The organism is Porphyromonadaceae bacterium W3.11 (genome assembly GCA_030434245.1).
In the GTDB taxonomy this organism is placed as follows: domain Bacteria; phylum Bacteroidota; class Bacteroidia; order Bacteroidales; family Porphyromonadaceae; genus Porphyromonas_A.
This window is the reverse complement of the sequence record JAUISX010000001.1, coordinates 576,714-634,384: the sequence shown is the minus strand read 5'-3', so window position 1 is coordinate 634,384 and position 57,671 is coordinate 576,714. Positions and strand designations below refer to the sequence as shown.

The window sequence follows — 57,671 nt, the reverse complement described above, 5'->3', positions numbered from 1 at the left end:
CATTGTTCCTGGTACTGGCATACCTACTAGCTTGCTAATACCCATCTTCTTGAATACCCATGGGGTACCGTGAGCATTTGAGTAGTCCGCTTCACAGATCACCATGACGCTAGGCTTAGTCCATCTCTTGGAAGGCATATCACAGTAATACTTACCCTGTACTTCCTGAGTTAGGTATTTTGTACCAGAGAAGAATGCTTCAAGATCTTCGTGTAAGCGACCACCACCATTATAGCGGATGTCAATGACGATACCATCTCTTTGGTAATATTTACCCATTACATCAGAGAACACGCGGCGGAAGCTATTATCATCCATAGATGGGATATGTACATATCCTAGGCGTCCGTTTGATAGGCGATCAACTTCATCTGCACGTTGCTTGATCCAACGCTCATAGAGCAGCCCATTGAGTTTGCCAGCAGATATAGGTTTGATCACTTCCTCCCAGCTCTTGCCTGTATGTACGGAGTAGAAGCTTAGTAAGACAGGCTTATTAATCTTACCAGTAAGAAGTGGGAAATAATCAACATCCTTTTTGATCTCCACTCCATCGATCTTAGTTAAATAGTCACCCTCCTGCACTTTAGATAAGTAAGTGTCAAACGGTCCTCCTACTACGACCTCTTCGATCTTAAGGCCCTTGTCGGAAGCTTCAGATAGGTCGAAGAATAAGCCTAGCTCAGCGGTGCTTTCGGCACTTCTAGGGCTACCATATCCACTACCTGTGTGTGAAACATTTAGCTCACCAAGTAGCTCAGAAAGCATTTCTGAGAAGTCGTGATTATTATTGATGTGAGGTAAGAATTTACGATACTCCTGAGTCATGAATTCCCAATCCACACCATGCATATCCTTGACATAGAATCTTGCAGCTTCCTCCCTCTTGACATAGTCAAACATGAACTCACGCTCTTCAGCGGTATTTAGTTTCATGGTTGCTCTATAAGAGATAGGAGTGATAGACTCAGATGCGAGAGACATTTTTTGGAATGATGAACCACTCAGAAGGAATAGGTTTTTACCCTTTGCGTCAGGTGTAAGTGATTGGTATGAACCGTTCATCTTCTTCAGTAGCTTAGTCTCATGCTTCCTTAGGTCTTTCACCCAAAGGTCATAACCACCTTCGAAGGCACTCATATAATATAGCTTCTTGCCATCATCAGTGATGTATGCGTCTCCTAACTGAGAGGATACTGGAGTCAGTCGTAGGGTACGATATTCAATATTCTCAAGCTCTACGAGGATGTCTTTACTATCCTTCTTAGTCTCTTTTTTAGCTTCGTCTTTATCCTTCTCTTTCTCTTCTTCCTCTTTAGCTTTTTTCTCAGCTTCGGTCAGAAGTTCGTACTCTTCAGCATTTAGTACAAATTTGTTGTAGGACTCTCTATTTAGGAAGACGATCATCACGTCATTCATAGAGCCCCATGATGCGTGATTACGCATCCCATATTGCTCTGAATAATAGATGATCGCATTGCCATCCATTACAAATCGTGGATTACCTGCGAAGTATCCGCTTTGAGTCAAGTTGTGTATCTCATTATTTTCACCTTCGGTACTGACGAGCATGATGTCACCAAAAGGCTCGTGGTGATTATCCACCATTTCCATTGCCATCCATTTGCCATCAGGAGACCATACGAAGCCGATATATCCGTTACGCTCTGTAACATTCTTACCATTTGTGACTTGACGAAGCTCTTTTCGCTCAATATTGTAAATCATAACCTTAGAGCGATCTTTCACGAATGCCACTTCTTTTCCATCAGGTGAGAATTGTGGGTGCATCTTTTCAGAATGATCGTTAGGAATCAACTTCTCTTCGGTAATTAGTGTCGCATTAGGGAAGTTAGGATCTTCATCTCTGGTGATCTTCGCAATGTAGAGATCACTCTTGCCATCACGCTCTGAAGCGTAAACAATACTGCGATTATCTGCACCAAAAGATACGCTGCTTTCTTCAGCTGTTGTCTCTGTTATTCTCTTCGTTGTTGAGTACTCTACTGAGGTTACAAACACCTCGCCACGGACTATGAAAGCTATTTGAGAACCATCAGGGGATACTGAGACAGATGTTGCTCCACGAGTGAATGTCTTCTGCTCGTCAAGCGTTTCATCAAGGTCATTGATGATTTTGATATTTACCTTACTCGCAGTTCCTCCATCACGTAGGGTGTAGATTTCACCATCATAACCAAAGCATAGAACCCCATTATTAGCTACAGATAGGAAGCGGACTGGGTGGTGCTTGAAGCTGGTCATTTGTGTGGCTGTGCTACCATTCAAGCCTTGCTTAAAGACATTGATGGTACCAGCTCTCTCACTTAGGAAGTAAAAGTTCTTATTGTCTGGTGCAAATACTGGGTTACGATCTTCACCTTTCCAATCAACAAGTGTGCTGTAACTTTTATTTTTAAAGTCATACATCTTTATGTCTTTGGTAACAGAAGAAGTATGGTGCTTTCTCCACTCGTTCTCAAATCCCTTGATATCTTCATAGATTAAGTAACGTCCGTCCTTGGATATGTTACCCATTGAGACAGGTGTAGCCATAGCCATGATACTACGACCTCCAGTGGTAGGAACCTTATATAATTCATTAAGACGACCAGTAGGGAATAGTGCACTACTAGCTGGGTCTTGAATGTGTGTGGCATAGTAAATAAACTGACCATCTGGACTAAAACTAATGAGTTTTTCACTACTTGAGTGGGTCGTTACTCTCGTAGCAGTTCCACCCTCGGAGTCCATGATGTAGATGTCATTAGCACCATAATGGCGATTGCTCTCAAATGCAATCTTTTTGCCATCAGGACTCCACATAGGACGTGTGTCATGTGCAGGGTTTGTAGTAAGCCTAACGGCTTCGCCTCCTTGTGCAGGGACCTTATAAATATCGCCCTTGTATGTAAATGCGATTTCAGATCCATCGGGAGAGATAGCAGGGTAACGCATCCATAAAGGATTGTCGTTGGCATGTGCCATAACTCCTGATACTAGGAGCAGTAAGGCAATAATGGTTTTGTTAAGTCTCATAAAAAGAGTATTCGCTATATGTTAATAAAGTAAATATTTGGTTACAAACGCAAACTTACTAAAAAAGAGAGTGTTTGAAAAGTTAAAACTGCTTACTCATCTGCTATTGACGAGTATTCCGTCCGTTTTCGTATTATATAATGAACTGATTTTGCAATAGCAAGTAAGGAAGCCGCTTCAGAGCTTTCTATGGCATAATACCATGATCTAAAAACTCTAAACGGCTTTTGTCTTATTAAGAGTAATGAGATATTGGAGCTTTTGCTCTTTTAAGTCATGCTCTCTTTTAGTCTTACAGCTGCAGGCTGGATGGTAGATTAATACTCTATTCCCCTAGGTAGCTCTTTAGCCATAATGATCCACTTTTCTACACTTTTAAGTGGAGGTATGCGTCGGACTAGTTTTTTCTTTGCATTGACTTCTGCCATTTTCATCGTTAGGTTATCCGCATTCCTTTGAGCTAATTCTTTCACGGTATCTACCCCTGAGATCTCAAGAAGTTCTGCATACTGAGCACCGATTCCTTGAATACGGAATAAATCTACATGGTTAGCGAATCTCAGAATTTTGTCCTCTGGAATACCTGTCTTATCAGCCAAATCCTTACGCATTGCTTTGGTCCGAGCTGCCGCATGAAGGGCATCAGTTGTTGTTACGCCTACCTTCTTTAACTTCTCTCCATACTGAGGTCCTATACCCTCGACTTTTTCGATTTTGTAGTTTGCCATTTTTTTTGTTTTTGTAATAGGTTTATCTTATTTCATCGTTAAGCAATTTACTTAATTTTTTTTAGAGTTGTTGTTTTTAGACCCTTTTAATGTGCATAAGCTTTATAACTCTATTATTCTTAACTAATACGTAACATCTTGTAAGCAATGATATGGTGTTTTAGTGCGAAATAGTGGTGTTTACCTAACTCGTAATTTCTTTTTATATCTTTTTTAGTCATGCTAAGCTTTTATTTGTTTCATTTAATTCGTTCATATATAAGTCGATACGCCTTGTTTATCGATTTGAGATATAATAATTACTGAATGATCCTGCTTTTGTTTCGGTAGTTTATTTTGCAATGTACTGAATTTGTAATATCTTTGTTTTTGAAAGTAATATTTAACTAATAAAACACCTATTTTATGAAGCACTCAGTCAGTATAACTTTGATTGCCTTTTTTCTTGTCGTAATGACTTGTAATGTGCGTGCACAGGAGATAAACGGTCATATAGAGGATGAGGCGGGACAAGATGTTCCATACGCTACTATTGAATTATTGACAATGTCAGATTCCACCGTTATTGTTGGTGGTGTATCCGATGAGAAAGGGTTATTTAGTTTAGATGCCCAAGGGTATCAGCTTCCCCTGCTCTTACGTACTCGTGTGTTGGGATATCGCACCTCTGTTAGTCATGTAAAGTCTTTAGAGGCACTTAAAGTTGTTCTTACAGAGGAAGCCACTATGCTAGAGGAAATGGTCGTCACTGCTCAGCGAATATCGCATAAGATGATACCCGGTGGTCTGAGCACAGACATTTCTTTATCGCCATTGGCCAACCTGGCTGATATTTATAGTGTCCTTAGGGGAGTACCACTTGTAGAGGTTAAGGGTGAAGAGATTACCGTCGTGGGGCATGGTACACCTATTATATACATTAATGATAAATTGATGAGGGATAAAACTCAGTTGCAGCAACTACGTCCTTATCTCATAGAGCGGATAGAGGTGCTGACGACCCCAGATAGTCGATATAGTGCTTCGGCAACATCGGTGATTAAGATATATACGAAGAGGGAGCCGGGCTCTGGACTCAGTGGCAGTGTAGGTGCTTATCTTAGGAAAAGAGTGGATGCTGACTTAGGTTATGGAGGGCATATTAAGCTCAATTATCGTTATGATGGGTGGGACTTTTACTATAATACTTCGTACTATGATCTGAATAACTCTAATCACAATCCTTATCTCAAGTCTCACTCTAAAGTAGACGAGGACGAGTGGACGTCTTATGATGAACTAAGGTTATTTTATGGAGGAAAAGAGTATAATAATGTCGTTGGTATTAATTATGAGGATAAAGTTCGGTCTCTGGGTATCCGCTATTCACTCTTGGGCGAGAATGGATATACTTCTTCTCATAATGAAAGTGAACTTCGGATGAATCAAGAGACGCCACTAAAGTACACATCAGATAGTCGTGAGGATACGAAGTGGAATCTAGCTCATAGACCATCAGCCTATTATCTTAGGCATTTTGGTGCATGGAAGGCCCAATTGGATGCGGATTTTTACTTTAATAAGAATAGAAGCACTCAGAATATTATTGAGCGGATTGTGGGTAATCCTAATGTATTGAATGTAGAGAACATGACCTCCAAAGAGACCCATTCGGCTGGAGTTAGAGGAGAGCTATCTGGGGACTTAGGCAAGGGTAGCTTGACTGTAGGGGGTGAATATACTTGGGTACAAAATAATTACGTGGCACTCAATGCTGAGGAATTGGAGCTACCAGATACGAGGACTAAGACAGCTGAGCAGATGGTGGCTCTCTTTGCTCAGTACGCTCTACCTATAGGAGCTTGGCAAGCATCGGCAGGCTTAAGGATGGAGTATGTGGATACAGATTTTAATCAAAATGGTAAGCGGATAGATGAGGTGAGTAGAAGAAGCTTTAATCTCTTTCCATCGTTCTCATTTGCTGGAGAGCTGGGGCGTGGTTGGAATGGTCAGATAGCGATGAGAAGCATTATATCCCGACCTGGCTACTGGGAGTTACAGCCTACGTATCGCTATATCAGTAAGTGGATGTATAAGAGTGGTAATCCTCAGTTAAAGCCCCTCATCACTTACCGAGTACAGAGTATGGTGAAGAAGAGTTGGTTAATGGCAATGCTCTCCTATGATTATAATAAAGATAATATTATCGACGAACATACTAATCTGATGCCCGATGAGAGTAGCCCTACGGGACATAAGCCTAAGACGATATTAATGGCTCCCATTAATGGTAACCCATATCATAATGTCCGATTGACCCTGAATGCAGCTCCTAAGATAGGGTGCTGGAGTCCAGACCTCTCATTTGTTGTCAATCAAGAGATTGGCTTTGAGTATTGGGATTTCGAGACTTTTAGGAATAGATCTAAGCCTGTTCTTATGATTAACTTTAATAATAGCTTTGCCTTACCTCATGATATCTATTTATTTCTTAGTGCCGATTATACCATTTGTGGTCATATGAAAAATAAGCAGATAGATAAGCCTTTGCTATATACCTATGGGGAGCTATCCAAGAAGTGGTGGGATGGAAAATTGTACACTTCGCTATCTGTCTATAATCTTACGAATAGCCATGCTGGTTCAATTCGGAACTACTCAAGGTATAGCAGACTAAATTTCTCATTGTTCTCACCTACAGCAATATCGCTGAACATTACTTACCGCTTCAATAATGCCAAGAGTAAGTATCGAGGTCAGGGTGCGCTAAACTCCGTATTAGACCGTATGAATTAAGCTTAAATAGCATTAGTGATACTAATTAGATAATAAATTACTTTTCGATCAAAAATTATTCTTAGGAAGCGGAGGTGAGATGGTTTTCATCTCCGTTTCATCTTTCTGCTCTAGTTTTTACCTTGTTATTGACTGCTTATTAACTTGGCTTCTTTTATGATGAGAAGATGCCTGTGGTGGTAATGGTGGAATATGTAAAGTAGGACTTTTGTTGGTACCGAAGACTTTTGAAAGTCTTTGAGGGAATAGAAAAAGTTTTGTGATGGTGTGCTCTATGGATTATAGGCGCATAATGCCGATGTACCTTGTCGTGTCTGTGGGTCTAAGGTTCTGTCTATATACTTTTACACAACATTATAATACAATAGACATGAAAATAAGGTAGTTTATTTTGCAATGTACTGATATTGTACTATATTTGTTTTCGAAAAGGATAATTAACTAACTTAATAACGAATGAAATGGTACGTTTAATTAAACTAACATTTGTGGCTTGCCTCATTACTTTGATGAGTGTTGAAGTGAGGGCACAAAAGGCGAGCGCACAAAATGTAAGGGGCTGTGTAGTAGATGGCAATGGTGCCAATATATCATTTGCGACGGTACAGCTGGTAGCGTTATCTGATTCCGTGGTGATCGATGGTGGTATTACTGATGATCAGGGAGGTTTTGTATTGAATACGAAGGGTTATGATTATCCTTTTGTACTTAGGGTACGTTTGCTCGGTTACCGCACTTCTCATACGGAGGTCGCTTCTGATGAGGCGGTGCGTATTGTGCTTGAGGAGGAGGCAACGATTCTAGATGAGGCGGTCGTCACTGCTCAGCGAATATCGCACAAGATGATACCGGGTGGACTGAGTACAGACATTTCTTTATCGCCATTGGCTAACCTAGCTGATATTTATAGTGTCCTCAGGGGGGTGCCACTTGTAGAGGTTAAGGGTGAAGAGATTACCGTCGTGGGGCATGGTACCCCTATTATATACATTAATGATAAATTGATGAGGGACAAAACTCAGTTGCAGCAATTACGTCCTTATCTCATTGAGAGGATAGAAGTGCTGACGACTCCAGATAGCCGGTATAGTGCTTCGGCAACATCGGTGATTAAGATATATACGAAGAGGGAGCCGGGCTCTGGACTCAGTGGTAGTGTAGGTACTTCTCTCAAGAAAAGTATAGATGCTGCCCTTGGTTATGGAGGGCATATTAAGCTCAATTACCGTTATGATGGGTGGGACTTTTACTATAATACTTCGTACTATGATCTAAATAACTCTAATCATAATCCTTATGTCAAGTCTCATTCTAAGGTAGATGAGGACGAGTGGACGGCATATGATGAGCTAAAGTACTTTTTTGGAGGAAAAGAGTATAATAATGTCTTTGGTATTAATTATGAGGATAAAGTTCGCTCTTTGGGTCTTCGCTATTCACTCTTGGGTGAGAATGATTACTCTTCATCTCATAATGTAAGTGAACTTCGGATGAATCAAGAGCCACTACTAAAGTATTCGTCTGATAGTCGTGAGGATACGAAGTGGAATGTAGCACATAGACCATCAGCCTATTATCTTAGGCATTTCGGTGCATGGAAGGCCCAGTTGGATGCGGACTTTTACTTTAATAAGAATAGAAGCACTCAAAATATTATTGAGCGGATTGTGGGTAATCCTAATGTATTGAATGCAGAGAACATGACCTCCAAAGAGACTCATTCGGCTGGAGTGAGAGGGGAGCTATCTGGGGACTTAGGCAAGGGTAGCTTGACGGTAGGAGGTGAATACACTTGGGTGAAAAATAATTATGTGGCACTCAATGCAGAGGAATTGGAGCTACCAGATACGAGGACTAAGACAGCTGAGCAGATGGCGGCTCTCTTTGCTCAGTATGCTCTACCTATAGGAGCATGGCAAGCATCAGCAGGCTTAAGGATGGAGTATGTGGATACAGATTTTAATCAAAATGGTAAGCGAGTAGATGAGGTGAGTAGAAGAAGCTTTAATCTCTTTCCATCGTTCTCATTTTCTGGTGAGCTAGGGCGTGGTTGGAATGGTCAGATAGCGATGAGAAGCATTATTTCCCGACCTAGCTACTGGCTGTTACAGCCTACATATCGCTATATCAGTAAGTGGATGTATAAAAGTGGTAATCCTCAGTTAAAACCCCTCATCACTTACCGAGTACAGAGTATGGTAAAGAAAAGTTGGTTCATGGCGATGCTCTCCTATGATTATAATAAAGATAACATCCTCGACGAACATACTAATCTGATGCCCGATGAGAGTAGCCCTACAGGACATAAGCCTAAGACTATCTTGCTGGCTCCGATTAATGGTAAGCCATACCATAGTGTCCGATTGACCCTGAATGCAGCTCCTAAGATAGGGTGCTGGAGTCCAGACCTCTCATTTATTGTCAATCAAGAGATAGGCTTTGAGTACTGGGATTTCGAGACTTTTAGGAATAGATCTAAGCCTGTTCTTATGATTAACTTTAATAATAGCTTTGCCTTACCTCATGATATCTATTTATTTCTTAGTGCCGATTATGCCATTTGTGGTCATCAAAAAAATATGCAGATAGATAAGCCTTTGCTATATACCTATGGGGAACTCTCCAAGAAGTGGTGGTATGGAAAATTGTACACTTCGCTATCTGTCTATAATCTTACAAATAGTCATGGAGGTTCAGTGTGGACCTATTCAAGATATAGCCGACAAAATGTCTCAATGTTCTCACCTACAGCTATAAAGTTGAACATTACTTACCGCTTCAATAATGCCAAGAGTAAGTATCGAGGTCAAGGTGCACTAAACTCAGTATTAGACCGTATGAATTAGGTGTCATGAGACCTTTAGCATGCTCGAATAAAATGTGATAAATTACTTTTCTAGATATAATTATTCTTCGTAGCGGGGAGGTGGAATTGTTTCCATCTCCTCGTTTTATATAGATAATTTATGCTTTGTGCTACTATTTTTTAATCGCGTATTTATTCTCTGATTATTCTAGTTGGCAAAAGACACCAATTAAAAACGTTTCCCAGATATAGCTCCTTCTTCAGGGGGTGAGAGGATGAACTTAGAGACATGTGAGATGCGGTCCTTATGGTAGATGTTTTGAGACATCAATTATCAGTCGTACTAAAATGTCTGCAACAGAGTCCCATTGTTTAGCAACAGCCCTTAATCTTTGTTATAGTGGACCTCGTACTAACTGGGCTATATCAATGAGTTTGGAATTCGCTGCATAGTTGGTGTTTCTTAAGTTCTTTTATGCGGAATGGAGTTTTTATTTCTGTGAATAGGCTTTTTAATAACTACCATTTGGTCCATTTTAGGGACACTTTTATGAGGTTGGTAATAAGTCACGAAATGAAAGGCTCTTCATGAATAAAGTGCACTAGAATGAGCGAAATTTCTTCCTATAGGAACGCGTTCGTCTTCTCATAGGAAAAAATTATGTTCCATATAAGAAACATTTCTCTTTTATATAACTAAATTTTTGCCCCCAACTAGCACTCAAAATCAGCACTTGGGGTTACGTTTTGAAAGCTCGTGTAAATCACATTTTAAAAGAGGCAAGAAGTGTGATTATCACAGATATGTCAGCAGTGTTCTCTTATCATTAGCTCGTCATGAAATGCGCGTTTCGGTTCGGGTTGAACCCTATTTTGCTGTAGTTGCTTACGAATGGTTATGGTGGTTCATGTAGGACCAACTCGAGGTGCAGCAGGCTAAATGTCTTGATGTTCTTACTTATCGCTATATGACTAACTGTTATTTACTGCTTGAATGATGCCATAAGCAAGTATCGAGGTAGTGGAATCTCAGACTCGGTGAAGGATCGTATGTATCTAGCTATTTGCTTCCGAGTATGATGAGATCTGACACAATGTTAAGCTCCTCTGATGCCTTCGGTATTGAGCATGCTCTTTTATTAAAAATAATCTTAGAGGACTTTATCGGGGTTGTTTTTAATGAAGTCACCCCATGAGCTTTTAGAGCTTTTGGCTATCGGGGAGGTCTCTTGGATGTGGTGGGTAAGGGCGACTGCGACGCCATCAGTGGCATCGAGGTGATCCATGATAGATTCTTTGGATATATTGAGAATGTGCTGTAGCATGGCTGCCACCTGTTCCTTAGAAGCACCTCCATGTCCTGTAATGGCTTTCTTTATGCTCATTGGAGAGTATTCGCTTACCGAAATATTATGCTTTAGGGCAGCTACCATAGCCGCACCCTGTGCTCTTCCTAACTTTAATGTGGTTTGGATGTTTTTGTGATAGAAGGGTGCTTCTAGAGCCATCGCGTCTGGGTGGTAACGATTTATTAGTGCCTCAACACCCTCTTGGATCTTCAGCAGACGTTCGTAGTGGCTGGTGAATCGGTCAAGCCTAAGGATGCCCATAGCCTCCAAATGAGGTTTCCCCTTTTGGATTCTTAGGATACCGTAACCCATAAAAATAGTACCAGGGTCTATGCCTATGATTATTTTGTCTTCCATTGATACAAAGATAATAAGAAACATCTACACTGCTATGAAGTAGTTTATAATAGAAATTTATGAGACCATCATCCTCACAATGTAAATGAGTGGTTTTGAGGGAGAACTTTGCTAATTGGTGCTATTGAGAAAATGTATTAAGCGAAAATAAGTGTCCATATTTTTTAATACATTTGTCATACCCTGAGCCTTCATGAAATAGGATATTTTTTTTGATAAAGTAATGAGTAAAACTGTATTGAAATTTGATGATTTTGAATGGATAGACCTTCAGAATCCAACGGAAAGTGAATTTGACTCTGTTGAATTCCCTTTTGATATAGATGCTAACTTCCTCGAAGATGTTTTTGAAATTGGTCACCTTCCTAAAATTGAGAGAACACCAGAATATACATTTATTATACTAAGAGCATATACGGCGACGGATAGTGAAAAAATCATTAAGGTCGAGCAGCTTAGTAGTAAGGTCGCCTTTTTCATTAATAAGAAATCTCTTGTTACTATCCATAAAGCTTCATTTAGCTTTATGGAAAAGGTCTCTCCCGATTTTAAAAGTACTGATGAGGTGGCGTTACGCTTATTTAGTGAATTGCTTATGACTTATGAGCAATCTATACTCAATCAAACTGATCGAATGGATGAATTTGAACAAAATATATTCCTAGAGGGTGGAGGTGATTTGTCCATTGAAAAACTATACTACGAAAAGTCAAAGGCTCGGTTGGTTAAGAAAATACTGCTTATTTCTCAAGACGTATTGAGCCAACTTTCTGTGAGTGACGAGTTAGCCTCTACTTTACAAGATTTGAAAGATACATTATTGCACCTAACGCTCAACGCTGAGGAGGTGGTAGAGGATGCCAACTCTTTACTCAATTCACACATGACCTTTACCGCACAGAAAAATAATGATGTGATGAAGCTGCTTACCGTCTTTTCTGCATTTTTCTTGCCCCTAACATTTATCGTCGGCGTTTATGGCATGAACTTTAGAGAGATGCCTGAGCTTAGTTTTAAGTATGGTTACTATGTCACGTGGCTGGTGATGCTAATAATTTCGGTCTTGATTTATATTTGGTTCAAGCGAAAGAAGATACTATGAGATGACTCTTAGTGCTGGCAATCAATGGCATTGCCCTTGATATATGGGCTTGGTCTAATACTTCTTAAGTAAGAATCGTCGCTTATGCCATTTGAGCCTCACATCTCTTTCATTAATCAAATTTTCATGGCTTTTTTATAAGCACCACTTAGGGAAGATGCTATGAGCCCATTACCCTTTCTTTATGACCGTTGTATTTCTTTTAGTTATAAATAGGATTAGGATAAAGTTTTGGGGTAGGGACATGTCCTTGGATGTCACATAGGCGGGCAATAGTTTGAATTAGTAGCCAAAAAATAATTATATTGTGTCGTTGATATTAACTAGGCAGTCAATCGCTATCGATTTATGAGTTGGACAACAATTTGGCTTATTTTTTATGTGCTGATTATTATCAGTACCGTGATTGTGATCCTTTTGGAGAATCGCAATCCTCTAAAGGCTCTGAGTTGGATCATTATCATCTTATTGCTCCCTCTATTTGGATTGATTGTCTATTTTTTTGTGGGTAAGGATACTCGTCAATTGAGAATCATCTCGAAAAAGACGTATGAGAGGATCAATAAGCCTGCAGTTCAGAAAGCTCCTATCGTGAGTGTTACTGAGTTGCCTTTTTTAGGGCATCATAATCTTCTCTTTGATCTTATTCATCAGCAGACGGGGAGCAGTGTGATGCAGGCTTCAGAGATTGCTGTTTTTACGGATGGGTTATCCAAGTTCGAGAGTTTCTTAGCTGATATCAAGAGGGCAAAAAAGTTTATACATCTACAGTATTTCAAGATATTTGACGATCGTACTGGTGTGATGCTGGCTGAGTCTCTGATAGAGAAGGCTAAGGAGGGAGTTGCTATACGTGTCATTTATGATCATGTGGGGAGCTTTAATACAGCCAATAGATTTTGGAAGGAACTGAGGCGTCATGGAATTGAGGCTGAACCCATACTAACTGTTGCCTTCCCAGAGTTGACTAGCAAAGTCAATTATCGAAATCATAGGAAGGTGGCCGTCATCGACGGTCATGTGGGCTATATAGGAGGGATGAATGTAGCTGATCATTATACCTTTGGAAATTACTTGGGACAGTGGAGAGACACCCATTTTCGTGTTACGGGGATGGCTGTTAATGGTCTACAAGCTGCCTTCATGACAGACTGGTATGTCGCTACGCGAAAGATACTTCCTAAGACGATGTATATAGGCTTGGAATCATTGGACCAGCTAAATAGACTAGAGGATGAGATTATCCCCAATTCGTCTGAGGCGTACCAGAGAGCTCCTAAGTGTCGAGGTGCATTTATGCAAACTTTTAGTAGTGGTCCTACAGGGCATTTTCGCACTCTTTTACAAGCACTCTGCCGAAGCATATATGAAGCACGTAAGTCTATTAAAATCCATACCCCGTACTTTCTTCCAAATGAGAGCTTGAATAAAGCTATCATAGGTGCTGCTCTGAGTGGCGTGAAAGTGGAGATATTGATACCATGGGTAAGTGATAGCTTTACTGTCAAGTATGCTGCTCAGTCATATTATGCTGAGCTTATAGAGGCGGGGGTGGATGTGTATAGGTACGATGGGGGATTTCTCCACTCTAAGCTTATCACGATAGATGACGAGATTTCCTTCATAGGCTCAGCCAATCTTGACTTCCGTAGCCTGGAGCATAATTTTGAGATTACTTCTGTGGTCTATGACAAGGCGTTTACGGTGATGTTAGGAGAGATTATGCAGCGTGACTTTGATGAAAATGGAACGCTCTTGAATGCTGAGGAATGGAGTAAGCGTCCTGTCTGGAACCGTCTCTTAGAGTCCACATTGCGACTTTTTTCTCCGCTACTTTGATGAGTATAACATTCTTACTCTCTTGCTCTGATTATATTTTAGCAGAGGCTTTGATAGTGCGGAAGAAGTGCGGTCGTTTATTTGCTTTATGACTTACTTAGAAGCTATCAGACCGCTGATGTTTTTGGGGGACAAGCAAAGTTAGCTAAGTATAAGTAGTATTATTGGTGTCCGATAAACATACTTAACTCATTGATAATCAATATAGTTTTATGAGACAAGCCCCCTTCTTCTAATTGTAGTGTAATAGGCTATAATTCAATTCGTTATAAGAACTATTGAGATTTTTATCGGACACCAATAAAGTAGTATATTAGTTCGCTTTCTATAGCTGGTAAAATGGGCTAATTAACGGTGAAGATTGAAGTGTATTTCCAATCCTCCAGAGGTATGTCTCCTTGCCTGTATTTGACCACCGTGAAGGAGCACAGAGTTTTTTACGATGCTTAGCCCTAGACCAGAGCCACCAGTCGCACGTGTACGACCACTATCTACCCGATAAAATCTCTCAAATAATCGATTCATGTGTTCTTCTGATACACCTGTCCCAGTATCGTAGTATGAGAAATAGAGGTAATGATTATCTTGATGGAACTGAGTAATTACCATTTCAACCCCAGGACCTGCATACCTTAGCGTATTCTCCATGAGGTTTCTGAAGATCGAATTAATCAAAGAGCGGTTCCCTTTTATCTTAGTATCAGGATCTAGTTTATTGATAAAAGTGTTATTCTGTGCTATAATAATATCTGAAAAATGAACCCTTAACTCTTCAACCACAGAATATAGATTAACACTCTCGTATTCAAAGCTTCGGCTTTCTTCATCTAACTTAGATAGCAAACTGATATCATCCATCATCTCACTAAGACGGATTGTCTGTTGGAACGCTTTTTCGATGAATTCATTTCTCTTTTCCTCTGTAAGATCCATGTAGTTAAGCGTTTCCAAATATCCACGGATGGAGGTTAATGGAGTACGAATCTCATGAGTCACATTGCTGGTCATCTCTTGCTTGAGCTGCCTATTTTTCTCTTCTTCGGTGACATCTTCGATGGTTATTTCAAATTTTCCACCTCCGGACTTTAGTGCTTTGATGGCGAATATTTTATTGCCCTGTGCGACTGTAATAGCTGTACTTCGTTCCTGAGAATCATGATCTTCAATAAACCTTTTGATAGGTAGCATGATATGCTCATTCAAAAATTCTTTGGCTTGCGTCATCGCACTAGTGGATAGGATATTAGCGTATTGAATGAAGTGGCTATTAGTGTATTCTACCTCATTATCTTTATTAAAGAGGGCAATCCCGGTATTAGAAAGTTGGAAATGAGAAACTAATCTATCTTTCGACTCTTCTAGCTCATCATTATTTTTTTGTTTTTGCTCTAAAATGGCTAACAGGACACTTGATATCCCGCTGCCTGTAGATTCTGGGAAGTCATCAGCTGTGACATTATGTCCATTAACTACCATCTCACCTACTTTCTTAAGCTGTGCAATAGTGCGGTCGTATTTTCTTAAGAGGAAATATAGCAAAATGGATATAAGAAAAAATCCTAACAAGCTGATGATGATAAAATAGTTGGAGCTTGTTAATGTGCTCTTTAGTGAATGATTGTAGGGTAACGCTGTTCGTATATAATAATTTTGGTAAAAATTGGCAACGTACAGAGTCTTCTTCCCTGTAGTTACGGATTTCCTAATGTCACTTCCTAAGGTGTGAAATCTAGCTTCTTGGAGCTCTGGACGAGTATCGTGGAGCTCCATCTTACCGACGTTATCTACCTCTGTGTCACGGAGCACTTTACCTTCATTCTCAATGATTGTTACTCTTAGGTCTGTTGGTAACAGTTGTTTTACCTCTGGTACCAGGTCCTTTTCGTAAGCAAGGTGAATAAGATCATTGTAAGCCTCTAACTTAGAAGCCAGTGCATCAAACTTCATATCATGCTCTATCTTTTGCTGATTTATGATTAGTCCAATCATAAATAGTGCAATGATACCTAGAGTAGGATAAAATATCTTCTTTGAAAATGTTGTTTTCACGTTAATGATCTTTAATTGCTATTATTAACACAGTAGTGCATGTGGCATCCTGGCTTGACTCTTACTTACGAACTGATAGGGGCAGGTTCTTACTTCGGCATTTTAAAGGTATAACCAAAGCCCACCCTATTTACAATATAATTACCATGCTCTCCTAGTTTCTTTCTCAGACGTGCGATATGTACATCCACGGTCCGATCTAATACGATGCTATCATTTTGCCAAACATTATCCAGAATCTCCTGACGAGAGAAAATCCTGCCAATGTTGGTGCTTAGTAATACGAGTATATCATACTCAGTCTTGGTGACCCTAATGATGCCATGATTGTCCGTCACTGTCATCGCTTTTCGATTGATCTGAATAGGTCCTAGGTCTATTATCTCATCATTGGGCTCTTGGATGGGTGTGATATTTGTTCTTTTTAAGACACTTTTAACTCGGGCAATTATTTCTTGGACGCTAAAAGGCTTCTTGATGTAATCATCACCTCCCAGCATAAATCCAGTGAGCATATCATTTTCAGTGTCTTTTGCCGTTAAGAAGATAATAGGTATGAGGTTATCTTCCTTTCGTAATAGATCGGCCATCTTGAAACCACTCATCCCCTCCATCATGACGTCTAATAAGATGAGCGAAAAACTTTCATCAAGTATCTCTAGAGCTTCTTCTGCAGACGATGCAGTGAGGACATTAAATCCTTCGTGTTCAAGGTTAAACTGAAGTATTTCACGTATATCCTGTTCGTCATCAACGACTAAGATTTTATTCATTTGAGTCTGGTTTAGCATGTCTTACGTCTCTCCCTTTTATTAGGTAAATTGTTGATTCAGCAATGTTTGTTGCATTATCCCCACATCGCTCAAGGTTATGAGCGATACATTCAATTCCGATGAGTTCTTTCACATCCTCTGTCCTTAAGTCTCGATCAGAATATAAGTTGCAGAGCATGTTTTTGACGGCATAGTACTGGTCATCTACAAGATTGTCGGAATTTAGTACACCATAGGCGGTCTCTATAGATTCGTTAGTAAAGCTAAGGATACCATTCCTAATCATCTGTATTACCGAGTCAAGCATCTCAAAGCAAAGCTGCTTTAGTTCGTGAAGGTCAGGTCTGTTGAAGTCAATCTCTCTCAGGTAGAGCATGATATTCATCGCCATATCACCAATACGTTCTAGGTTAGTTGTTAGGTCCTGATAGGCAATGATCCGTCTGAGGTCTTCAGCAACAGGGGAGAACTTAAATATCGCGAAAGCGACCTCCTCTCTCATTTTTAATTCTAATCTATCAATAATGATTTCATTAGACTGTGCCTCTTCGAAAAGGACATCAAGATCTGGATTGTCAAAAAGTTTTTTGACAATGCTTAGCTGCAATAAAGTGTTTTTTGAGATGAGCTCAAATTGATTGAGTAAAATCTGCAGCTGCTGCTCCTTGATAGAATTAGTAAAAGGATTGCTTTTATTATCTTTCATATACTTAGATTACAATATTCATGAATAAATCAACTGAAAACACCAGTGAGATAATCTTCAGTTCTCTTGTCCTTAGGCTTGGTAAACATCTGATCCGTATTACCATACTCTACCAACTCACCAAGGTACATGAATACCGACTTGTCAGAAAGACGAGCGGCCTGGCTCATATTATGGGTGACGATGATTATAGAGTATTGTTGCTTTAGTTCCATGATGAGCTCTTCCACACGATTCGTAGATATCGGGTCCAAAGCAGATGTTGGCTCGTCCATCAGAAGCACTTCAGGGCGAAGAGCCAGAGCTCTAGCAATACAGAGTCGTTGTTGTTGTCCACCAGAGAGGAAGGATCCCTTTTTCTTCATGGAGTCTTTAACCTCTTCCCATAGAGCGACATTCTTGAGGCTAGTCTCGACAATCTCTTCTTTTTCATCTTTTGTCAGCTTAATACCATTTAGTTTGTATCCAGCTAATACATTCTCCTCGATAGACATTGTCGGGAATGGATTAGGTCTCTGGAATACCATACCAGCTTTTCTACGAGCTTGCATGGGATTCATTTTCATGATATCCTCCCCTTCTATAAGTATCTCCCCTTCTGTTTTTATAGATGGGTACAGGTCATGCATCCTATTGATGGCTCTTAGTAGAGTACTCTTGCCACATCCACTTGGTCCCATGACCGCTGTAATAAGGTTTTTATAAAGAGTAGCCGAAATGTCCTTTATGGCTTTCTTTCCTGGAGTATATGATACGGATAAATCTTTTATCTCAATGATAGGTGTCAGTTCATCCTGAGTCTGCATTGGTGATCTTAACAATCCATCCGCTGCATTAAATCCTCCCAATGACGTCGGCTTTTTTTCCATGCTACCAATATCTGTTATTTGTGTCTGTGTCACTTGCTTAGCATCTGTCATAATTGCTTATAAATATAACTGTTTTTATTGTATCCGCCAACGGCTTGCTATCATCTTCGCCAGCAAATTCATACCTAGAATTAAAAGGAGTAGAAGTAGGGATGAGCTCCATACTAAGTCCGCTAGATTAGGATCATTATAAAATTCCCAAATCAAAAGACTGACGGCACTCATAGGTTTGGTAATATCTCCATGAACATAATTAGCTCCAAGAGCGGTCACCAATAGAGGGGCAGTCTCCCCCATTACCCTTGAGATAGATAGTAGAATGCCGGTAAATAACCCCCCGAAGGCACTTGGTAAAATGACTTTGAACATTACGTTAGTATATGATCCTCCCAGTGCCAAGCCGGCTTCCTTGAGACTGTCAGGAATCATTCGGAGACTCTCTTCGGTACTTCGTACAATCATCGGAATCATCATAAGTCCAAGAGCTATACCCCCAGCTAATGCACTATAATTATTCATAGACTTTACTACCCACATATAGATAACGATACCAATAACGATCGAAGGTACTCCCTGTAAAATATCGGTCAGAGTACGAATGACGTTCGCAAGCTTAGCATCTTTCTTCTCAGCTAGATAGATCCCTGCCAGTACGCCTAATGGAATGGACAATAGTATGGCCAACCCCAACATCGTTAGAGTACCTGTAATACCATTCAAGATACCACCAGGTATGACATTGCCTCCTTGTCGAGCAAACATGGCCTCCATTGAGGTCGGAGCTACTTCTGTAAATAATGCCCCATTAAACTGTCGCCAGCCTTTGGCTATCAATTCAAATAATATGGATAAAAGTGGTATCGCAGTAAAGGCACTGAGGATAATGACCACAATGAATACAAACTTGCTTAAGGCTATTCTACGACCAGTCTTACTTGGTCGGCGTGATACTTCTTCAATCTTATTCATCATCTACTGACTCTATTAATGACCACCTTAGCTATCATATTAATTATGGCTGTGATTAGGAAGAGCAAAAAGCCAATCGCAAATAATGAACTAAGCTTTATACCACCAGCTTCTCCAAATTGATTAGCAATAACGCTCGCCATTGTATTCCCTGTATCTGAGAGGTTGATAGGTATGTTATTAGTATTCCCAATCAGCATGGTTACTGCCATTGTTTCTCCCAATGCTCTACCGAACGCCAAGATATATGCTGCGAAGATCCCCGAGCCGGCAGATGGGATACTGATGGCCTTGATGGTCTCTAATCTCGTAGCTCCCAAGCTGTAGGCTCCTTCTTTTAGATCATTGGGTACCATACTGATAAATTCTGCACTTAAGGAAGAGGCATAAGGAATAATCATAATCGCCAAAACGATGGATGCTAAGATGATACCAAAGCCTTGTGCATTAACACCCAGAGTAATCATTATCGGACGTACGGTATAAAACCCCCATAAACCATAAACAATAGATGGGATACCAGCTAGTAGATCCACCACAGTTCCGACAATCCTTGATATTTTCTTGCCTCTAAAGTACTCCCCATTAAAAAGTGCCACTGATAGAGAAAAGGGGATGCAGATGAGAAGTGCCAGAATTGACGTGAGGAGTGTCCCTGTGATAAAAGGAAGGGCTCCAAAGGTATCACTCCTATCTTCCCAAGCACTCGATGTGATGAAATTCCAGACGCCAAACTCCTTGAAGGCTGGAATACTTTCAGACGTTAGTGCATAGAGGATTCCTGCTGAGATGATGATGATTACAACACCAGCAATGGCTAGCAATCCGTTGAATAGTTTATCTTTCATCGTCTGTGGTCAAACGTACATAATAGGGGATCTAGAGTGGATACTCATTACTGTGATCTCATTCTAAATCCCCTATAAATTATATCTATATTATCTTAAAGGCTTACCTTCGTAAGTCATGCTTTTTACTACAGCCTCAGCTTTAGCACGTGCGATTTCTGGAAGTGGTGCGAAGTGTGTCTTAGAGGCACTCTCGGCTCCCTCCTTGCCAATTACGTATAGTAGAAAATCTTGAAGTGTCTGTGCTTGCTCTAATGTCCTACCATTGTATGCTTGTTCCTTATATACTATGAGCCATGTAAATGTACTGATAGGGTAAGCTCGCTCATTGTCTGAGTTGGAGATGATCATCCTAGTGTCGTTTGGCATATTCTCAATATTACCACTAAGTGATATGCTTTCCATATTTGCTTCGATGAACTTACCAGCTCTATTTTGAATCCTTGCCGAAGGTATTTGGAGAGCGAGTGAATATTCCGAACCGATGTAGCCAATAGCACCATTCGTTTCAGAGATGATTCCAGCTACCCCTGGATTACCCTTAGCGGCAATACCCATAGGGAAGTTAACTGACTTACCTTTGCCAATAGCTTTTTCCCATTCTGCATTTACCGAACTCATGAAGCCTGTAAATACTGCTGTAGACCCGCTTCCTTCGCTTCTATACACAACAGTTATCTCTTGGTCAGGAAACTTAGTCCCTTCATTGACGGCAGCAATGAGAGGGTCATTCCAATTGGTGATTTCTCCAAGATAGATTTTTGTAATCAATTCTGGCGTTAGGTTAAGCTCTGTAATCCCCTCAATGTTATAAGACATAACGATGCCACCAATACATGTAGGGATATGTAATACTTCTCCAGGCATAGCAGCTAATTCTTTTTCTGATAGATAAATATCCGTACCTCCAAACTCTACTGTCATATCCTGCAAGTTACGAATACCAGCACCACTACCAGTACCGCCATAACTTACACGTATGCCGTGTGATTCCCCATACTGTTTTGTCACATCATTGTAAAATGGTGCAGGGAAAGTAGCACCCGTACCGCTTAATGAGATGTTTGATTTACCTCCACATGAAGCTAGAAGTGCTGGTAGGACAAATGCCCATATAGCTAATGTTTTTTTTACATTCATAATTTTTCTCGTTTGATTATAATATTGTGTAATTGATTCACAATAAATATACCCTTTTATTTTTAATATTTTCTCATCGCAAATGTATGAATTACTATTTAAGCAATCGTTACATTGAAGTTACAATGGTGTTGCGAGGCTCCAGTGACACGCTTAGCATCCCATGATATAGACTACTCTTGAGCAATTGATTCAAAAAAAAGAGACAGCTCTATTCATTTAGAATAAAGCTGTCTCTTTTATAACCTTGTAAGTGATTATTTATCGGTGTCCCTTATACGTATCCCTGTTCCACTTCTATACAGACCCTCTCTATCAAAGCATCTTCTCCATCAGGATTATAATCAGCCTTAAGTGAGGCACCAATGATCCTAGCGAACCCATCCCAAAACGTGGCTGAAAAGCCCCCGAGAAATGAATCTATCAGATGGTAGCTATCCGTACCACACTCCCTAGTGATTAGCTTTAGTAATAGTTTTCCCTGCCTTAGAGTTAACTTTTTGAGCTCTGGTTTGTATTCTTGATAAAGCTCCTTCTCCATTTTCTTAAGATGTCGATGTCTGGCTTTATCATTAGGGAGGGTCTCCATGTATTCATAGGTTTCAATCAAAGTGTTTGAGACCAACTTTGCAAAAGGTAGAGTCCGCTTGACATCACGTACCATCCTCTTGTACGCCATCCTCGCTTCCTGATTACTGAAATTTAGATTTCTGAATACATAAAGTGTGGGTAGAGTAAGGTAAGGAATAGTATCCCCATTAGCTTCGATACATGCGGGTACCAAAAAGCCTTTGGCTTTCTCCGGAGGAAGCTTATTAATATCTTGAATTTGAGCACCAACAACTTGAGGTGCTAGCATTAGCAAGATGGTTATTAATATTATATGACGTACATTCTTTAGCATAATAAAAAAGTAGCGATTTGGATTACCAAACCGCTACAAATATACGTTATTCTATTTTCCTAATATGGAAATTGACTAACTCTTATGCTACTTTAACCATTACACAAAACTTACTGTGAATGAACATCAAAATGTGGTAATTATGCCAAACTATCACTCTTTGATCCTAAGAGTCTCGCTCAATGGCTTTTTCTCTTTCTTACCAGCTGGATTAAGCACCTTGCCGAAAGGCATATGTGCGATAAAAGCCCATTCCTTAGGAACTCCTAGTTGCTCCCTAATCTTATCATCATCCATTCCGGTATAGTGTTGGAGGCTAGCACCATATCCAAGCTCAGTCAGTCCAAGCCATACCATCAATTGATGAGAACCCTGTACTTGCTGAGCCCATAGTGGAAAGTTATGAGCATAGGTCGGGAATTGTTCGATCATATTTTTAGTTACAGTCGTGTCATCAAAGAATACAACGGTACCTGCACCACTTAGGAATGCTCCCTCGATTTTTGCACGGGTATTCTTATCGTATGCTTCCTTACCTATTTTGCTAATCAGGATTTCCTCTATCAGGTTCCAATGTGCCTTGTGAGCCTCTCCCTTCAATAACACCATCCTCACAGGCTGGCTATTGAAGTGGCTAGGAACTAGCTGAAGGACATCGCCCAGTAGTTCTTCTACCTCTTTCTCTGATGTTACCCATTCTGGCGATAAAGCATACTCACTGTGACGCTTCTCTAAAATCTCTTTTGCCGCTTTTAACCTATCGTTCATAAAACTATTGCATTAATATTATTATAAAATCATTATTTGTCTAGAAAAATATTTTCATTTCATAATAATAACAAGCAATATGTCGAAAATGTTGAGAGATATATAATTATATAAGGTCGTGCCTTGAATGGTTAATGCTCTATCTCATCATTGTGATATCTGATAACCCTTTGAGGGAAAGGGATATTAATATCATGCTTCTTCAATTCTTTGAATATCTCAATCCTCAGCTGGCTCTTAATCTGCTCAGCTTTGAATATTTCATAGGTATAAAAATAGACGCCGAACTTGAGGGCCGAATCCTCGTAATCCTCAAAACGTACGAATGGCTCAGGGTTCTTCAGTACACGGGGCTCAGCTTTGGTCACATCCGTCAAGAGTGTCATCAGTTCATCGACATCAGTATCATAATCCACCCCTACATCAATTTTGAAGCGTGAGGGTTTCCCTCTGTATGACCAATTGATGACACTATTATTTGTCAGTTGCGAGTTGGGTAGGATCACGTGGTTCTCGTTTCGTCCAAGTACTGTGGTGGTTCTAAAACGAATCTCTTCCAACTTATAAATGAGGCCATTAACCTCTATTACATCATCTACCCTCAAAGCTCCTTCAAAAAGAAGGATCAGACCAGAGATGAAGTCGCTAAATACATTCTGGAGTCCAAATCCAATACCAACTAATAGAGCAGCCGAACCAGCTAAGAGCACTGTAATGTCTATGCCGAGGATCTTAAGAATACTCAGAAAAGCAATAACTGCGATGACGTAGCGTGATAGCTTATTGACGGAGAACTTCTCTCCAGTACTTAGTTTATTGGATTTGTATATCATATACTTGACGAGCCGTAGCACCCCATAGGTCGCAAGGCAGAAAATAATCAAGTATATGAGTGTCCTAACATTAAGTTGATAACCGAGGACATTCAGGATTATTGTATCTAAAAAGTCGTCCATTAACTCTTTCTGAATAATGTAAATTGAAGGGTTCACGACTGATTGCACCCAAACGCTATAGGATAACTTTCTTCGTAAGTATCACATAATAGCTATAAGTGTAATGAGTCTGTACAAATGTACAGATTCTTCTCCTATTATCACATATAGCTCTTGGTTATCTACTGTAACTCACTAATAGTTAGTTCGATAGCTGTTACTCATCCTTATTTCTTATAGTCCTCCTCAAAGTTTGATAGAAAGATTACTGAGTCTTAGGGGCGATACCTTAGAGCTCGGATATGCAAGTCTAAGGGATATCCTGTGGCTCTCGTCACTATCCTTAAGCGGAATAGTCTTTAATGGCTGGGCATAGATATCCCAGCTCTTCATAGGTGTAATGCTGTACTTAAGGTTATTCTCAAAGCGATTAAAGTACTTCACTATTAATTGGTTGTTTCCTGCTTTTAGTGGAAGGAGGAGTAGCTCTTCTTGGTATGAGATTCTGTCCGGAGAGAAATGGGCTGTTATGTATTCTCCATTAAGTGTTATATACATAGCATTTCCACAACCTAGCTTCACTGCGATGGTTTGATCTTCCGATGATTTTATTTCCTGCAGAAAGAGGATGCTCCCCCTCGGTCTCAGTCGTTTCTGATGCTCCTCACCATATCGGAAGTGCTCTACCTGCTCCCACTCCTGATTCAGAGTTTCGGGCGAAATTCTAGTGCCGTCTTCAGGGAGGTACCCAAATACACCTCTTCCTCTTTTAGTATAGAGCCTGCCCCATTTTACCTTTTGACTATCTAATTCCTTATGTTCGTATATACTGCCAGTGAGCTGAACGATCTGCTCTGTGCCATCTATGTTGATGCTGATGGTTTTGTCTGTGTCGCTCTCAGCGTAGTAAACTGTAGGCGTAATACTGCTTTCGGAGCTTGAAAAGTACCAGTCGTATCCAATCAAACTTTTATATCCTCCATAATAATCTTGACTAGAGTGCCCAAAGGTGTGAATCGCATTCAGGTGGGATAGTTCACCGCCTTGAAGGATGTGTTCTGGACGTACGGTATAGCCATTTTCAAAGCTTACCTTTATTACGAACGGAGTCGCATGCTGCTGATTTAGACCATCACAAATGATTATGATACCCCCTTCTGATTCCACGAAGTGACATGGCTGACCATCCTCTAGCCGCACCACTTCTCTGACAACCCCATCAAATCCACATAAGGATAATTCCTCCTTAATAGTGGGCTCTTCAATAAAAAGGTATAGAGCGTCATCCGTCGCTGTGACATCACCCCAGCCGAAAAACTGATGAAATGGATTGGCTCTTGTCCCGTATATCGCTTCCTTATTGCGACCAATCCACTGACCAATCCCTAGTAGTACATCTCGTTCAAATTCCACAACCGAACCGTCACCCCTTGGACCGATATTGAGCAGGTAGTTTCCACCCCGACTGACCACCTTTATTATGCTCTTTATTTTCTCATTAATCTTATCGGATACAGAGCCCCGCTCTTGCCATGAACGATACCCCCAGGTCTCATCAAACATGGATGCGGCCGTCTGCCATGGCACCCCTAGCTTGTAGTCTGGATATTCATTATCCGCCATGACACTAAAGTCCACATAGTCATTACCCAAGCGACCACTAATCATACACTCCGGCTGAAGGGCATTCACTAAGTGGTACAACTTCTTGCTCTGCTCAGGAGTCAAGCATCCCATATCGAACCAAATCTCAGAGATAGTGCCATAGTTAGTCATGATTTCTCTTACCTGATTCATGTTATACTCAAAGTGCTCTGGAGTCAGAGGGTCTGCATTGTGGCTTGAGATAGGGTAGGCCTGTGGAAAGTGCCAGTCTATCAATGAGTAATATATCCCAAAGTCAATCCCACCTCTATGGCAAGCATCCGCAAGCTCCTTCATCAAATCTCTCCCATACGGTGTAGCATCTACGATATTGAAGGATGTGAACTGAGAGTGGTACATACAAAAACCATCATGATGCTTCGAGGTAAAGACGATGGACTTCATACCAGCCTCTTTTGCCAGTGCTACGATGCTATCAGGATCCCATTCTTCAGGATTAAAATCTTCCGCACTCGCTGCATACCAGTCGCTAAAAATGCCGGCAAATGATTGTATCTGTTCGCTATATCCCCACTTGACGGGTTCCCCTTGATAGACACCGCCGTATTGAGAATATAGCCCAAAGTGGATGAACATAGAGTATTTTTGATCCAGCCATTTCTGTGTCGGTTTTCCATAGCCTATTAGGGTGGAAATTAGAGAGATGAGTATAATTACGATGGTTCGTCTCATAGCTTTGAAATAGTATATCTATTGTTACATCAGGTAATAAAGCACAAATATAGCCTATTTTGGAGAAAAAGAATTGCTAGCTGTAGCATGAGTGGAGTGTACTTTCTTTAGATTAGTGGTGAATCAAATAGGGGTGTGGTTACGATTCGTAAGCTGTTACTATTGAATAGTTTGAAGATTCATCAAGATGCAGATGATATGCTTAGGTAAGTCAGTGAAATAGAGTGTGATGCTGAATGTTTTAAAATGTGACTAAGAGTGTCCTTTTGAGGTGTCTTGCGTGGGCTGAATTTTGGTTATATGAAGGAGAAACGTTTCTCATAGGAAAAAATTATCTTCTCTATGAGAAGAAGAAACGTTTCCTATAGGAAGAGAATAGACCCATTTTAGGGCCATTTCATGGGTGGGTATCTTTCATTTCGTCATCTTAGGTCTAGATCCGTATGGATGGCATAAGAAGAGCCTATGTCTATCCAACCTAATGCACTAATAGTCAAATAAGCGTGGAGAGTAGGATAATATATAAGCCCGATCATCAATCTCTAGGCATAGTATTTTTCTTAATTGTATCACGAAGATAATCAAACGTTCACAACTTTCTTCCGTCCGATACACTTAGAAGGAGAGAAAGATGGGTGTTCAGTGGGTAGAAATTTGGCTATATTTGTACTCTATAAGATGTTCAGAGAATGATTGATACAAATATATTTCAGGATAAGAAGGTGGCTTTTTTGACGCTCGGGTGTAAGCTTAATTTTGCTGAGACGAGCCATCTTGGTAGGACTCTATTGGAGCGAGGCATGCGTGCTGTCGCTGATGGTGAAGAGGCAGATTTCTGTCTGGTTAATACTTGTTCGGTGACAGAGCTAGCAGATAAGAAGAGTCGACAAGTGATTCGTAAGCTGCACCGCGAGCATCCTAATGCTAAGATTATAGTTACAGGTTGTTATGCACAGCTCCAGCCAGAGGTCGTGGCGGAGCTGGAGGGTGTTGATTTAGTATTAGGTGCTAATGAGAAAGGCGATCTAATCAAGTTTTTAGAGCAGTTGGAGAGCAGTGACTCTAATCAAGATAGAGTGCATGTGCTTCACACCGCTGTGGAGGATATTGATACTTTTTCTCACTCCGTTTCGAGTGAGGGGAGGACAAGACATTTTCTCAAAGTTCAAGATGGCTGCGACTATCACTGTAGTTATTGCACTATCCCTAAGGCTAGAGGAAAGAGTCGTAATGGACTTATTTCGGAGCTTGTGACCGAAGCCGAAAAGGTAGCGAGCATAGGAGGTAAGGAGATCGTGCTCACAGGTGTTAATGTCGGGGACTTTGGTAAATCGACAGGAGAGACCTTCCTGGAGCTGATACAAGCACTGGATAAAGTGGCTGGGATAGAACGATTTAGGATCTCAAGTATTGAGCCCAACCTTATCACGGATGAAATTATCCGATTTGTGGCTGATTCAGAGCGGTTTGCACCGCATTTTCACATTCCATTACAGAGTGGCTCAGATGATGTATTGAGGTTAATGCGTCGGAGATACAAAAGGGAAGTATTTGCCCATAAGGTACAGTTGATCAAGGATGTTATGCCTCACGCTTTTATTGGTGTTGATGTGATTGTCGGGACCCGAGGAGAGCGTCCTGAATATTTCGAAGACAGCTACCAATTTATTGAGGGGTTACCTGTGACTAAGTTACATGTTTTTAGCTATAGTGAACGACCAGGTACAGATGCCTTGGAGATAGACTATGTGGTTAGCCCACAAGAGAAGCACCGCCGTAGTCAGCGATTAATAGAGCTTAGTGAAGAAAAGCATAGAGCTTTTAATGTCAGTCAATTAGGCTCTACCCATAAGCTCTTACTAGAGCATGCCGATGGGGGACCATGGCTATACGGATTTACAGAAAATTATGTGCGTGTTCGTGTCCCATATGATCCGATCTTGCAGGGAGAGGTGCGTAATGTAAAGCTGTGTGACTTAGCGGATGATGAAGTAGAGGTCGTAAATGGTGAATTGTTATGAGTGAAAGTGATAAGAAGGCACCCTTAGCTGGTAGAATATTATATCATTTTTTCGGTGTCATTGGTAAACTCCCATCATGGTGGCACTATTTATGGGCTGATTTGCTATCCTACCCCCTCCAATATATTGTGGGGTATCGTAAGGAGGTTATCCGAAAGAATTTGAGGAACTCTTTTCCAGAGAAGAGTCACAAGGAGCTAAAGTCATTAGAGCATAAAGTGTATGTCAATCTCTGTGACTTGGCAGTAGAGATCATCATGCTATGTGGATTTACCGAAAGGAGGCTTAGGCGTCATGTGGTGCTAGAGAATGGCGAAATCTTTGGTCAGTTACATAATGAAGGACATAATAGTATTTATATGTTTTTGGGTCATTATGGTGATTGGGAATGGTTTACAGCATTGCAAAAATTTCTGCCCGATACGGAGTTGAACGTCCTGTATCACAAACAGCATGGAGTTTGGAACTACCTGATGCAGAGGGCAAGGAGTAAGTTTGGTGCCGAGCTATTAGAAAAGTATGCCGCTCCTAGGGTTATCCTAAGTCGAAGACATGATGACGTCCCTCGAACTTATGTCTTCGTTGCGGACCAATCACCAGGAATTAATAACACACACGTCTTCATAGATTTTTTTGGACAAAAGACGGCCGTCTATACCGGGATGGAGCGTTTAGCTCAGATAGCGGGGAGTCCTGTAGTATATGTGGAGATTAAGAAACCCAAACGTGGACAATATCGCGTAAGAATAGAATTGATGACGATGGATGCTTCAGAGTATGGGGAGGGAGAGTTAGCACAAGATTTTATGAAACGACTGGAGGAGACCATTCGTAGAGCACCAGAGTATTGGCTTTGGTCACATCGGAGATGGCGTTATTCAATAGAGGATGTACAGAATCACTTTCCGGAGAGGAAGATTTCAATATTAGAGTCGTGAAGAAAGTTGCCGTTGTTATCTTGAATTGGAATGGGTCTGAGTTACTAAGGCAGTATCTCCCCTCTGTTATCTACAATACCCCTAGTAGTATCGCTGATATTATTATCGCTGATAATGGGAGTACTGATAATTCGATACAATACTTAAATAGCATAGAAGGGGTAAGGGTTCTTCCTCTACTTGACAACTATGGCTTTGCTGGCGGGTACAATAGAGCAATAGATCAGTTGGATTACCCCTATATCTTATTACTCAATAGCGATGTCCGAGTATCTCCTAATTGGCTCGAACCCTTGGTTCAGTTCATGACAGACCATCCTGAAGTGGTGGCCGTACAGCCAAAGATTTTATGGGATCGAGATCCCTCTAAGTATGAGTATGCAGGAGCTGAAGGAGGCTATATGGATCGTCTGGGATACCCTTTCTGTAGAGGTCGTATCTTTGACACGTTAGAGGAGTCAGATGGGCAGTATGGTTCGGAACCAAAACGTATTTTTTGGACTTCTGGAGCAGCAATGTTAGTCCGCCGTGAAGCTTATGTCAATCAAGGTGGGCTGGATGAACATTTTTTTGCACATCAGGAGGAGATAGATCTTTGCTGGCGTTGGAACTGTGAGGGGCATCAATTATACGTAGTGCCGGAGAGTGTAGTTTTTCATTACGGTGGAGCCTCTCTAGATATGGAGGATCCTAGAAAAACCTTTCTTAACTTCAGGAATAACCTGCTGATGTTACATAAGCTACTACCTAAGAAAGTATTAGCATGGACCATGGTCCGTCGCTTTTTTTTGGATCGTTTGGCGGCATTAGTTTTTTTAGTCAAAGGTAAGCGAGGGGATGCGTTGGCTGTATATAAGGCCTGGTGGGCTTTTTGGATGAGGCCGAGTAGGCGTACTCGTGGGATAGATCGTCTTAAAGGCTATCAGGTACTATATCCGAAGGTCTTATTATGGCGTTATCATATAAAAAAAGAAAAAAGATATAGTCACTTGAAACAATAAATGATGAGGACGAAAGTATTTATGACCATTGTGATGTGCTTAATGCTCATTTCATGTGAGAATAAGCACAAGAAAGCTGCCGAGCAATTGCAGGCTGAGGCTGAAGAGTTGGTGCAACAAGAGGAGTACGAGGAGGCTCTTATACTTCTGGATAGTCTCCAAAAAACTTATCCCGATGTGGTGAAGGTAAGGAGAGCAGCTTTTGAACTATCAAAAGATGTTAGGATCCTGCAAGGTCGAAGAGACTCCATCTTGATGGTCCCTGAGTTACAACGTATGGAGGCTATTGCAGATAGTCTTTATCACCATTTTACTCTCATCGAAGCTCCAGATATGCCAGATGAGAACGTTCTAAGATTCAAGGGATATGATCCCTCCACGAATCCTTCAAGCCCTTTTTTGGATTGTTACCTTAGTCATAAGGGTGAGCTAAAACTAGTGGCTGGACTTTCTGCAACTCATCCTATCAAAAGCAGTTATATCAAGATCTATGATTCGAAAGGGGAGACTTTCGTAGCAAGTGATACGATAGCTTATGATGGTGGCTTAAATTATAGGTATGAATATTTGAGTCGTTATTATGAACGCCTTACCTTTTCTCCAGAAGCAGCTGAACGATTAGCCTCCTTTATTGCTATGGCACCTGAGCATGAACAGCTAAGGGTGATTTTCTACAAAGAAGATGGGCATGAAGGTCCATCCTTTAGTCTAAATAGTGTGGCAAGGGAGGCCATTACGGGTTCTTATCAGTATTATAACATCCTGCAGCAAATGCTGGATATGGATACTAGATTACGTAGGCATGAGATACGCCTACAGGAGAGATAGAGTCTTTCTTACATCGACTCATATTTTTTAGTAAAGATAGCTACCATCTGTACAATAAAGATAATAATGTAAGCAATGGCAAAGAAGAGCACTAAGACGAACGTAGCTCGTCTAATGGATGCAGCAAATATTAGCTATGAACTGGTGCCGTATGAGGTGGATGAGAACGATCTCTCTGCGGCACATGTGGCGGAACAATTAGGGGAAAATGTGGAGCAGGTCTTTAAGACGCTTGTATTGCGTGGCAATAAGACTGGGCTCCTCGTCTGTGTCATCCCTGGGGATGCGGAAGTAGATCTGAAAAAGGCAGCACAACTATCTGGTAATAAGAGTGTGGAGATGATTCATCAGAAAGAACTGCTACCACTTACTGGCTATATACGTGGAGGTTGCTCCCCGATTGGTATGAAGAAGAGCTATCCTACCTATATTGATGAGAGTGCTACGCTATATGACCAATTATACGTGAGTGCTGGTGTGCGTGGGCTTCAACTATGCATTTCTCCTGATGATCTGATAGCTTATACCGAGTCCGTAGTAGGCGATTTATGCTAACGAAAAGTGCGAAGGAGCTTCATCATCTGATCTCTGAATAAGGATGTTTGCAGCGAAAGCAATAAATGCCTAGAGTTCGTGAGCTGTGAGTTATTCGAAAAGGTAAATTACATAATACCTAGCTTAGGAGTATGTGTGACACTTCTATTATTAAGAATATGCTATCATAGGGGATTTGTAGGAAATGTCTTATCTTTGCATCACAAATGAATAAAATACAATAGACAATATAAATATATATGAGTAAGGAATTAAGTGCTAAGTATAACCCAGCTGATGTTGAAGACAAGTGGTATGCTTATTGGCAAGAGCATAAGCTATTTGCGTCATCACCCGATAATAGGAAACCCTATACAGTTATTATGCCCCCACCAAATGTCACAGGTATTCTGCATATGGGGCATATGCTTAATAACACCATTCAAGATATTTTGGTCCGTCGAGCAAGAATGACTGGCTACAATGCTTGCTGGGTGCCAGGGACTGACCACGCCTCCATTGCTACTGAAGCTAAGGTGGTAGAGCGTCTGGCTAAGCAGGGAATTAAGAAGAGTGATCTTAGTAGAGAAGAGTTCCTTAAGCATGTATGGGATTGGACCCATGAGCATGGCGGTATTATTATAGATCAGCTTAAGAAAGTAGGTGCGTCTTGCGACTGGGATCGCCTAGCATTCACTATGGATGACGAGCGTTCGGAAGGGGTGATCGATGTCTTTTGTGACCTCTATCGGAAGGGCTTGATCTATCGTGGAGTACGGATGATTAACTGGGATCCTAAGGCACAGACAGCTATCTCTGATGAAGAGGTATTGCATGAAGAGCAGAAGGGTAAGCTCTATTATATCCGTTATTATGTTGAAGGCGAAGAGAATAAGTATATCGTAGTAGCAACTACTCGCCCAGAAACGATCTTTGGTGATACTGCTGTATGTATTCACCCAGAAGATCAGCGTTATCAATGGCTAAAGGGTAAGAGAGTTATTGTCCCTGGGGTTGGTCGTAGCGTGCCGATTATCCTAGATGAATATGTGGATCTCGAATTTGGTACAGGTTGCCTTAAGGTCACCCCATGCCATGATATAAATGACTATATGCTCGGACAGAAGCATAATCTACCTGAGATCGATATCTTCAATGACAATGGGACACTCAATTCATATGGTGGTAAGTATGAGGGCCATGATCGAATGGAGGTTCGTAACACCTTTGTTCAGGAGTTGGATAGCTTAGGCTTGATCGAGAAGATTGAGGATTATGTCAATAAGGTTGGTCTATCAGAGCGTACCCATGTGCCTATTGAGCCAAAGCTCTCGATGCAGTGGTTCTTGAAAATGACAGATCTTGCTAAGCCTGCTTATAAGGCTGTTATGGATGATGTTATAAAGCTTGTTCCTGATCGATTTAAGGGTATCTATGCTCATTGGATGGAGAATATCAAGGATTGGAACATCTCTCGTCAATTGTATTGGGGACACCGAATTCCAGCCTACTTCCTTGAAGATGGTACGATTGTGGTCGGCGAGAATATTGAGATTGCCTTAGAGGAGGCCAAGAAGCAAACAGGTAATCCCGAATTGACCAAAGATGATCTCAGACAAGATCCTGATACCTTGGATACTTGGTTCTCTTCATGGCTATGGCCTATCTCAGTATTTGGTAATCCAATGGATAAGGACAATAAGGATCTCAATTACTATTACCCAACTGCTGATTTGGTCTCTGGACCCGATATTCTCTTTTTCTGGATCGCACGAATGATCATTGCTGGTTATGAGTTCCGAGGGGAAATTCCATTCAAGAATGTTTATCTTACAGGGATTGTTCGTGACATGCAACGTCGTAAGATGAGTAAGTCATTAGGAAATAGTCCAGACCCTCTTAAACTCATTGCTCAGTACGGAGCTGATGGAGTTCGTATGGGGTTGATGACTGCAGCTTCAGCAGGAAATGATATTCTTTTCGATGAAACGCTGGTAGAGCAAGGCCGTAACTTTAATAATAAGGTGTGGAACTCTTTCCGACTTATTCAGGGATGGGAAGTAAGCGAATTAGCTCAGCAAGATGCTGCACAGGTGGCAGCTGTAAACTGGTTTGAACAGCTTCTTCGTCATGCGTCTGCAGAGTTACAAGACCTCTTCAGCAAGTATAGAATAAGTGATGCTATATTGTTACTGTATAAGTTAATAAGAGACGATTTCTCTGGGACTTATCTTGAACTCATTAAGCCTGCTTATGGGGAGCCAATTGATCCGTTAACATTAAAGTCAACTAATAATTTCTTCGAAAGACTCCTCAAGCTTCTTCACCCATTTATGCCATTTATCACAGAGGAGTTGTGGCAAGCGTTGGAGCCTAGAAAGGATGGAGAAAGTATTATGGTCGCTCAGTTGGAAGAGATACAACCAGCGGATATTAGCATCATCAAGGAGATGGAGGTAGCTAATGCTGTGATTACCCAAATTAGGAATCTTCGCGCTCAGCGTAATGTATCGCCACGAGAAGAATTAGAACTTTACAATTCAGGTGAGGAGCTAAGTCCTTCGGTAAAGGCTGTCGTGGGTAAGTTGGCCAATATTACTGCTTTCCATGCTGGTAAGATTGAGGAGAGTGCCGAGGTTGCTACCTTTATGGTCGGGACAGGTTCTTTCGGCGTACCATTTACTGGATTGATTGATATAGACGCAGAGCTTAAGAAGTTAAATGCTGAGGTTGAGCACCTCGAGAAGTTCCTCAAAGGTGTTCGTGGTAAGCTATCTAATGAGAAGTTTGTGTCAAACGCACCTGAGCAGGTCGTTGCTCTAGAACGAAAAAAAGAGAGTGATGCTTTAGAGAAGTTAGAGTCTGTTCGTACTCGTATAGCTTCGCTCCAGAAATAATATTTTATGATTTTACAAACCGACTTATATAGCCAAGCCTATATAAGTCGGTTTATTTTACTAATCCTATGAAAGTACCTGAAGATTACATCAACCCTGAAATAGGGATAGACCGATTGCCTCCGGTTACAGATATGGAGCTCAATCGATTAGATCCTAAGTTTTACTACCAAATGCTCCTTTCTGCATCTATTGTTTATATACTGATGTTTATTCCTATTATAGTTTTTGTATATATACAATCTAGAGAGAAAATGAACCCGAATTACGAACCCATTCCTCTTTGGGTAATACTCGCTACCACGGGCTTAATATTGGTAGTGTGGTTATGTAATCTCTTGATATTAAAAAAAGCATTGGACTACCGAGGATATGGCATAAGGAGTAAGGATATCTCTATGCGACGTGGTCTTTTCTTTCGTAAATACCGCACTGTTCCCTTTAATAATATACAACAGGTATCGGTGGAGCAGGGGCTTCTGGCTCGTCCATTCAAGCTTTATCGATTGGAGATTGAAGATGCTTCTCAAAGCGGACAAGGGCTCTCTATCCCAGGTCTAACTAAAGAGCGAGCACATGAGCTCAAAGACTTTTTATTGGGACAAATCTCATGAAGAATACAGAGCCAAGAGACTTTTCCACACCCAGACGAATGGGCTGGGAGGCTTTAATAGTCATAATGGTCAATGCCTTTGGGGAGATTCTGAAGAATTTGTGGATCCTGATAATCCCTTTTGTTTTTGGAAATGGTATCAAAGAGGGGAGAACAATGCTTTACTTTCTTTGTGGCTTAGTGATACTCTCATTTATCAATCCTCTTTCAAGGTACTTTACAACTACGATTCAGATTAAAGATGGGAAAATTATCACCCGGTCAGGACTATTTTACAAGCAAGTCAAGACCATCCCATTAAATAGAATACATGCCCTTCGAACTAAGAGTGGGCCTATATATCAAGCCGTAGATATGATAGGGGTCTTCTTTGATACGATTGCGGAAAAGGGTCAAGAGCTGGAGTTTATCTTAAGTGAAGAAGATTGGCAGATGATGCTTAGCCTAGTCTCTCCAGAAGAGATGATGGAAGTCCAGAAGCAGATAGAGATGAGGGAATCCAGGGAGAAAAGTAAGGTTGTCTATAGAATGTCCCCTATTCAGATCATAAAGGGTACGTTGGTACAGAACCACCTCAAGGGGTTATGGATGATTGTATTAGCCTTCTGGTATCTCTTTTCTCAGCTCAGTGATTATAGTTGGATCATGGATAAGCTCCTTTCATATGCAGAAGCACAGTTTATCGGGGTGTCCATAGTATTTTATTTGATGGCTTTTATCTTCGCCTATATTGCAGGCTTGATTGTTCTGTGTGCAGCGATGCTAATGAAGTATTGGGGATTGCAAATCACATTTCATAAAAATAGATTGGAATATGAGGCGGGCCTCTTTACTCATAAGACCGTACGCATACATCGGGACAAAGTTATAGGACTCTCTACGAAGAAAAATTACTTTGAGCGAAAATTAGGCTTAATAACTTTCAAATTCAAGCAAGCTTCAAATGCACTTGGCTTAAAGGGAGATGAAGAGCTCGCAATCATTGGAATGGATAAGCCGCAAATGATATTAGATTGCTGGAATGAAGGTCATGATCATAGATCAACCGATTTAGTACTATCAGGTCACTCTCAGTTTGGACTATTTTGGAGGCACCTCTTTTCCCGCTGTTTATTTTTTGTGATAGTGGTGGTGATTGCAATAACCAGTTATAAGCCTATACTTTATGGATTAATTCCTCTGCTCATGATATTTGGCTTTGAGGGTTGGAAAAGGTTTAGAAAAAGTAAAATTGAGATTTTCGATGATTGTATCAACGTGTATAGTGGCTTTTTTGCTAATCAGATACTCACGATACCGATGGATAGAATAGAGCGTATTGAGAGACGCCAGCTAAACCTATTAGGAATCTCTTTTAGTGCAGGACATCTAACAATTATGTCTAAGGGAGAGGATATCACTGTCAGGTCCTTAAGGTTAGATACACTCGCTAAAGCCTACGATTATTTGCTCTTCAGGGCCACTTGCAAATAACGCATATAGTTTATAGGTTACATTTTGGCTAAAAATCTTTTTACTCTTATAGGCTTATCTCCAGTATATATAAGAAGATTTAAAAGTATGTCATATACTTCTTGATAGTTACTTTATATCTATTGGTTCTAGGTAAATAATGCATTTCTTATATTAAAGCCTAGAAATATTATTTAAATTTAATTACTTAATTTGTATCACATTTAATCTATGAGTGGTGATATGATATTTTATGATATTCTTGCTGAGGTTGTGGAATTTAGCATTTGTTTTAAGGTGTATTTGTTTTTGATGTATATTGCAATGTATATGTTTCGTTTCTTGTTTGAATGTATACTTTATTATGTTCTTTAACAATATTTGTGTTTGATATTCTGTTTTTTCTTGTTTGTTAGAAAAAAATCGCTTACTTTGAAATATTAAGACTAGATTTATGCTTGTTTAAGAGTACCTAGCGTGTATTTAGGATTTATGGTTAATAAAATTCAACGAATATTCTATATTTTACATCGGAATTTGTGTTGTGAATTTAATGATAATGTATGTGTAATTTTAAAGTAACGCGAGTTCGATTTAAGAAACTATAGCAAGAGCCTCTTTATCAATAATTTCAAGATTTAAGGAAGGCTTTTTAGGCATCAAGTTGTACGCAAGTAATCCTGAAACCAGATTGACTACGAAATTATTGACACTGCGATGTCTCGTATGTTCTATTTGGCATACATTCTTTAAGAGATCATTGACGGTTTCTATGATGGCTCTTTTTCGAAGGAGAATTTTATCATGAATATGCATTAGAGCATTCTTCATATTCTTCTTAAGTTTTGTAATCAAGTGTATATCATCAATAAAGAGCTTGTCAAATAGACTCTTTGAGATATATCCTCTATCCGCAATGAGCTTACCAAAGAGTTTCTTAGAGAAAGAGTCATCCTTTAGTGGAGCTCTGTCATCTGTATTACCAGGCGTGATCTGATAGGTGATAATCTCTCCTTTGTCATTGATAACAAGATGCAGTTTAAAGCCATAGAACCAACCCATTGTGGAGCGACCTTTCTGTGCCCAACCTTTCATAGTCTTATGGGTTCTTTCCCGTTTGATATGACAAGATCTTAGAGGAGTAGAGTCAATAAAAGAAACACCTGTACACTTTCCTAAGCAGCACATATTGAGAAACATAACAAGCTTTAGCCCCACTTTAGTTTGAAGTTCCACAAAACGATTATAGGAGACTGTTTGAGGAAATTCACTTTTAAGATGAACCTGAACATATTTGAGATAGAAGGACTTGAGGTCTCTATATCTTGACATATGAAAAAGTATGAGTATTGTCATGACCTCACTGTCAGAAAGACGTGATTTTCTATTTCTTCTCTTCTTACCTCCTTGTTCTATAGCATTCTCAGCAACAACACGATCAAACTGAATAGAGAAATCGTCGATAATACAAAATGATTCTAGTATATTTGTTGTCATAAAAGTGGTGTTTTATTTTCTTGTAATTAGCTGGTAATCAATTACTAAGATACAAATAATTCACCACTTTTCCTAGTGTTTTTACTCCTGTTTCTTATCCCGAACTCACGTTAAAGTAATTAAATTATGAAGAAGAAAAACACTTTAGTAATGCTTTTGGCTACGATGTTATTTTCTCTTTTTGCTGTCTCTTGTCAGCCGGAAGATGATATTCAGCCCGATGAAATCAATATAACTTTATCTCAAACATCTTTAGAATTTGATAGTAAGGAACAAAAGCCTGCTACTCCACAGATTACAGTTACAACAAACGCTAAGGATTGGGAAGTAACGGACAATGCAGAGTGGCTTGATGCCAAACGACAAGGAGATGGAATTATAATCACCTCAGAATCAAATTCTTTTGGTAAAACTCGTGTCGCCGAGGTGCTTGTTTTCGCTGGAGGGGTACCCAAGAAGATAACTGTGACGCAAAGTTCAGCTGATTTAATTTTAGAACTCTCCCCAACTGACTTTGCGATTCCAAAAGAAGGTGGCAAGTATATGATTGACATCAATAGCAATTCTGATTCTTGGAGAATTGATACTGAAGAAGAAATCAGTTGGTTACATTGGAGAAAACTTTCTAATGGTCAGTTAATCGAGCTCATCGCTGAAAAAAATCTCACATCAGATGAGAGAAAAGCACAGCTTTATGTCATCAGTGGTGATATTCAGAAGCAGATTAATATAGTACAAGCCTCAGGTGTTCTTGGAAATAATGTAATGCCATTACTTAAAAGCTTAGCGACAGCACCTGAAATAAATGAATTTGAGACTAACAGAGGTTCTCAACTTTTGGACTTTAGTGGAGCCCTACCTAAATATCAATATTATACTGAAAAGTATGAATTTTTAACTTTATCTCCAGTATTTAGAATTATTAGATATGAGAGATCAATTGATGATGGTAGATTAAACTTAGTTACCATGGAATCAGGGCAAGCAGAATATGTCACATCAGAAGAGTTTAAAGAATTCCTCATTGAGAATGGCTTTACGATTGATAAATGGGAGCCACAAAATAAAAAGTTTGAAGGTGAAAATAAAGATCTACAATATAAATTTAATATTGAGGTCATGGATGATGGCTATAGTGTAAAAGTTAATTTCAAATATTACGCTGTACAAAAAGTCCATTATGAAACATTCTCTGAATTTCCATACTATAATTCCAACATGTTGTTGAAAAAAAATTATGAAGAAGTAAACAAGTGGGAACTAGAGCAAGGCTCTACATTAGTTAAAACCAATAAAAGTAAGGATTTCCCAGATGAAATAGCAACGGCATTGTATATGAAGGATACTTCAAATAGTCCGCTATTTTCAACTTTTTATCATTTCTTGTGGGATAAGGATTTACATACTGGCAAGGTCTCAGAAATTTGGTTTTCACATAATAAGGTAGAGCTAGCTTATTGGGATAGTTCTGAAAATAAAACTCATAAATGGGTTTTGACAAATGAATTTACTGAGTTAATTGAAAAAGAAGGTTTTGTCCTTTTTGGTGCTACCGAAAGTGGGTGGCCTGCATATGTTAAAATCGAAAAGAACTTGATTTTTCTTCCTATTGTTGGTGTTTACAAAGATCTAAATGATGGAAAACCAGTATTGGAAATTGTTTTTAACACGCTTGATCCTACAGCATCAGCATCTCTTGGTACCGAAGATGGAAGAGCCCGTATCCTTAAGGAATTGTCTATGATTATCAAACGGAGACAAAGCTTAAAAAAGATGTGAATTATCTCAACATGATGCTAACACTTTCATTTGATTATTTATGTGATTGTTGATGCGCATTCATGAGAAAGAGGGTGTGTCAAAACTAATTTTTTTGACGCACCCTATTATTTTGCGACAAAAGCCCCAACTTTCACAAGCTGGGGCTTTTCTATATCATAAAGATTTTGTATCTTTATGTATATCAATAAATTAACTATGACAAAGATACAATTTCGTCCATACATACACAATAGGTCAATGCTTTTTCCTCAAAGGCTTGACGAGGATATTTGTGCTAATGATCCAGTGAGAGTGGTCAATGCCATTATCGATGCTATTGAGATTGAGAATATTAAGGGCTTGTACAGTAAGATAGGTCGCCACCCCTACCACCCCAAGATGATGCTCAAGGTGATTATCTACGCCTACATGAATAACATCTACTCGTGCAGGAAGATTGAGCAAGCCCTCAAAAGAGATGTCCACTTCATCTGGCTTGCAGGGTATGAAAAACCAGATTTTATCACCATCAATAGGTTTCGTAATCGTGTAAAAGGAGAGATCAATAAGGTCTTCTCACAGATGGTATTGTTACTTGCAGAGAGAGGTTTTATCAGTCTTGATGTGGAGTATATCGATGGCACTAAGATAGAATCCAAAGCCAATAAATACACCTTTGTGTGGCGGAAGAGCGTGGAACGAAATCGAGCCAAACTTCAGGAAAAGCTAAAGGCATTGCTCTCTCAAATCGATGATTGTATTGCTCAAGAGAATAGCGAGGGTAGCGAAGAAGTAGAGATTACAGCGGAACAACTTTCAGAGCTGGTGACCACCTTCAAAGCAGAACTAGAGAGAACCCCGGAACCAGTCAACAAGGAGGAGAAAAAGAAAATAAGAGAGAGGAAGAAGCAGATCAAGCAACTAGAAGAGCATAAGGCTAAACTTATGGAGTATGACGAGAAGCTGGAAAAACTCGAGGATCGCAACTCCTACTCCAAGACCGACCCCTCTGCCACCTTTATGCGTATGAAGGAGGATGCCATGAGAAATGGTCAAACCAAGCCAGGTTACAATTTACAAATAGCTACGAATCAGCAATTTATTACCAACTTTGGACTCTTCTACAATCCTACTGACACCCTCACATTTATCCCTTTTCTTCAATTCCACCAAGACCGTTATGGTGATTTGCCCTCTACTGTTGTAGCCGACTCTGGCTATGGCTCGGAAGAGAACTATCGTTTTATGGAAGAGTCTGGTACAACACCCTTTGTCAAATACAATCGCTTCCATATTGAGCATCGTCCTCGCTATAAGCCCGACCCATTTCAGCCCTCATCGCTATACTACAGCAAAGAAGGAGATTACTATGTCTGCCCGATGGGACAAAGGATGAGGCGTATCGGGACAAAGAGAGGCAAGACAGCAAGCGGATACACTACTGAGAGTGCGAGATATAAGGCTGCGAGGTGCAAAGGATGTCCACTCAGAGGACTATGTTTTAAGGCAAAAGGCAATCGAATCATAGAGGTCAATCACAGACTCAATGAGTACAAAAAGAAAGCAAACCAACTCCTTACCTCCGAAGAAGGACTAAGACATCGAGGACGACGATGTGTAGAGCCAGAATCAGTATTCGGTCAAATGAAATACAATATGAGCTACAAACGCTTTCGACACTTCGGTCAAGACAAGGTCACTATGGACTTTGCCTTCTTTGCCATAGCATTCAATGTCAAGAAACTATGCTCTATGATGGCGAAAAACCCAAAAAACATGGATAATACACCTCATTCTTGCCCAAATCATCCATTTTTAGTCACTAACAACCTACTTTTAGAGGAAAACCAAATTCTAAAACATCTCGTAGCTGCTTAGGACACACCCTATCAAAAAAATTGAGGATGCATCAAAACTAGGTTTTGACACACCCTCTTTCTCATGAACACTATTTAGGCGTAAGTGTTGTATCTGTTACTAAGTACAAGTTAGTCTGATTTTTAAGGTCCGGGATTTAAAAATTTAAATCCTTCTTAAGTACTTTGTGTCCACTTAGAGAGTAATACAGGATATATATTTCTCCAAGGATGACGAATAGCCAGGTCCATTGCCATGAGCCTATTTGGTCTGCCAATAATCCCTGAAGCACAGGTAGCAATGCACCACCAAAGCACCCCATCATTAAGATCCCTGAAGCTTTAGATGTATATCGACCTAAATCAACTAAGGCAAGAGTGAAAATAGCTGGCCACATAACAGAGTGGAATAGGCCTACAGCGGCTAAGAACCATGGCTCTTTAGTGACCATAGAAATTAGGATAAAGAGTCCAGCACCAGTAGAGGCGATTAACAATTGCTTCTGTGCACTTACTTTATTAAGGAAACTACTTAGGAAACGTCCTACAAGCAATCCACCCCAGTAAATAGATGAAATTAGAGCGGCATCCTTAATGGTAAAGCCTAGGTCATCCTGTGCGTAGAAGAGTACATTGGTACCGACACAAACTTCAACACCCACGTAAGCAAATAATGCTAAAACGCCCAATTTTACGTGGCGGAAACTCCAGATATTCTCTGTGAGGTCAGCCTCTTTTGCACCACCGCCCGCAACTTCTGGTAACTCAACCTTATTTAAGGTGAATGCTAAGATTAGCACGAGTAATAGGAGGATGGCAAATGGAACATATAGGGAAGTAATATCCACCTCTAGTCCACCCTTACCTTGGAAGATAATATAGGCTACGATTAGAGGGCCAATGGTTGTCATCAGTGAGTTACCTGTACCTGCAATGCTCTGACGTTGGATAGCAGTTGTCCCTTTCACGTCACACGCTACGATATACGGATTAACGACAGCTTGGAGATATGTTAGAGCAGTACCGGCAATAAATGCAGCGATTAGGAATACATAGTATGCCATTGGGACTGTCACCGTACCTAGCCAAGTCAAGCCATTGTATTCTCCTGTGGCTTCCAACACCTCTACATGGAAGTGACCAGTACTGGAGGCTAATGCTTGCATAGCTGGGACTCCAGCAACACCCGCCGCCTCTATCGCTTTAGCTTCGTCAATAGCACCTTGGAAGTTTTTTAAGTCAAAGGCATCAAAGACATAAGCCGAAGACATATAAATACCAAAGGCAATACAAAGAATACTTAGTCCAAAGACTAAAGTCTTCTTATAACCATTCTTAGCGATATATTTTGAGCTCACAGGGCCCATTACTAGATATGCTGTAAAGAATGCGAAGTTGAGCAATGTAGCTAACGTATTGGACCAATTCCCTCCCTTAAGGAGGTACGCTGCCTTCATTGGAGCCTGAAACTGTTGGTTGAGATTGGTAATCAATCCAATTAGAGCCATTAGTACAACCATGATGATGAATGGCACCATATAGCTCTGTTGTTTTTGTTGAGTTGTTGGATTCATAAAAATCTAGTTTGACTTTATCAGTTATTGATTATCTTTATTATTGACGGAATAATAATTAAAAATATTTATTTGAGGTCAAAGATAACTCTTTTCTTTATGATACACGAATACATTTTGTCTAATCTTAATCCGTTTTTTATTTCTCATTATAGAAGTTTCCATATATTGTAAATGTATTTATTACCCGATGAGCTTTGTTTTTGTGGCTGAAAATTTATATATTTTGCAATAAATGGATTGATATCTAGCCGTCACTTATAAGAATTACACGTTATGGAGTCAACGAAAGATAAACGGTAATTGTGATGAGATAAGTATAATAATTAGGGCTCCTTTTATAAGTAATATGTGTCTATTGAATATGACGGTTTGAATGTTTTTTGGACAACTTTGCTCTTAAATGTGACATATATCGGGGGATTGTCACGACACTATGTCTTCGGACATTATTTTGCATCTATTGGTATAAAAAAGGAGAAAAGAATATGAAATGGGATAAATATACAATTAAGTCACAAGAGGTGGTACAAGGTGCCATCCAGAGAGCTCAGAGCTTGGGACATCAAGCGATAGAGCCACTACATTTCCTCGATGCCTTATTGGCTGATGGGAACAATGTCGTACAGTATGCCGTCTCTAGAGTTGGTGCGGATATCAATGATCTTCGCCAGCGTGTAGATCAGGCTCTTAATAAATTACCTCGCGTAGAGGGTGGGGAGCCGTATCTAAGTAGAGAGACGTCAAGTATGCTTAGTGAAGCTGAGCAGATATGTGAAAAGATGGGCGATGCGTACACTGCGGTAGAGCATCTGCTATTATCACTAGTAAAGAGTAAAAATGAAGCCGCTAAGATTTTATCCGCGGCAGGAATAACTTATAAAGGATTAGAAGAAGCCATTATGGAAATAAGAAACGGAGCAAAGGCAGATAGCCCTAGTGCTGATAGCACTTACAATGCTCTTGGGACTTATGCGATTAACTTATGCAAGAGTGCCAAGGAGGGTAAGCTTGATCCCGTCATCGGACGTGATGATGAGATCCGTAGGGTACTGCAGATTTTGAGTAGGAGAACTAAAAATAACCCTATCTTGATAGGTGAGCCAGGGGTCGGTAAGACCGCTATTGCAGAAGGTCTTGCCCGTCGTATCGTACGTGGGGATGTCCCTGAAAATCTTAAGAGCAAGCAGATCTATTCACTCGATATGGGTGCATTGGTCGCTGGTGCGAAATATAAGGGAGAGTTTGAGGAACGCCTGAAGAGTGTCGTGAATGAAGTCAAGAAGTCTGATGGCGAAGTCATTCTGTTCATTGATGAGATCCACACCTTAGTTGGGGCCGGTGGTGGCGAAGGTGCTATGGATGCTGCCAATATACTTAAGCCAGCTCTTTCACGAGGAGAGTTGAGAGCTATTGGAGCGACTACGTTAGATGAGTATAGAAAGTATTTTGAGAAAGATAAAGCATTAGAGCGTCGTTTCCAAATCGTGATGGTCGATGAGCCAGACGAATTGAGCTCTATCAGTATCCTTCGTGGTTTGAAAGAACGTTACGAGACCCACCATAAGGTACGTATCTTGGACGATGCCATCATTGCTGCTGTAAAACTATCTAGTCGATATATTACCGACAGATTTTTACCCGATAAGGCGATTGACCTCATGGACGAAGCCGCTGCACGACTAAGGATGCAGGTGGATTCTCTACCTGAAGAACTGGATGAGATTCAGCGAAAGATGAGGCAGCTAGAGATTGAGCGTGAGGCGATTAAGCGTGATGGCGATACAGAGAAGAGTGCCCTGTTAGATCATGAGATAGCCGAACTCCAAGATAAGCTGAATGAGCTGACCGGTAAGTGGGAGCGTGAAAAGGCTGAGATGGAGAAGATTCAGAAGAATAAGGCCGAGATAGAGCAACTGAAGCTAGAGGCAGAGCATGCTGAACAAGAGGGAAATTACGGACGAGTCGCCGAAATACGGTATGGTAAACTGCAAGAACTCCAAAATGGAATCGCTGAAGCTGAAAAGAAACTTCATGAAATTCAGGGCGATAATGCTCTGATTAAGGAGGTTGTAGATGAAGAAGATATCGCAGAGGTCATCTCTAAGTGGACCAATATACCAGTGTCTAGAATGTTGGCCTCAGAGCGTGAAAAACTCATGACCCTAGAGGATAAGATGCACGATAGAGTAGTGGGTCAGGATGAAGCCATTACCGCTATTGCTAATGCCGTTCGTCGTAGCAGAGCAGGGCTACAGGATAGTCAGAAGCCGATAGGCTCCTTCTTATTCTTAGGGACTACTGGAGTTGGTAAAACTGAGGTGGCTAGGGCTTTGGCCGAGTTCCTCTTCGATGATGAGGATATGATGACTCGTATCGATATGAGTGAGTATCAGGAAAAGCATACTGCGTCTCGATTGATTGGAGCACCTCCAGGATATATAGGCTATGAAGAAGGAGGTCAGCTGACCGAAGCGATCCGACGCAAACCTTATTCCGTGGTACTTTTTGATGAGATAGAGAAGGCACACCCTGATGTATTCAATGTCCTCTTGCAGGTGCTAGACGATGGTCGACTGACAGACAATAAGGGTAGGACTGTGAACTTCAAAAATACCATCATTATCATGACCTCTAACATGGGATCTGATATCATCCAGCGGAATATGGAAGGTGTTACTAAGGAAACTATTGCAGAGGTTACAGCTAGGACTGAGCTTGAAGTGCTTGGACTCCTCAAACAGAGGATACGCCCAGAGTTTCTGAATCGTATCGATGAGACGATAGTCTTCACTCCTCTTGATAGAGATCAGATTAGTGAGGTGGTAAGGATTCAATTGAATAGAGTCGTCAAGAGACTAGCTGAAAATGGTATCGAACTGACCTATACTGACCAAGCTGTCTCTCAGATTGCCGAGGAGGGATTTGATGTACAGTTTGGGGCTCGTCCTGTGAAACGTGTTATACAGAGGAGAGTCTTGGATAAGTTAGCGGTCGCGATTATTGAGGATAAGATTTCTAGACTTGGAAAGATAGTGCTGGACTATGATGGAACGGACTTTAATTTCAATAACAGGCCATAAGAATAGAACGCAAAATCTTAATTGAAATCTTGATGGATTGCTAAGTTTATTGTACCTTTGCACAACCTTAGAAAAAGGTACAATAAACTTTGTCTCGTGGTGTAATGGTAACACGAAAGATTCTGGCTCTTTAATTCGGGGTTCGAATCCCTGCGAGACAGCAAAAGAAGGTTGCTCAGAGTGGTTTAATACTACTTTGAGCAACCTTTTTTATGTCTTTTTCTCCTCCATCATATCCTTCAGTACCCACTATCCCCCCTCGTGATGATACCTATCCAATCTTTAGAAGGTACTGGTACAATTTTTGGCATCTAGCTAGCGTCTATAATTATCTGACAAAGAGTAGTGGAATATTGGGCATTTGTAGGCTTGAACTTAAGAAGTTTGGCATGAAGTGAAAAACAATAATGTATTTGATTTTTCATTGCAGAGATATCATCCTAAAATAGTGCGAGTGCACTCTAGGTAAGTGCAGCAGGCACATTTTTATCTATGACTTCAAGGTTTTAAGGAACGTTTTTTAGAGGCATCAGGTAGTACGACAGTAGTTCAGATATTAGTTGGACTAGGACGTTTTCCTTTAATTTAGGACCGCTAGTCATCTCTATTTTCAGGAGTGCTTTGGTAGGCGATTATCTCTCTTTTGTCATTAATGTCAAAATGCAGTTTGAGGCACAGCAGCACCCCTATCAAGTATTGGATAAGAAAGGGATATGAAGTTACGCAGAATCCTCTAATGTGCTTGCTCCCAGTAATAAGTGTTATATGCTTATTACTGGGAGCCTATATTCTACGGTAGCTTGTGTCGGAATTTGTACAGTCATATCTTTTTATATGAGATATTCCAAAAACAAATTTTTCTACTCGGTGATTTACGGCATAATAGATTATTTACTTGTTTTGATATGCACCTTGATTTTCTTTATAGCCCAGTCATAATGACTTGCTGTTGTAGAAACGCAATAGGCACCGAGCGAAGAAGCTCCCGTCCAGTCAAATAGTTTCTTGGTAAATAGTTCTTTGTTGGTGAAGCTCTCTATTAGACTTATGACTTCTCTGTGACTTGCATTCAAACGCTCTTTGGCTTCTGCTAAGGGTGTATTTTGATGCTTCTGCCACAACTCAACATTCATCATTGGGTAAGTTTTCCAATTGTAAGGTTCTGGAAGAAAAGCCTTATGTTCTCCTCTACGATTGGCATTGATCCAATTTATCAGTAGTTGATGCCATTCGTACAGATGTACCAGAACATCACGCAGGTTTTTGTCTCTGCTCCAATGGGACTCTTTGCCTGCCATTGCCATTTCTTCTGCAAATGATGCGATTTGTTGTTCATCGCTCATCGTTTCGATGAGTTTCCACATTTTATCAAATTGTCCGTTTGCAGATGTTATCAAATCCGCTTTTGTCGTTGCTCGTGCCATATATTAGTTTTGTTTTACAAACCCATTCTTGTAGAAGTCATACCAGCCAGCTATCTTCTCGGGTGTATTAGCATTCAGTAGTAAAAGCATCTCACGAGTAAACTCTAAATGTCCCACACCATTTGCTGTAACTATGTTGCCGTCACTTACAGCCTGTACCTCTACATAACCTGCCGCATTCGTATAAGTGCTGCCGCCCCATTGTTTGAGTTGATCAAGTCCGTTACCCGTATGCTTGACATTGTTTAGGAAGCCGTGAGCACACATAAAGGACGCACCATTGCATATTGCTCCGATGACTTTGCCATTATCCAAAGCCTCTTGTACCAAAGGTACGACAAGCTCTGCTTCCGGGGAACTCCAATTGTTCCCGCCGATAAGCACCAAGCCTACATAATCTCTGGGCATGTTATCGAAAGAATAATCGGGCAACGTTCTAAAACCGCCGATGGAACGCACAGCATCCAATGTAGGTGCAACGGTGCATACTTCATATTTTATCTCACTTCCCGGTATTACTCCCACATGAAGAGCAGTAGAAAGGAATGCTCCTTCCCAATCTGTATATTCGTTTAGTAAAACGAGTAGAACTTTCTGTTTCATTATTATTGTCGTCTGTTTTCTGTTTGTTTTTACTCTTGCTCTTATTCGTCTTTCTCCTTGTACGTTCAATCGTTCTTTTCGCCATTGGAATGCTGAAGTTGGAATAATGGAGAATACCTACCTCATCTCTTCCGTGCTATTTTCTGTCGGGATGATGTCCTTCCCGACCTTTCTTGCTGTCAGTCGAATGGCTTCCCCCGTTAGAATATGATCCACACCAATGTCTTGGGATTAAAGATGCGTAGAGTGGACTCAAATTCAGTATCTGATTGCTTATTTATTAGGCGTTCTAAACGAGAGGATACTATAAATAAATTTTGTACAGCTGTCACATCCAACACAGGAGAGAAAACGCATAATCATTGTCAAAGATACTAATTTTGCCTCGAGAATACCTTTCTGCCTTTTCACAAAATGATGTTATAATTAGGGTTGTATGATATTCTATTCCTGAATAAAAAGCACAGAGATTAATTCATCACTAATGTTCTTTACTTTATTGATGTGCTATTCCTGGAAGAGGGTACAATCTTAGTCAATTATTAAGGATGTATTTGCTGTGATTTTGCTACTCCTTTAGGTAATGCTTTATCACATGTGATCGGAGTCTCATTGTCGACGTAGTTTATAGCTTCTGCTTCTTCACAACAGATACTTAGTCATTAGTAAAGTTTTTACGACCGATATTTCAGGATATTATATTTGGACTATTCAATAAAAAGCCATAAATTTGCGGCGATTCAAAGAGGATAGGTGAAATTCCTTATCGGTGGTAAAGTCCACAACTCCTAAGTATAGGATTGATATGGTGAAATTCCATAACCGACGGTTATAGTCCGGATGGTATTCGAATCTGAGATGTATGCTTCCTGAAAGTCTTATTTCAGTAGAAGGTATATCCTCTTTTGTATATCATTTCTCCTCTTGCTTTATATTAATATTATTTAGCATTAAAAGAAATGAGACAAAGTAATTCAATTTTGACAGACGTCGAGGCTCGTATTAAAACGGCCACTCAAGCACTCCGAGAAGGAAGAGGCATTCTTCTTGTAGATGATGAAAATCGAGAAAATGAGGGCGACATTATCTTTCCGACCTCTAATCTTACTCCTCAAAACATTGCTCTAATGATTAGAGAATGTAGCGGTATTATTTGTCTTTGCTTAAAGCCTGAAAAGTGCAAAGCTCTAAATCTCACTCAAATGGTCCCCAATAATACCTGTGTTAATCACACCGCTTTTACCATATCTATAGAAGCCAAAGAAGGTGTCACAACGGGTGTTTCTGCTAAGGACCGACATCAAACTATCATTACAGCTGCTAGAGAGGGAGCAAGACCTGACGATTTAGTTCATCCTGGACATGTATTTCCATTGCAAGCTAAGGAAGGAGGGGTCTTAGAGAGGAGAGGCCATACAGAAGGTAGTATAGACATTGTCTCTATAGCAGGGTTAGGGGATTCTGCGGTATTGTGTGAATTGACAAATGTAGATGGAACTATGGCTCGAATGCCTGAAATAACTGACTTTGGTGCCAAGCATGATATGCCTGTGCTTTCTATAGAAGACATCGTTAACTACCGACAAAACAAGAAATAATGATGATCATGGCTTGATTCACAGTTTATGACATTCATTCGTTTAGTCATAGAGAAAAAGACAATAAGTTGTGTGAGGTAGAGTCATTGGTGCGTACGGCTTAGGGGCTATTCGGAGTGATGAAAAAGATGGAAAAACTTATCCTAAAAGTTTGGTCAGTAAATATTTTTTTGTACCTTTGCAATCGCAAACGGGTGATAAACCCTGTTGTATGACTTCGTAGCTCAGTTGGTAGAGCAATTGACTCTTAATCAATGGGTCGAGGGTTCGAGCCCCTCCGAGGTCACAGCTATCAAGCAAAGATATGTTTGGAGACTTAGTGAGGTCGCGGTAAAGTAATTTACGGCGACCTCTTTTTATTTTACCCCTTGATTAAAAGAGCCTGAGATCATAAAAGGCTTATGGTATTAGTATGAGGACCATTATATAAAGGCTTTTTCCTCGTTATTATGAGTTTGTAAATATATTTTTGCTGTGGATGCTAATAAGATGTAATGCAAAATTTAGCCAATCCCAACTTTTATCTTATCTTTGTTAATGGGAGGTTATCCTGAGTGAAGAATACGAATGGGAAGTGAATCATATCCATAAAGAATTTTCGCATAGTGTACTATCATTAGATAGACTTTTCATGATTAATCATATCATGATTGTATACTAAGGCGATAGGATTACGATGGGTACAAGTGTGTAGGTATAAATGAAAATAGATTTTGTCGTGACTTGGGTCGATATGGATGACCCAAGGTGGAAGAAAGAATTTGCCCAATATTCAGGGAAAATAGACAATTCAAAAAATGAGGTCTCAGAGGCTCGTTTTAGAGATTATGGTCTATTGAAGTACTGGTTTAGGGGGATAGAGACATTTGCTCCTTGGGTTAATAAAATTCATTTTGTGACTTGTGGACAGAAACCTGAATGGCTGAATGTAGATAATCCTAAGTTGAATATGGTGGACCATAAGGATTTTATTCCAGAGGAGTATTTACCTGTCTTTAACTCCAATCTCATCGAGATATATATGCATCGCATCCCAGGATTATCGGAGCACTTTGTCTATTTTAATGACGACTTCTTTGTCATCAATGATGTGACTGAGGATCGTTTTTTTCAAAATGGTTTGCCTTGTGATATTGCTGCCTTTCGCACGAATACTGGCCTATCACAATATGAAAGGATGTTGAAGAATAACATCAGATTGATTAATCGTTTCTTTGATAAAAAAGAAGTGATGAAGCGAGATCATGATAAGTGGTTTGCTCCGTTCTATGGTAAGAGGAAAAGACTGAATCATCTACTCAAGCATTACAATAAGTTTATCACTCTACGCACACCACATAATGCACAGCCATTCCTTAAGAGTACCTTTGAGGAGGTATGGGCACATTGCGAAAAGGAGTTGATCGATATGTCCTCCCATCGTTTCCGGAGTGATGATGATTATACGCCAGAGTTATTTAGGACTTGGCAGATCTGTACCTCTAATTTCACCCCCTACAATACCTATCAGGATACGAAAATGTTCCCGCTGGTGCTTAAGTCAGAGAAAGCCATCAAGGCCATCAGAGATCAATCTTATAGACTGATCTGCATTAATGATAATGTACATGTCAAGGATTACGATAAGACGTTGGGGCGTATAAAAGAGTCCTTCCATAGTATCTTACCCCAGAAGTCATCATTTGAGTTATAATCCGTTGTAGAGAAATGTTTTTGACAAAGAAAAGAAGTTCTATGCCCACGATCTCAGTAATTATTCCGATATATAACGTAGAGAATTATCTTCGACGCTGTCTAAATAGCGTTTTAGCTCAGACTTTCACTGATTGGGAAGCCATTTGTGTCAATGATGGTAGCCCCGATAATAGTGCCGCAATCCTAGAGGAGTATGCCCAAAAGGATGATCGTATCAAAATCGTCAATAAAGAGAATGGCGGTCTGTCAGATGCTAGAAATGAAGGGATGAAGCATTGTCAGGGAGATTACATCATGTACTTAGACTCTGATGATTTGATCCATCCGCAGACGATGGAGATTGCTTATGCCTTAGCTGTCAGAGATGGATCGGATGTAGTGAGTTGGTATAAGGATAAGATGTTTCGTTCAGAGCTTATCATTAGATATCGCCTGGGGATGGATATTGATAATGCACTTCCTAGAGGCATTAAGAAACACTATCAGATTGATAAAATTAAATCGGTGGTCACAGACGATATCTTTGCACATGTGACGGAGGAATCAAGGTCTAATATTAAGAATCCGATCACACACTTTTATGTCTGGAGACATCTTCTCAAAAAAGAATTGGTGGAGGATGTGAAGTTTCTTAAGGGGGTAACGTATGAAGATTTCCCTTGGTGGAGTGAAGTGATTCTAAAGAATCCACGGGCTACTATTACTCGATTGCCCTTTTACTACTATTTCCCTAATTTCAAGTCCATCAATCTAGGTAGTAAACGAACCAATAAAGTGATGAATTGGATGAGGGGGTTGGAGCATAGCTATGATCTCTACCAAGCGAAAGCGAATGATTATCAGAAGAGCCAGTGGTATAAAAACTGTATGTGGCCCGTTATAATCGTACATATCGCTAGAAAACTACGAAAAATCAAAGACCCTGCGGATATCGAACTTATTAGAGGGCGACTCAAGACCCTTTGGGATAAAGGTATTTTTGACTCCCCCATTTCATCAAAGGATAAGTATTATAGTACTGTGATAAAGAACTTTCTTGAAGAAGAATGAACTGAATAAGGTGGTGTCTCCCTCTTTATATAGACTGGTGGAATGAACTCCAAGCATAGGATTATGAATTAATTTGAATAATACTTCAGAGTAATTCACAAGTTGCTTTTTGCTTTATATAAAATTGATAAGAAAATACAAGTTTAGTATTCAGAGTTAATTGCGTACAACATGATACCCAATAAGCCTTGCTTAAAGCTTGTATATGTTGATTGAAAGTCTCTTTCTACACTTGCTTAAATCGAACTCACGTTAGAATAATATAACTGATTATATCCTCTTCATCATTTTAAGCAAATTATGTAGTGTGTAACATAACTAAGTTACACAATGGTACATCTAAGTCATACCACAAATTACGGCACGAATCACATGAATTAGATTGATATAGATTCAGACGTGTATTTGGGTGTGCCTTCTTAATTGGCAACGTTGTTATTGATGACGGTCCACACTGTTCTTTCAGTATTTTCTACATAAGTTGGACTGTCGCACAATTTATTTATCTCTCTCCTGATACATTAATCTTTATATAGCTATTTGAGAGGAGGGAACAATCAACGATACTTGCTTCTGGGAGAGAGGCTAGGCGAATATCCATAATCCCATGCCCTGTTAATTGCTTATTGAGCATATCGAGATCATTATCCCAAAGATTATATTTCGTCAATGACACCGTTCGCGAAAAAATGTAGTGTGATTGGTGGACTCATACCCGATGCCTATGCCCAGAAACTTACCAAAGTTAATGCCGTTATTTATTCCCTGTTTCTTTTCTTGAACACTATGATTATACTTTGTCTAAAGGAGGTTTTGTGTCATGCTCTCTTTTGGAGAAATCCCTTTTATTCAAACAAAGATCATCAAGTTGGATAGTTATTCTACAGACCACTTTTAGGTATTAAATGAAATGCGTTCACCTGAAAGTTTGAATTTTATATATAAACCCATTTCTATGTTAGATGTGAAATGACCTAGTGACTTGTATAAAACAACTCTATTTTACATATTTTCAAACTGGTGCGATCGGTGAGCTAAAATACCTAAAAATAGTTATGGTCGTGTAAATCATATTCATCTATCTTTGTAGCCCTTTGTGTCGAGCTCATATATTCATGAGTTCCACTAATAATGCACACTCAATATGTTGGAGAGGTGTTTATTTATTTTAATTACTAAGCAAGTTTATGCATAAGTCATTACGAATTCTTTTATTTCTTTCTTCAATGCTACCTCTGTCTTTATTCGCACAGGAGGAGGTCTCTACTAAGACAGAATTACCCAATGACTCAACTAGTGTAAAGTTTGAGTACCAATTGAATGAAATTTATGTCCGCCCGAGACAGATATTAGGAAGCAAGTTTGAAGCTAGAAATAGGACAGGTTCCGCATACTACATCTCGCCACAAGAGATTAAAAAACTGGGCTATACTGATATCAATCGTATGTTAAAGTCAGTTCCTGGCGTGAATGTCTATGAAGAGGATGGGTTTGGTTTGCGTCCAAATATCAGTCTTCGAGGTACCAAAGCGGAGCGAAGCGAGCGTATTACCATTATGGAAGATGGTATATTGGCTGCTCCTGCACCATACTCAGCCCCAGCGGCTTATTATTTTCCCAACGCGGCTAGAATGAATGCCGTAGAGGTCTTGAAAGGTAGTAGTCAGGTTCAATACGGCCCATTCACTACAGGAGGAGCCATTAATATGGTATCTAATCCTATTCCAGATAGTAGAGCAGGTCATCTCTCATTATCATATGGTAGTTATGGTACCTCAAGGCACACACATTTTATGGTAATAGCCACAAGTATTACGGTTACTTTGTAGAGTATCTTCGGCTACAGTCAGATGGCTTTAAGCAGTATGAGAAAAAGCGAGATGTAGGGCTATACCGAAATGATATAATTGCTAAGTTTCGCGTCCAAACAGATAGAGATGCTGACAACCAGCACTCCTTGGAATTTAAGTTTGGATACGCTGATGAAAAGTCGCATGAAACTTACGTAGGATTGAGTGAATCAGATTTTCAGATCAATCCCTTTAGTCGCTACCTGGGTTCCCAAGTTGATAACATGAAGTCGTCTCATGAGCAGTACGCTCTGACTTATGTCTTCAAACACGGTAATGACGTTAATATTGTTGCTAAAGCCTATTACAATCACTTCCATCGAAATTGGTATAAGCTGGCCTCTGTTCGTGCGGGACATACTTCAGGAGAGGTTCGTTCTATCGAAGCAATATTATCAGAGCCCGAACTAAGTGCCGATTATTTTGATATTCTTCGAGGACGGAAAGATTACGATGGAGAGGCTCTAAACGTAAGGGCTAATAATAGAGGATATAACTCATCAGGCATTCAAGCCAAAGGAGAGTATAAGACTCGGCTAGGAGAAAAATACTTGACCATCGAAGGGGGCTTACGGTACCATACTGATATGGAAGATCGATATCAATGGGATGATGCGTACGGTATAAAGGATGGCGAGATGTATCTTTATTATCCTGGTATCCATGGATCACAGTCCAATCGGATCACTTCTGCCAAAGCGTTTTCTAGTTATATCCTAGCCAAGCTTTCGTCTAATGCCCTAACAGTGACCGCTGGATTACGATACGAGGATATACATCTTCATCTTAATAATATGGGAAAGAAGGATCCTCGACGTACTGGAATGAATCGCTTAGAAGCAGATAATAGTGCAAGAGTACTCATCCCCAGTTTTGGTCTCAATTATAAAGTGATAAATGGGGGATCCCTATTTTTCGGTATTCATAAGGGCTTTGCCCCTCCAGGAGTTCGTAATATTCCCAGACGAGTGATTCATCCTAGTCTCATACCTGATGGTGGTTTTGAACAACAAAAGCCTGAAAGCAGTGTGAATATGGAGTTGGGTGCAAGATATACCTACCAAGACCTACATGTAGAGTTGATTGGCTTCCGCAATAATTATAGCAATATGGTAGGAAGTGACCTTGCCGCTTCAGGTGGATTAGGAACATTGGACCAATTTAATATTGGTAAGGCTCTGGTCCAAGGAGCAGAGTTCATCGTCCAATATCAATTGTTTCCCGAGCGGTGGAGTGTACATATGCCTATACAGGTATCGTACACCTATACAGATACTAAGATGTTAAATGCCTTTGATAGTAATTCGTGGGGTAAAGTGGATGTTGGTGACGAGATACCCTATATCTATAAGCATGCGTTTAATGCACGCCTAGGCTTAGAGCACCGATGGGGAGAGTTCAACATCAGCTGTAGATTCAATGATGATATGAGGACACGCCCGGGTCAAGGACCTATCGCACAGCGTGAGTTAATCCCCTCTCATGTGATATGGGATCTCTCTGCACGAGTTCCTGTCTATAAGAAGATAGACTTGACCCTAAATGCCATTAATATTTTTAATAAAACTTACCTATCCTCACGACATCCAGCTGGATTGCGTCCTGGACACCCTATGGGGATTTATGTAGGTATCAGTGCTGATCTATAATATGATAATCAAAATGAATAGATTCTTATCCAATATTTTTTCTATTGCAGTCCTTACACTCTTGATCTCTTTGCCTCTTTGTGCACAGACAGAGGAGATAATGGGTATCGTGAATGATGAACAAGGACTACCATTGCCCAATGTGACCATTTTGGTTGTCGAATCAGGTCAGGGTACTGCATCAGGTATCCATGGAGAATTTCGTATTAGTGCGAAAAAGGGACAACACCTTCGATTTAGTTTTATCGGAATGAAGACCCAAACGGTCCCGGTGACTAAAAATAAACTTCTGATTACTCTAAAGGAGGATGCTCAGTTACTCGATCAAGTCATCGTTACGGGATACCAGAAAGTAAGTAGTAGGGTATATACTGGAGCGGCGACTTCCGTCAAACTGGATGATATAAAGTTGGAGGGGGTGACGGATGTCTCTCGAATGCTAGAGGGACGAGTCCCTGGCCTTTCAATCCAAAATATATCAGGTAGTTTTGGGAGTGCTCCGCGAATAAATATCAGAGGAGGTGCTTCAATCATTGGAAATGTACAACCTCTATGGGTTATAGATGGTGCCGTGTATGAGGATCTAGTTTCGCTAACTTTAGATCAACTCGCATCGGGAGATGCTGTGACACTTATTAGCTCTGCCGTGGCGGGGATCAATCCTTCAGATATTGAGGATATACAGGTTCTCAAAGATGCTTCTGCTACATCTATATATGGAGCAAGAGCCTTGAACGGGGTGATCGTTATCACCACAAGATCGGGTAAACGAAATACTCCTATTCGGATCAACTATAGCTCAGAGTATAGTATTCGTCAGAAACCATCCTATAGTAATTTCGACTTATTAGACTCGCAAGAGACGATGTCCATACTGATGGAAATGAAAGGAAAGGGGCATTTCGGGCTAAAAGAGTCTTTGTATGGGCGACGTGCTGGACTCTTTCATCAACTCTATAGTGCCGTCTCAACATTTGATCCTAATACTGGGGAATATGTTCTAGAAAATACACCTGAAGCACAAAGAAACTTCTTGAAGACTCGTGAGTATGCTAATACTGATTGGTTCGATCATTTATTTACACTACGACCAACGACCAATCACACGATCAGTCTTTCTGGAGGCTCGGAAAAACTCGCCACCCATGCCTCATTGGGCTATTTTCATGATGCTGGCTGGACTATTACTGATGCAGTGCATAGGCTTACAGGAAATGTTAAGACCTCTTTCTTCTTTAATGATAAGCTCTCTGCTACTATTGCTGCACAAGGAAACATCAGGACACAAAAGGCTCCTGGCACTATCCCTCAGAGAAAGAATACCACGTTGGGTGCTTTTGAACGAGACTTTGATATTAACCCATTTGCCTACGCCTTAGGGACTAGTCGTACTCTACGCCCAAAGGATGAGCAGGGAAACTATGAATACTACCGATACAATTGGGCACCCTTCA

Annotated in this window: 38 protein-coding genes, 2 tRNA genes, 1 pseudogene and 1 riboswitch (2 of these 42 cut by a window edge); of the genes and pseudogenes, 22 read left to right on the top strand and 19 right to left on the bottom strand. The window is 40.3% G+C overall.

Annotation, left to right across the window (positions count from 1 at the left end):
* Together QYZ87_02475 and QYZ87_02470 are read right to left on the bottom strand one after the other, a co-directional pair.
* Positions 1-3,039 carry the 5' portion of a S41 family peptidase gene (locus tag QYZ87_02475; protein ID MDN4753399.1) on the bottom strand. The gene continues 195 nt to the left of window position 1, outside the view, so only the first 3,039 of its 3,234 coding nucleotides appear in the window; its start codon is at positions 3,037-3,039; its stop codon lies beyond the left edge, outside the window.
* Between the two features lie 317 nt (positions 3,040-3,356).
* Positions 3,357-3,767, bottom strand: coding sequence for a DUF4332 domain-containing protein (locus QYZ87_02470; GenBank protein ID MDN4753398.1), 411 nt, complete (start codon positions 3,765-3,767; stop codon positions 3,357-3,359).
* 405 nt (positions 3,768-4,172) lie between these two features.
* Here QYZ87_02470 and QYZ87_02465 point away from each other — a divergent pair, with 405 nt between their 5' ends.
* Together QYZ87_02465 and QYZ87_02460 are read left to right on the top strand one after the other, a co-directional pair.
* Complete coding sequence (locus tag QYZ87_02465; protein ID MDN4753397.1) at positions 4,173-6,542, top strand: outer membrane beta-barrel protein; 2,370 nt, start codon at positions 4,173-4,175, stop codon at positions 6,540-6,542.
* 461 nt (positions 6,543-7,003) lie between these two features.
* A complete protein-coding gene (locus QYZ87_02460) occupies positions 7,004-9,388 on the top strand; it encodes an outer membrane beta-barrel protein (GenBank protein MDN4753396.1) in 2,385 nt (794 codons plus the stop codon).
* A 1,111-nt stretch (positions 9,389-10,499) separates the two neighbouring features.
* Here the strand turns inward: QYZ87_02460 and ruvC are convergent.
* On the bottom strand, positions 10,500-11,054 hold the full coding sequence (gene ruvC, locus QYZ87_02455; protein MDN4753395.1) for a crossover junction endodeoxyribonuclease RuvC: 555 nt from the start codon (positions 11,052-11,054) through the stop codon (positions 10,500-10,502).
* Between the two features lie 223 nt (positions 11,055-11,277).
* On the opposite strand from ruvC, the gene QYZ87_02450 reads away from it, so the two are divergent.
* Positions 11,278-12,156 (top strand): CorA family divalent cation transporter, encoded by an 879-nt coding sequence (locus tag QYZ87_02450; GenBank protein MDN4753394.1) that lies wholly within the window; start codon positions 11,278-11,280, stop codon positions 12,154-12,156.
* A 348-nt stretch (positions 12,157-12,504) separates the two neighbouring features.
* Positions 12,505-13,995: a cardiolipin synthase gene (gene cls, locus QYZ87_02445; protein ID MDN4753393.1), complete on the top strand. Its 1,491-nt coding sequence runs from the start codon at positions 12,505-12,507 to the stop codon at positions 13,993-13,995.
* A 348-nt stretch (positions 13,996-14,343) separates the two neighbouring features.
* On the opposite strand, the gene QYZ87_02440 is transcribed toward cls, so the two are convergent.
* The 11 genes from QYZ87_02440 to QYZ87_02390 all read right to left on the bottom strand — a co-directional run bounded on the left by QYZ87_02440 (position 14,344) and on the right by QYZ87_02390 (position 26,293).
* On the bottom strand, positions 14,344-16,044 hold the full coding sequence (locus QYZ87_02440) for an ATP-binding protein (protein MDN4753392.1): 1,701 nt from the start codon (positions 16,042-16,044) through the stop codon (positions 14,344-14,346).
* Positions 16,045-16,133: 89 nt separating this feature from the next.
* Positions 16,134-16,817, bottom strand: coding sequence for a response regulator transcription factor (locus QYZ87_02435; GenBank protein MDN4753391.1), 684 nt, complete (start codon positions 16,815-16,817; stop codon positions 16,134-16,136).
* The gene (locus QYZ87_02430; protein ID MDN4753390.1) at positions 16,810-17,523 is read right to left on the bottom strand and encodes a PhoU domain-containing protein; all 714 of its coding nucleotides are present in this window, start codon (positions 17,521-17,523) and stop codon (positions 16,810-16,812) included. The genes QYZ87_02435 and QYZ87_02430 overlap by 8 nt, the downstream gene beginning before the upstream one ends.
* Positions 17,524-17,552: 29 nt before the next feature.
* Positions 17,553-18,329, bottom strand: coding sequence for a phosphate ABC transporter ATP-binding protein PstB (gene pstB / locus QYZ87_02425; protein ID MDN4753389.1), 777 nt, complete (start codon positions 18,327-18,329; stop codon positions 17,553-17,555).
* 138 nt (positions 18,330-18,467) lie between these two features.
* A complete protein-coding gene (gene pstA, locus QYZ87_02420; protein MDN4753388.1) occupies positions 18,468-19,361 on the bottom strand; it encodes a phosphate ABC transporter permease PstA in 894 nt (297 codons plus the stop codon).
* A complete protein-coding gene (gene pstC / locus QYZ87_02415; GenBank protein MDN4753387.1) occupies positions 19,361-20,209 on the bottom strand; it encodes a phosphate ABC transporter permease subunit PstC in 849 nt (282 codons plus the stop codon). The genes pstA and pstC overlap by 1 nt, the downstream gene beginning before the upstream one ends.
* Before the next feature lie 90 nt (positions 20,210-20,299).
* Entirely contained in the window at positions 20,300-21,349 is a 1,050-nt protein-coding gene (gene pstS, locus QYZ87_02410; GenBank protein MDN4753386.1) for a phosphate ABC transporter substrate-binding protein PstS, read from the bottom strand.
* A 274-nt stretch (positions 21,350-21,623) separates the two neighbouring features.
* Positions 21,624-22,253, bottom strand: a complete 630-nt coding sequence (locus QYZ87_02405; protein MDN4753385.1) for a DUF4294 domain-containing protein — start codon at positions 22,251-22,253, stop codon at positions 21,624-21,626.
* A 153-nt stretch (positions 22,254-22,406) separates the two neighbouring features.
* Positions 22,407-23,021: a nitroreductase family protein gene (locus tag QYZ87_02400; GenBank protein MDN4753384.1), complete on the bottom strand. Its 615-nt coding sequence runs from the start codon at positions 23,019-23,021 to the stop codon at positions 22,407-22,409.
* Between the two features lie 131 nt (positions 23,022-23,152).
* On the bottom strand, positions 23,153-23,977 hold the full coding sequence (locus QYZ87_02395) for a mechanosensitive ion channel (protein ID MDN4753383.1): 825 nt from the start codon (positions 23,975-23,977) through the stop codon (positions 23,153-23,155).
* Between the two features lie 225 nt (positions 23,978-24,202).
* Entirely contained in the window at positions 24,203-26,293 is a 2,091-nt protein-coding gene (locus QYZ87_02390) for an alpha-L-fucosidase (protein ID MDN4753382.1), read from the bottom strand.
* Positions 26,294-26,982: 689 nt separating this feature from the next.
* Here QYZ87_02390 and mtaB point away from each other — a divergent pair.
* The 8 genes from mtaB (at position 26,983) to QYZ87_02350 (ending at position 36,598) form a co-directional block, all read left to right on the top strand.
* A complete protein-coding gene (gene mtaB, locus QYZ87_02385; GenBank protein ID MDN4753381.1) occupies positions 26,983-28,314 on the top strand; it encodes a tRNA (N(6)-L-threonylcarbamoyladenosine(37)-C(2))-methylthiotransferase MtaB in 1,332 nt (443 codons plus the stop codon).
* Positions 28,311-29,252, top strand: a complete 942-nt coding sequence (locus tag QYZ87_02380) for a lysophospholipid acyltransferase family protein (protein MDN4753380.1) — start codon at positions 28,311-28,313, stop codon at positions 29,250-29,252. The genes mtaB and QYZ87_02380 overlap by 4 nt, the downstream gene beginning before the upstream one ends.
* On the top strand, positions 29,249-30,253 hold the full coding sequence (locus QYZ87_02375; protein MDN4753379.1) for a glycosyltransferase family 2 protein: 1,005 nt from the start codon (positions 29,249-29,251) through the stop codon (positions 30,251-30,253). The genes QYZ87_02380 and QYZ87_02375 overlap by 4 nt, the downstream gene beginning before the upstream one ends.
* Positions 30,254-31,081, top strand: coding sequence for a hypothetical protein (locus QYZ87_02370; protein ID MDN4753378.1), 828 nt, complete (start codon positions 30,254-30,256; stop codon positions 31,079-31,081).
* 75 nt (positions 31,082-31,156) lie between these two features.
* A complete protein-coding gene (ybaK, locus tag QYZ87_02365) occupies positions 31,157-31,636 on the top strand; it encodes a Cys-tRNA(Pro) deacylase (GenBank protein ID MDN4753377.1) in 480 nt (159 codons plus the stop codon).
* A 239-nt stretch (positions 31,637-31,875) separates the two neighbouring features.
* Positions 31,876-34,512 (top strand): valine--tRNA ligase, encoded by a 2,637-nt coding sequence (locus tag QYZ87_02360; GenBank protein ID MDN4753376.1) that lies wholly within the window; start codon positions 31,876-31,878, stop codon positions 34,510-34,512.
* Between the two features lie 68 nt (positions 34,513-34,580).
* Positions 34,581-35,126, top strand: coding sequence for a PH domain-containing protein (locus QYZ87_02355; protein MDN4753375.1), 546 nt, complete (start codon positions 34,581-34,583; stop codon positions 35,124-35,126).
* On the top strand, positions 35,123-36,598 hold the full coding sequence (locus tag QYZ87_02350; protein ID MDN4753374.1) for a PH domain-containing protein: 1,476 nt from the start codon (positions 35,123-35,125) through the stop codon (positions 36,596-36,598). The genes QYZ87_02355 and QYZ87_02350 overlap by 4 nt, the downstream gene beginning before the upstream one ends.
* A 573-nt stretch (positions 36,599-37,171) precedes the next feature.
* Here the strand turns inward: QYZ87_02350 and QYZ87_02345 are convergent.
* Positions 37,172-38,074 (bottom strand): IS982 family transposase, encoded by a 903-nt coding sequence (locus QYZ87_02345; GenBank protein MDN4753373.1) that lies wholly within the window; start codon positions 38,072-38,074, stop codon positions 37,172-37,174.
* A 126-nt stretch (positions 38,075-38,200) separates the two neighbouring features.
* Here QYZ87_02345 and QYZ87_02340 point away from each other — a divergent pair, with 126 nt between their 5' ends.
* Complete coding sequence (locus tag QYZ87_02340) at positions 38,201-39,853, top strand: BACON domain-containing protein (GenBank protein MDN4753372.1); 1,653 nt, start codon at positions 38,201-38,203, stop codon at positions 39,851-39,853.
* A gap of 198 nt (positions 39,854-40,051) precedes the next feature.
* Positions 40,052-41,713, top strand: coding sequence for an IS1182 family transposase (locus QYZ87_02335; protein ID MDN4753371.1), 1,662 nt, complete (start codon positions 40,052-40,054; stop codon positions 41,711-41,713).
* A 136-nt stretch (positions 41,714-41,849) separates the two neighbouring features.
* Here the strand turns inward: QYZ87_02335 and QYZ87_02330 are convergent, their stop codons facing one another.
* A complete protein-coding gene (locus QYZ87_02330; GenBank protein ID MDN4753370.1) occupies positions 41,850-43,265 on the bottom strand; it encodes an MFS transporter in 1,416 nt (471 codons plus the stop codon).
* 488 nt (positions 43,266-43,753) lie between these two features.
* Here QYZ87_02330 and clpB point away from each other — a divergent pair, with 488 nt between their 5' ends.
* Positions 43,754-46,348: an ATP-dependent chaperone ClpB gene (clpB, locus tag QYZ87_02325; protein ID MDN4753369.1), complete on the top strand. Its 2,595-nt coding sequence runs from the start codon at positions 43,754-43,756 to the stop codon at positions 46,346-46,348.
* Between the two features lie 90 nt (positions 46,349-46,438).
* Positions 46,439-46,509, top strand: a tRNA-Gln gene (locus tag QYZ87_02320).
* Positions 46,510-47,235: 726 nt separating this feature from the next.
* Here the strand turns inward: QYZ87_02320 and QYZ87_02315 are convergent.
* Positions 47,236-47,772 (bottom strand): ClbS/DfsB family four-helix bundle protein, encoded by a 537-nt coding sequence (locus QYZ87_02315; protein MDN4753368.1) that lies wholly within the window; start codon positions 47,770-47,772, stop codon positions 47,236-47,238.
* Between the two features lie 3 nt (positions 47,773-47,775).
* Positions 47,776-48,375: a type 1 glutamine amidotransferase family protein gene (locus QYZ87_02310; GenBank protein ID MDN4753367.1), complete on the bottom strand. Its 600-nt coding sequence runs from the start codon at positions 48,373-48,375 to the stop codon at positions 47,776-47,778.
* 735 nt (positions 48,376-49,110) lie between these two features.
* A riboswitch (FMN riboswitch) is annotated at positions 49,111-49,231 on the top strand.
* A gap of 103 nt (positions 49,232-49,334) precedes the next feature.
* Between QYZ87_02310 and ribB the strand changes: the two genes are divergently transcribed.
* From ribB to QYZ87_02290, 4 genes are all read left to right on the top strand, one after another.
* Complete coding sequence (gene ribB, locus QYZ87_02305; GenBank protein MDN4753366.1) at positions 49,335-49,973, top strand: 3,4-dihydroxy-2-butanone-4-phosphate synthase; 639 nt, start codon at positions 49,335-49,337, stop codon at positions 49,971-49,973.
* 213 nt (positions 49,974-50,186) lie between these two features.
* A tRNA-Lys gene (locus QYZ87_02300) sits at positions 50,187-50,259 on the top strand.
* 414 nt (positions 50,260-50,673) lie between these two features.
* Positions 50,674-51,666 carry a Stealth CR1 domain-containing protein gene (locus QYZ87_02295; protein ID MDN4753365.1) on the top strand — a complete coding sequence of 331 codons (993 nt, stop codon included), beginning with the start codon at positions 50,674-50,676 and terminating at the stop codon, positions 51,664-51,666.
* Between the two features lie 20 nt (positions 51,667-51,686).
* A complete protein-coding gene (locus QYZ87_02290; GenBank protein MDN4753364.1) occupies positions 51,687-52,718 on the top strand; it encodes a glycosyltransferase in 1,032 nt (343 codons plus the stop codon).
* Between the two features lie 502 nt (positions 52,719-53,220).
* Here QYZ87_02290 and QYZ87_02285 read toward each other — a convergent pair.
* Positions 53,221-53,352 (bottom strand): hypothetical protein, encoded by a 132-nt coding sequence (locus QYZ87_02285; protein MDN4753363.1) that lies wholly within the window; start codon positions 53,350-53,352, stop codon positions 53,221-53,223.
* A 553-nt stretch (positions 53,353-53,905) separates the two neighbouring features.
* Here QYZ87_02285 and QYZ87_02280 point away from each other — a divergent pair.
* A pseudogene (locus QYZ87_02280) lies at positions 53,906-56,217 on the top strand (TonB-dependent receptor).
* Positions 56,218-56,230: 13 nt separating this feature from the next.
* Positions 56,231-57,671 carry the 5' portion of a SusC/RagA family TonB-linked outer membrane protein gene (locus tag QYZ87_02275; GenBank protein MDN4753362.1) on the top strand. 1,928 nt of this gene lie beyond the right edge of the window, so only the first 1,441 of its 3,369 coding nucleotides appear in the window; the start codon lies at positions 56,231-56,233; the stop codon falls past the right edge of the window.

Excerpts from the sequence above, each read along its gene's own strand:
- ybaK (MDN4753377.1), top strand. The coding sequence starts at position 31,157 with ATGGCAAAGAAGAGCACTAAGACGAACGTAGCTCGTCTAATGGATGCA.
- QYZ87_02390 (MDN4753382.1), bottom strand. The coding sequence starts at position 26,293 with ATGAGACGAACCATCGTAATTATACTCATCTCTCTAATTTCCACCCTA.
- QYZ87_02450 (MDN4753394.1), top strand. The coding sequence starts at position 11,278 with ATGAGTAAAACTGTATTGAAATTTGATGATTTTGAATGGATAGACCTT.
- QYZ87_02370 (MDN4753378.1), top strand. The coding sequence starts at position 30,254 with ATGATGAGGACGAAAGTATTTATGACCATTGTGATGTGCTTAATGCTC.
- pstA (MDN4753388.1), bottom strand. The coding sequence starts at position 19,361 with ATGAATAAGATTGAAGAAGTATCACGCCGACCAAGTAAGACTGGTCGT.
- QYZ87_02350 (MDN4753374.1), top strand. The coding sequence starts at position 35,123 with ATGAAGAATACAGAGCCAAGAGACTTTTCCACACCCAGACGAATGGGC.
- QYZ87_02330 (MDN4753370.1), bottom strand. The coding sequence starts at position 43,265 with ATGAATCCAACAACTCAACAAAAACAACAGAGCTATATGGTGCCATTC.
- QYZ87_02355 (MDN4753375.1), top strand. The coding sequence starts at position 34,581 with ATGAAAGTACCTGAAGATTACATCAACCCTGAAATAGGGATAGACCGA.
- pstC (MDN4753387.1), bottom strand. The coding sequence starts at position 20,209 with ATGAAAGATAAACTATTCAACGGATTGCTAGCCATTGCTGGTGTTGTA.
- QYZ87_02345 (MDN4753373.1), bottom strand. The coding sequence starts at position 38,074 with ATGACAACAAATATACTAGAATCATTTTGTATTATCGACGATTTCTCT.
- pstS (MDN4753386.1), bottom strand. The coding sequence starts at position 21,349 with ATGAATGTAAAAAAAACATTAGCTATATGGGCATTTGTCCTACCAGCA.
- QYZ87_02405 (MDN4753385.1), bottom strand. The coding sequence starts at position 22,253 with ATGCTAAAGAATGTACGTCATATAATATTAATAACCATCTTGCTAATG.
- QYZ87_02340 (MDN4753372.1), top strand. The coding sequence starts at position 38,201 with ATGAAGAAGAAAAACACTTTAGTAATGCTTTTGGCTACGATGTTATTT.
- ruvC (MDN4753395.1), bottom strand. The coding sequence starts at position 11,054 with ATGGAAGACAAAATAATCATAGGCATAGACCCTGGTACTATTTTTATG.
- QYZ87_02310 (MDN4753367.1), bottom strand. The coding sequence starts at position 48,375 with ATGAAACAGAAAGTTCTACTCGTTTTACTAAACGAATATACAGATTGG.
- QYZ87_02285 (MDN4753363.1), bottom strand. The coding sequence starts at position 53,352 with ATGCTCAATAAGCAATTAACAGGGCATGGGATTATGGATATTCGCCTA.
- QYZ87_02315 (MDN4753368.1), bottom strand. The coding sequence starts at position 47,772 with ATGGCACGAGCAACGACAAAAGCGGATTTGATAACATCTGCAAACGGA.
- QYZ87_02395 (MDN4753383.1), bottom strand. The coding sequence starts at position 23,977 with ATGGACGACTTTTTAGATACAATAATCCTGAATGTCCTCGGTTATCAA.
- mtaB (MDN4753381.1), top strand. The coding sequence starts at position 26,983 with ATGATTGATACAAATATATTTCAGGATAAGAAGGTGGCTTTTTTGACG.
- cls (MDN4753393.1), top strand. The coding sequence starts at position 12,505 with ATGAGTTGGACAACAATTTGGCTTATTTTTTATGTGCTGATTATTATC.
- QYZ87_02465 (MDN4753397.1), top strand. The coding sequence starts at position 4,173 with ATGAAGCACTCAGTCAGTATAACTTTGATTGCCTTTTTTCTTGTCGTA.
- QYZ87_02400 (MDN4753384.1), bottom strand. The coding sequence starts at position 23,021 with ATGAACGATAGGTTAAAAGCGGCAAAAGAGATTTTAGAGAAGCGTCAC.
- pstB (MDN4753389.1), bottom strand. The coding sequence starts at position 18,329 with ATGCAGACTCAGGATGAACTGACACCTATCATTGAGATAAAAGATTTA.
- clpB (MDN4753369.1), top strand. The coding sequence starts at position 43,754 with ATGAAATGGGATAAATATACAATTAAGTCACAAGAGGTGGTACAAGGT.
- QYZ87_02470 (MDN4753398.1), bottom strand. The coding sequence starts at position 3,767 with ATGGCAAACTACAAAATCGAAAAAGTCGAGGGTATAGGACCTCAGTAT.
- QYZ87_02380 (MDN4753380.1), top strand. The coding sequence starts at position 28,311 with ATGAGTGAAAGTGATAAGAAGGCACCCTTAGCTGGTAGAATATTATAT.
- ribB (MDN4753366.1), top strand. The coding sequence starts at position 49,335 with ATGAGACAAAGTAATTCAATTTTGACAGACGTCGAGGCTCGTATTAAA.
- QYZ87_02335 (MDN4753371.1), top strand. The coding sequence starts at position 40,052 with ATGACAAAGATACAATTTCGTCCATACATACACAATAGGTCAATGCTT.
- QYZ87_02435 (MDN4753391.1), bottom strand. The coding sequence starts at position 16,817 with ATGAATAAAATCTTAGTCGTTGATGACGAACAGGATATACGTGAAATA.
- QYZ87_02460 (MDN4753396.1), top strand. The coding sequence starts at position 7,004 with ATGGTACGTTTAATTAAACTAACATTTGTGGCTTGCCTCATTACTTTG.
- QYZ87_02430 (MDN4753390.1), bottom strand. The coding sequence starts at position 17,523 with ATGAAAGATAATAAAAGCAATCCTTTTACTAATTCTATCAAGGAGCAG.
- QYZ87_02360 (MDN4753376.1), top strand. The coding sequence starts at position 31,876 with ATGAGTAAGGAATTAAGTGCTAAGTATAACCCAGCTGATGTTGAAGAC.
- QYZ87_02295 (MDN4753365.1), top strand. The coding sequence starts at position 50,674 with ATGAAAATAGATTTTGTCGTGACTTGGGTCGATATGGATGACCCAAGG.